The following is a 56,739-nucleotide window of genomic DNA, read 5'->3' on the forward strand; positions in this document are numbered from 1 at the left end:
GTCTTGTGGCGGGGGAATGGGGTGTGATGCGCGTGGTGCGCGATACGGATGTCGAGTTCGAGGACGAGGCCGAGGATCTTGTGCGCTCCTACGAATCCGCCCTCAAGCGGCGCAGGCGTGGCGTGGTGATCCATCTCGACATCGAATCCCGCATGCCCGAGGATCTCGCCCGCTCCATGGCCGAGGGGCTTGGCCCGCCGCCGGATGAGGTGTTCGTCCAGTCAGGGCTGATCGGGGTGGTGGACCTCAAGCAGCTTATTGTCGATGACCGGCCCGACCTGCTGTTCCCGCCCTATACCCCGCGTTTTCCCGAACGGATCGTCGATTGCGGGGGCGACTGCTTTGCCGCCATCCGCGCGCGGGACATGATCGTCCACCATCCATTCGAAAGCTTCGATGTGGTGGTGCAGTTCCTGCGGCAGGCAGCGCTTGACCCCGCCGTGGTGGCAATCAAGCAGACGCTGTACCGCACGTCGCGCGACAGTCCCATCGTGAAGGCGCTGATCGAGGCGGCGGAAGCGGGCAAGGCCGTGACCGCCATGGTCGAACTGCGCGCCCGGTTTGATGAGGAAGCCAATATCCGCCTTGCCCGCGCGCTGGAAGCCGCGGGGGTGCAGGTCGTGTTCGGCTTCTCCGACCTCAAGACCCATGCCAAGCTCAGCCTTGTGGTGCGGCGTGAAGGGGCGGCGCTGCGGTCGTACGCCCATTTCGGCACGGGCAATTATCACCCGATCACCGCGCGTATCTATACCGACCTGTCGTTCTTCACGTGCAACCCGGAACTGGCGCGCGATTCGGCGCGGCTGTTCAACTACATGACCGGCTACGCCATGCCCGCGAAGATGGAGGCGATCGCGTTTTCGCCCGTAACCATCCGCCGCACGCTGGAAGACCTGATCGCGGGCGAGATCGCCCATGTGCAGGCGGGCAGGCCGGGCCAGATCTGGCTCAAGATGAATTCGCTGGTCGATCCCGACCTGATCGACCGGCTCTATGCCGCGTCATGCGCGGGCGTGCGGATTACGGCGGTGGTGCGCGGCATCTGCTGCCTGCGGCCCGGCGTTCCGGGGCTGTCGGAAAATATCAAGGTCAAGTCGATCGTGGGGCGTTTTCTGGAACATGCCCGCATCTATGCCTTTGGCGACGGCCACCGGCTTCCGTCCAAACATGCGAAGCTGTACATATCCTCGGCGGACTGGATGCAGCGCAACATGGACTGGCGGGTTGAAAGCATGGTGCCCATGCTTGACCCGCAGATTCATGCCCGCGTGCTTGACCAGATCATGATGATCGACCTTAAGGACAACCTTCAGTCATGGATACTGCAGCGCAACGGGGTGTGGCGTCGGCTGGAGCCGGGACGCAGGCCGTTTTCATCGCATGAGTATTTCATGGAGCACCCGTCCTATCCGGGGCGCGGCAAGGCAGGGGGCGAGGCCCCGATCCGGGTCAGTGCCTCCCAGCCCTGGCATGCGGAACAGACTATTGAGGACTGAGGATTACGGTATGGGCGCGGTCATGGCGGCACGGGCGGGCAATGTATGGGGCTGGATGTGACGGGCGGTGGGGGTTTCCGCCGTTCGGCGGTCATAGATCTTGGATCTAACTCCGTCCGGCTTGTGGTGTTTGATGGTATCTCACGCAATCCGATGCCCATCTTCAATGAAAAGGTGGTGTTGCGGCTCGGGCGCGGCCTGAATGCTACGGGGAGGCTGAATGAAGAGGCTCTGCCACTGGCGATGGAAGTCATGGCCCGCTTCAACGCCATCGCGCGCGGGATGGAAGCAAGCCCGTTTGAGGTGCTGGCCACAGCTGCCGTGCGCGATGCCAGCAACGGGCCGGAATTCGTGGCGGGCCTGAAATCGCGCCTGCCTGGCGTGCCGATCCGCATACTGAGCGGGGAGGAGGAAGCCGATTATTCAGCTACCGGCGTGCTGTGCGGCATACCGGACGCCAATGGGCTGGTCGCGGATATCGGCGGGGGGTCGCTGGAACTGATCCGGCTGGAAAATGGGCGCAAGCTTGATGCCTGCACCCTGCCGCTGGGGGTGATCCGGCTGAATGAACGGGCCGATGGCGATCTGGCCCGTGCCCGCGCGCTGACGGATGAAGACCTGTCGGGCGTGGACTGGCTGGATGAGGTGAAGGGGCAGAACCTGTATCTGGTGGGCGGTGCTTTCCGCGCGCTGGCGCGCATGCAGATCGTGCGCACGGCCTATCCGCTCAATATCGTGCATCTCTACCATCTTGGGCCGGATACGGCGCGGGAGATGGCGGACTGGATCATCAGCGCGGGCAAGCGTTCGCTTGAACGCCTGCCGGGCGTGCCGCGTAAACGGCTGGAAGATGCGCCTTTCGCCGCGACCGTTCTGCGTCGGCTCATGCGGCGCACGCAGTCCACGGGGCTGGTCTTCTGCGTCGATGGGCTGCGCGAAGGGTGGTACATGCGCAATGTGGCGGCCAGCGTGGCGGGAAATGACCCGCAGGACGCGGTCGCGCGCGAAATGTGCGGCATGCTTGGCCGCAGCATGACCCTGCCGGAACGGCTGGCGGACTGGACCGTCCCGCTTTTCCCGGACGAACGCGAAGATTTCGCCCGCCTGCGTGGCGTTGCATGCTGGCTGTCGGATGTGGGTGCGCATGATCACCCCGAATACCGGGCGGAACAGACCTATCTGCGTATCCTGCGCATGCAGGGCGTGGGGTACACCCATCAGGCGCGGGCCTTCCTGTCGCTGACGCTTGCGGTACGGTACGGGGCCGACCTGTCGGTGGCCTATCTGCAGCCATCGCGCCAACTGCTCGACCAGGATGATTTTGCCCGCGCCGTGGTGCTGGGGCAGGCGTTGCGGCTGGCCTATACCGTAAGCGGCGGGACCGAGGGACTGCTGGATGGCACGCGGCTGGAATGTGAAGGGGACATCCTGTCCCTTCATTTCGCGCCGGGGCGTGACGTGGTGCAGGGTGAAAGCGTGCGCCGCAGGCTGGAACGGCTGGGCAATGCGATGGGCATGGCGGTCAGGATACGCGACCACTGAAGCGATGCGCCCCTTGGGCGGGGCGTGATTGCGGGTAGCAGCGGGACAGGCGGAACATGGGCATACGACACGGACACACGCGCGACCTGCTGCTGGTTCGTGGCGGCACGGTGGTCACCGGGCAGGCATCGCTGTGCGTGGACGTGCTGTGCGGCGGTGTGGGGGAAATCCTTGCCGTAGGTCCGGATCTGGAGGTGCCATCGGGCTGCGCCGTGGTGGATGCGGGTGGCCTGCTGGTCCTGCCGGGCGGTGTCGATCCCCGCACGGGCATTGGTGCGGATGAAGCCGGCTTTGCCCGTACCGTTGAGGCGCTGGCGGGTGGCACGACCACAATCCTTGACGTGATGCGACCCGACGGCGGCGATCTGGTTGCGGCATGGCGCGACTGGCGGCATGCGGCCCGTGGCGCGCATACCGATGTCGGGCTGCATATGGATCTGCCCGGTTATGAAGCGTCCGTGTCCCGCGCCATGGAAGAACTGGTGACGTGTCACGGCGTCAATTCCTTCGTGCTGTCCATGATGCGCGGTCGGGAGGATCGCGATATCCTGCAACTGGCCGGTCATGCGGCAGGGCTGGGTGCGCTCAGTCTGATCGAGGCGCAGAATGCGCAGGCGATCGCCTGCCTGCGTGATGAACTGGAACAGGCCGGTATCAGTGGCAGCGAGGCCTGTCCCTTATACGCTCCGCCACCGGTCGAGGCCGAAGCGACCGCGCGTGCCATCATGCTGGCCGGACTGCGCGGCGCGCCGGTGCAGGTTGGCCCGGTTTCCACAACCCAGTCCGTCGCGGCCCTTGCCGGTGCCCGGTTGTGCGGCCAGCGCGTGGAAGGTCACGTGCTGGCCGCCCATCTGGTCATTGATGAAGCCGTCTATGATCCTGAAGGCGATGCGGGGCATGAGTGCTACATAACCATTCCGCCATTCAGGGACATGGCCCATCGCCGTGCGCTGTGGGGGGCGCTGGTATCGGGGAATGTGGGCATGGTGGCCAGCGGCTTTTCCCCCGGCGGACGTGACGGGCTGGATGCGGGGCTGGCCGAACGGATGCGCGTGGTCTGGCAGTATGGCGTGCGTTCGGGCGTGCTGACGGTGGAAGAATTCGTGGCCGTTACAGCCGAAGCCCCGGCCCGCGCCTTCAATATCTATCCGCGCAAGGGGGCGATCATGCCCGGTGCGGATGCCGATCTGGTATTATGGGACCCGGAGGCGGAGGAACGATGCCCGCCGGACGCGGACAGTCTTTATGCCGGGATCATGCTGGGCGGTCGTGCCGTGCAGGTGGTGCGCGGCGGTATGACGGTGTGGAAAAACGGTGATGTGCAGCCCGGTGGCGGATATGGGGCCTATGTGCCGCGTCCCGCCTTCCGTTCCACGCTGTCCACGCATATGCGACAGGCGAGCCGGCTGTCGCTACGTGACGGGAATATATAGGGTCCAATACAGTAATGGCTTTTGGCTTCCCTTTAACCGGGGTGACAATGTAAGACTGGGTCCCATATATTATAAATAACACCATGAAATGGCTGTTCCGGCTGTCTGCCTTGAGGGGGGTGAGGCAGTCCTGTGGCCACGCTTAGAGGGAACAGAATTGACGGGGACCAGACACGACGTTCGTTTCTATGTTGGAAACGAATATCATACCTTGGCGGATATCGCGCCGACACGCACGCTGCTGGACTGGCTGCGTGAAGACCGTGGCCTGACCGGCACCAAGGAAGGCTGTAACGAAGGCGATTGCGGGGCCTGCACGGTACTCGTGGTCAGGCTGGAAGGGGACCGGCTGGTCTGGCGGGCGGTCAATGCCTGCATCCAGTTTGTCGCCATGCTGGATGGCGCGCAGGTACTGACGATCGAGGACATGCGCGCCCCGGATGGCAGCCTGCACCCGGTCCAGCAGGCCATGGTGGACCAGCATGGGTCGCAATGCGGCTTCTGCACGCCGGGTTTCGTCATGTCGATGGTGGCCGGGCGCAAGGCGGACGGGCTGGCGCAGGACGAACATGGCATTGACGACATGCTGGCGGGCAACCTGTGCCGCTGCACGGGGTATGCGCCCATCGTGCGCGCCATGCGGCAGGCCATGCAGGCTGGTCCCGATCATTTCGACGCCATGGCGCAGGACATGGCCGACCGTCTGCGCCGCCTGCGCGACGGGGCCACGGTCGATATCAGCGGTCCGACAGGCCGCCTGACCATTCCGGCCACCGCCGATGCGCTGGCCAGCACGCTGCTCGCCAGTCCCGATGCGCGCATTGTGGCCGGGGCAACCGATGTCGGGCTGTGGGTGACAAAGGGGCTGCGCGTGCTGCCGCATATCGTCCCCATTGGCGGCATTGCCGATCTGCGCCGGATCGAGCGCGGGCCGGACGCCCTGTATATCGGGGCCGCCGTAACGTGGCAGGAAGCCCGTGCTGCCCTGACTGAAATACTGCCCCAGCCGGATGATGAGGTCATCCGCCGCATCGGCTCGGTGCAGGTGCGTAATGCCGGGACGGTATGTGGCAATATCGCCAACGGATCGCCCATCGGTGATGGACCGCCGGTCCTGATCGCGGCGGGTGCGCGTCTGCACCTGCGTCGTGGCGATGTGCGGCGCACCATCGCGCTGGAAGACTTCTTCATTGATTATGGCAGGCAGGACCGTGCGGCAGGCGAGTTTGTGGAAGGGGTGAGCATTCCCGTGCCCGGACCGCAGACCGTTATCCGGGCATGGAAAATCTCCAAGCGGTTCGATCAGGACATTTCCGCCATCCTTGGCGCGTTTTCCCTGACGATCACCCCCGATGGCACCATTGAAAACGCCCGCGTGGCATTTGGCGGCATGGCGGCGACACCGCGCCGCGCCAGTCGCACGGAAGCAGCGCTGGCGGGTCACAAATGGGATGAAACCACGCTGGAAGCCGCCCGTCAGGCGATTGCACAGGATTTTGCCCCCATTACCGATATGCGTGCCAGTGACTGGTACCGCCGTACGGTCGCTGCCAACCTGCTGACACGGCTTTACGCCGATTGCGGGCCGGATGCGGCACGCGCGCCGATCAGTGTGCGCACGGCCTGCAAAGCTGCCGGAGAACACGCCCATGGCTGATGGAAACAGCTTCGTCACGCCCGTCGCGGGCGATGGTATCGTGCCGGGCGGGGCCACCCGCAGCCTGCGCCATGAAAGTGCGGCCATGCATGTGCAGGGCAGCGCGAACTATATCGACGACCTGCCCGAACCCCGCGGCACGCTGCATCTGGTGCCGGGGCTGAGCACGCGCGCCCATGCCCGCATCCTATCCATGGACCTGAATGCGGTCAGGCAGGCCGAAGGCGTGGTGGGGGTCTATACCGCCGCCGATATTCCGGGCGATAACCAGATCAGCCCGGTGGGCAAGGGCGATGAACCGCTGCTGGCGTCCGATCTGGTGTCGTTCTACGGCCAGCCCCTGTTTGTCGTTGCCGCGACGACACGGGGTGCTGCCCGTCGCGCCGCCCGTCTGGCGCAGGTGGAATATGAAGACCTGCCTGCCATACTGGACGTGGCACAGGCTCGCGCGGCCGGTAGCCCGATGGTGTGGCGGCCAATGGAAATGAAGCGTGGCGACGCGCTGGCCGGTCTGGCCCATGCACCGCGCAGGCTTTCGGGCCGCATTACCGTGGGCGGGCAGGAACATTTCTATCTGGAAGGGCAGATCGCCCTTGCCACGCCGGGGGAGGAGGGGGAGATGACCGTCATTTCCTCCACCCAGCATCCGACCGAAACCCAGCACATGATCGCCCATGTTCTGGATCGTCCCGCCAACCTCATCACGACCGAGGTGCGGCGCATGGGCGGCGGCTTCGGCGGCAAGGAAACGCAGGCCAATGCCTGCGCCTGCCTTGCGGCGCTGGTGGCGGACCGGACCGGACGCGCGGCCAAGATGCGTCTGGACCGCGACGACGACATGACGATGACCGGCAAGCGGCATGATTTCGTCATTGATTACGATGTCGGCTTTACCGATGAAGGGCGCATCCTTGCGGTGGACATGCTGCTGGCCGCGCGTTGCGGCTGGTCCGCCGACCTGTCCGGCCCGGTCATCGACCGTGCCCTGTTCCATGCCGATAACGCCTATTTCTATCCCGATGTGCGGCTGCGTTCCGAACCGCTGCGCACCAATACGCAGTCCAACACCGCCTATCGCGGTTTTGGCGGCCCGCAGGGCGTGGTCGCGGCGGAACGGGTGATCGAGGAAGTGGCCTTCGCCACCGGCCTTGATCCGCTGGAAGTGCGGCTGCGCAACGTATACGGCACGCATGACCGCAACGTGACGCCCTATAACATGGTGGTCGAGGACTCGATCAGCGCCGAACTGGTGCCCGAACTGGCCCGGCGCTGCCATTACGCGGCGCGGCGCGCGGCCACGCGGGCTTTCAATGCGGCCAGCCCCTATCTGCGGCGGGGCATCGCGCTGACGCCGGTGAAGTTCGGCATCTCCTTTACCGCCACCCATTACAATCAGGCTGGCGCGCTGGTTCACGTCTATACCGATGGCTCGGTTCAGGTGAACCATGGCGGCACCGAAATGGGGCAGGGACTGCATACCAAGATGGTGCAGGTCGCCATGCGGGAATTCGGCCTTGGCACGGATCAGGTCCGCATCACTGCCACCACCACGGGCAAGGTGCCCAATACATCCGCCACCGCAGCGTCCAGCGGGGCGGACCTTAACGGCATGGCGGTGCTGGACGCCGTGCGGCGCATCAAGCGCAGGCTGGTTGAATTCGCCGCTGCCCACTGGAACGTGGGCGAGGACGAGGTGCGCTTCGCGCCTGATGGCGTGCATGTGGGCAGCAAGGTCATCGCATTTTCGCATCTGACACGGCAGGCCTATTTTGCGCGTGTGTCGATGTCGGCCAACGGGTTTTACAAGACGCCCAAGATCTCATGGAACGGTGATACGGGGCAGGGGCGTCCCTTCTACTATTTCGCATATGGCGCTGCCTGTTCGGAGGTCGTGATCGACCTGCTGACGGGCGAGACCAGGATCGAGCGTGTCGATATCCTGCACGATGCCGGACAGTCGCTTAACCCGGCGCTGGACATTGGCCAGATCGAGGGGGGCTTCGTGCAGGGTGCGGGCTGGCTGACATGCGAGGAACTGGTATGGGACCGCAATGGCCGCCTGCGCACGCATGCGCCCAGCACCTACAAGATCCCGGCCTGTTCGGATCGTCCGCGCATATTCAATGTGGAACTGCTGGAAAACACGCCGAACCGCGAACACACCATTTTCCGGTCCAAGGCGGTGGGCGAACCGCCCTTCGTGCATGGGGTTTCGGTGTTCATGGCCATTTCCGATGCGCTGGCCAGTCTGGATAACTATCGCACCTGTCCCGGACTGGACGCCCCCGCCACACCGGAAATGATCCTGCGCACGGCGGAGCGCATGCGCCACGGCAGCGCGCCTGCCTGACCCGTCATGAACATGACAATGCGTGCGGATCTGGAGCGGTGGCGGCATGAAGGCCAGCCCATCGCCCGGATACGCGTGTCGGCCGCGCGGGGGTCAACCCCGCGGGAGGCCGGCACTTTCATGCTGGTCACGCCTACAGCCCAGACCGGCACGATCGGGGGCGGCGATCTGGAATGGAACGGTATTCAGGCCGCCCGCGACCTGCTGGCCCGTGGCGGCAGCCCTGTTGACCTGCCGGTCAGTCTGGGCGGCCATTCGGGTCAGTGCTGCGGGGGGGAGGTGGTGCTTACCCTTGATGTGCCCGATGCCGGTGCGCTGGACGGGATCATGACGGCGCTGGAATGCGAACGTCACCGCCAGCCGCTGCTGCTGCTGTTCGGGGCGGGCCATGTCGGGCGTGCGCTGGCGCATGTGCTGGCCCCGCTGCCGCTGCGGCTGGCATGGTGCGATTCGCGGCCCGAGGAATTCGGTGCCGTCATCCCCCCCGGTGTGAAGGTGCATGATGACGGAAACTGGGAACGGCTGGTTGCCACCGCCCCGCCGGGATCGGGTGCGCTGGTCCTGACACAGAGCCACGCCCTTGACAGCCTGATTGTTGCGTCCATCCTCGAACGCGGGGATTTCCGGTATGTCGGGCTGATCGGCTCACACACCAAGCGCCGCCGGTTTGAAGCGGGCTTTCGTCAGATCGGCCTGCCGGAGGAGCGGATCGCCACCATGATCTGCCCGATCGGGGACAGGGGCGTCCGTGACAAGCGCCCCCCGGTCATCGCGGCACTGGTGGCGGCAGAAATTATCACGCATTTCCTGCACCCTGCGTGCCGGGATGGTGAGGGAGACGGGATGACCAGACCAGATGAATGATCCGCTAGCCCGTACGCCGCGCATGATGCGCCTGCATGCGCGTGGCATTTCGTATTTCAACGCCGTGCGGGAATGCCGTTCCATACGCGAGGCGGCGCGGCGGCTTAACGTCACGCCATCCGCCCTGACACGCCAGCTTGCCCAGATGGAAGCGGAAATCGGCGCGCCCCTGTTCGACCGCCTGCCCGATGGCATGGTGCTGACGGAAGTGGGCACGATCATGGCCCGCCATATCGTAACGGTCATGCAGGACGCCGCGCGGACGGAAGAACAGATCAACGCCCTGTCGGGCCGTCATGACGGACGGCTGCGCATCATGGCGGTGGAAGGGATCGCGGGCCAGCTCCTGCCTGCCCTGCTCGAACGCATCATTTCCGCCTATCCCGCCGTTGAACTGCATGTGGAGGTGGGGGCACCCAAAACCATCGTATCGGCCCTGCAGGACGGACGGGTGGATCTTGGCATCGCCTTTTCGCTGGCCCTGTATCCCGAACTGCGGCGCGTGGCGGTGGCGCATTTTCCCGTGGGTGCGGTGGTGCGCGCCGATCATCCGCTGGCGCATCTGCGCACCGTCACCATCGAGGAATGCGTGGCCTACCGCCTGATCCTGCCCACGCGCACCCTGTCGCTTTACCGCGTCATGGAACCCATGCTGCGGTCGTGGCAGGACCGGCTGAACGTGGTGCTGCATACCGGGTCGATCGAGCTGACCAACCGCATGGTGCAGGCGGGGGTGGGGCTGGCGTTCCAGTCGCCGCTGGCCGTGGGCGTGGGACCGGGACACGATACCCTGCGGCACGTCCCGCTGCGTGACACGCGCGCGGTGACCGATCTGGGGGCCTATGTGCGCGAATCCCGCTGGCTGCCTCCGCTGCTGGAGACGGTAATCGAGGAACTGCGCCAGGAACTGCGCCGTGTGCAGGGTGTCAGCGACGAGCGCGTTGTCTGACCCTCGTTGCGTTTTTGGCAACGGAACGATGAAATCATTATACTAGACGAAACACCCCCCGCCCTGATTAGATTTCCCCATCACGGTGCGGTTGGGGGATATCCGTCATGGCGTCGGGGGACGTCAGACGGGACTGCATCAATAAACGAAAAATACAGACGGGGATCCGCATATGGACACCAACACGCAGGCAATAGCCGGGGGGCTTGCAGCACTGGATGCGGCAGTGCGACGGGATCTGGAAATCATCCGGTATCCCCGCAAGGAATGGATACCTCCCATGGAGCGCGACGGCCAACGCGTGCTGGATGTGGCCATTATCGGCGCAGGACAGGGTGGTCTTGCCACTGCATTCGCGCTCAAGCGCAGCAATATCACCAATGTCCGTATTTTCGACCGTGCCGGCCGGGGTGGGGAAGGCCCGTGGGTGACGTTCGCGCGCATGATCACGCTGCGTACGCCCAAATACGTGACCGGCCCGGACCTTGGCGTGCCGTCGCTTACGCCGCGTTCATGGTACGAAGCCCGTTATGGCGCCAAGGCATGGGAAGAACTGGACAAGATTCCCCGTGATGACTGGCAGGCCTATCTGGACTGGTATCGCGATATCCTCGACCTGCCGGTTGCAAACGATCACGAATTCACTGGCGTTACATGGGACGATGGCCTGCTGCGCCTGTCCTTCCGCCGCCCCGATGGATCGACCCATGTGCATTATGCGCGCAAGCTGGTGCTGGCCACCGGCATCGAGGGCTGTGGTGCGTGGCATGTGCCCGACTTCATCCGCGATACCCTGCCGCGTGACCGTTATGCCCATACATCCGAAGCCATTGATTTCGCAGCCCTGAAGGGCAAGCGCATTGGCGTGCTGGGTGCTGGTGCATCGGCGTTCGATAACGCGGCGACGGCGCTGGAACAGGGTGCGGGCAGTGTCACGCTGTGCCTGCGGCGTAAGGAAATCCCGTCCATCAACCCGTATCGCTGGATGGAGAACACCGGCTTCCTCGCATACTATCCCGCCCTGTCGGATGAACTGCGCTGGGGCTTCATGCGCCGGATTTTCGATCTGAACCAGCCGCCGCCGCAGGATACGTTCTGGCGTTGCCGTCGTCACAAATCCTTTTCCTTCCGCACTGGCTGTCCGTGGACGGGCGTGCGCATGGATGGTGACGAGATCGTGGTCGAATCACCCACCGGCGAAATGCGATTCGATTTCGTAATCATCGGCACCGGTTTTGCGACCGATCTGTCGCTGCGGCCCGAAACGAAATCCTTCGCGCCGTCCGTAGCACTATGGGGTGAGCGGTATACCGCGCCGGCCGGTTCGGAAAGTGCTGTGCTGGAAAGCTACCCGTATCTGGGTGATTCCTACCAGTTCCAGCCGCGCCGCGCGGATGACCCGCTGGCGCCGATGCTGGCCAACATCCACAACTTCACGTTCTCGGCCACACCCAGCATGGGGCTTTCCGGCGCGTCCATCAGCGGCATGCGCTTTGGTGTGGAACGTCTGGTGCGCGGGCTTGGGCGTGACCTGTACGTAGCGGATGGCAGGCAGCATCTGGAAAGTCTGCTGGCCTATGACGTGCCGGAACTGGTCAGCCTTGACCCGCCTGTTGCATGATACGTCCCGGGTAGATCTATCCATTCGGGAGAAAGTGAACAGATGAGCAGCGCAGCAAGCGTTTCACCTTCCGCGCCGGGAACACCCGGCGCGGCGGGGCATGATGACCGCAAGGTTCCCCCCGTGGCCGATATGGCGCGTATTATCGGCCTGTCGATACCGGCGGCCTGCCTGCCCGATGTCGTGGCGAATACGGCCCTGCTGCAGGGTTATGCCGACCTGTTGGGCGGGTTTGCGCTGCCTGATGACTGCGAACCCGCCTACGAGTACACACCATGAGCGTCGTGACATGCTCCCGCGGGGCCGCGCTGGCCATCGCGGCGGATGTGCGCGCGGGTCGTCGCACCGCGGTATCGGTCGTGACGGGCGTGATCGCGGATATGGAAATCCGCGATACGCGCTTTAACAGTGTCACGCGTATCCTCGGTGCTGCCGCCGTGGCGCAGGCCGAGGAAGTGGACCGGGCGGTAGCGGCGGGTAAGGACCCCGGCCCGCTGGCTGGCGTGCCCTTTGGCGTGAAAGACCTGTTCGACGTGCGTGGCGAAGTCACCACGGCAGGTTCCATCGTGCTGCGTGACAACCTGCCCGCCACGGCGGACGCCACGGTCGTCGCACGCCTGCGTGCGGCAGGCGCGGTGCCGGTCGCCACGCTGAACATGGATGAGTTCGCCTACGGCTTTTCCACCGAAAATGCCCATAGCGGCACAACCCGTAACCCGCATGATCCGGCCCGTCTGGCCGGTGGTTCATCAGGCGGGTCGGCGGCGTCCGTCGCGGCGGGGATGCTGCCCTTTACGCTGGGGTCGGACACCAACGGCTCCATCCGTGTCCCGTCTTCGCTGTGCGGGGTGTGGGGCCTGAAGCCGACCTATGGCCAGATGCCCCTGAAGGGTGTTTACCCGTTTGTCGCAAGCCTTGATGTCGTGGGTCCGATGGCCAGCACGGTCGAGGACCTGCAGGCCGTCTACAGCATCATGGCCGGTGCGCCGCCGCTTGCGCTGCCGGATGTGGGTGACGTGCGCGTGGCGCGGTTGGGTGGCTGGTTCGCCAGTAATATCAGTCCTGAACTGACGGCGGGCATTGATGCGGTCATGGCCCATCTGGGGCGTGATCGGGTGATCGAACTGCCCGAGGTCGCGCGTGCGCGGGCCTCCGCTTTCCTTATCAGTGCGGCGGAGGGGGGCAACCTGCACCTGCCGCGCCTGCGCCGCCGCGCCATGCAGTATGACCCGGCAACACGGGGCCGCCTTATGGCCGGGGCCATGCTGCCCGCTGCCACTTTCGTGCAGGCCCAGCGTTTCCGTCGGTGGTTCCGTGAACAGGTCCACGCCGCCCTTGCGCAGGCGGATGTGTTCATAGCGCCCGCGACGGTCGGGGTTGCGCCGCGTATCGACCAGCCTACCATCACGCTGGATGGTAAGACTGTGTCCGCCCGCGCCAATCTGGGCATTTTCACCCAGCCGATCAGCCTTACGGGGCTGCCGGTGCTGGCGGCGCCGCTGGCGGGTGATGGCCTGCCGCTGGGCATCCAGCTTATCGGCAGGCCGGGTGGCGAGGACAGGCTGTTCGCGGTGGCAGGTGAACTGCAACGTGCCGGTCTGGCGCGCTGCCAGCCACTGGATGCGGGTTACGCCCGAAAGGATAGCGGATGCTGAATACGCCGCGTTCATGCCGGGGGATGGTGACATCCCCGCACCATCTGGCCAGTCAGGCCGGGCTGGATGTGCTCAAGGCCGGTGGTACCGCGCTGGAAGCCGCCGTTGCGACGGCGGCGGCGCTGGCTGTCGTCTATCCGCATATGACCGGGATCGGTGGCGATGCGTTCTGGCTGACCATGTGGCCCGATGGGCGGGTGGAAACCATCGATGCCTGCGGCGCTGCGGCGCAGCGGGCCGATGCCGGTTTTTACCATGCCGCCGGGCTTGATGCGATTCCCTGGCGTGGGCCGCTTGCGGCCAATACGGTCGCGGGCACGGTATCGGGATGGGATATGGCGCTGGCGTGGAGCCATGAAGTGGCCCCCGGCCTGCCGCTGGGCCGCGTGCTACGCGATGCGATATACTATGCTGAACAGGGCGTGCCCGTTACCGCCAGCGCTGCAGACATCACGCGTGAAAAGGCCGGTGAACTGAAGGATGTGCCCGGTTTCCGGGACCTGTTCATGCCCGGTGGCCGCCTGCCGCAGGTAGGTGACATCCTGCACAATCCCCGTCTGGCCGGGACATTGCGGCAACTGGCTGATGAAGGACTGTCCAGCTTCTACCATGGTACGGTTGCGCGTGAACTGGCCGCCGACCTGCGCGATCTGGGCAGCCCGCTTGCGCTGGCCGACCTGCAGGCGCACAAGGCCAGCCACCAGCCAGCACTCCATGCCCGTATCCACGGGGCTGACCTGTTCAACATGGCCCCGCCCACGCAGGGCGTCGCATCGCTGCTGATCCTTGCGCTGTTTGACCGGCTCAAGGCCGCGAAGGCGGATGATTTCGATTACCTGCATGGTCTGGTCGAAGCCACCAAGCAGGCGTTCCGCTACCGTGATACGCATGTGGGCGATCCCGCCTATATGACGGTGCAGGCGCAGGACATTCTTGATGACCGCAAGGCGCTTGACCGCATGGCGCATGCCATTGATCCGGCGCATGCGGCCCCGTGGCCGTGGCCATCGCATGCAGGCGATACGGTGTGGCTGGGCGTGATCGATTCCGACGGTCTGGCCGTCAGCATGATCCAGAGCCTGTATTTCGAATATGGTTCGGGCATCGTGCTGCCGCGCACCGGCGTTGTCTGGCAGAACCGTGGCACCAGCTTTGGCCTTGATCCCGAAGGGTGGAATGGCCTGCGCCCCGGTCGCAAGCCGTTTCATACCCTCAACCCCGCAGGCGCGCGTTTCGATGACGGACGCACCATGGTGTACGGCACCATGGGCGGGGAAGGACAGCCACAGACGCAGGCCGCCATCTTCAGCCGTTACGCGCGGTATGGCGTGCCGTTGCAGGCGGCTGTTACCGCCCCGCGCTGGCTGCTGGGCCGTACGTGGGGCGAGACGAGCGTCAGCCTGAAATATGAAGACCGCTTCGATCCGGCGGTCATCGCGCGCATGCAGGCGGCGGGCCACCAGATGGAACGCGTCGAGCCGTTTTCATCCAGGATGGGACATGCGGGCGCGCTTGTGCGTCATGCGTCCGGCCTGCTGGAAGGGGCAACCGATCCCCGCAGCGATGGATGCGTGGCGGCATGGTAGAGGAGACAGTCTGTATGGACCGACCATCCGGCGCACGCGCGGTCGCGCGTTGCACCGAACTGGGCCGCGCGCCGTATTCCCAGATGGAGGACGGCCTGTTCCGTCCCTATCTCGGCCCGTCCTACCGCGCGACCTGCGACCGGCTGGCGGAATGGATGACGCAGGCGGGCATGACCACCCGCATGGATGCGGCGGGTAACCTGATCGGCCGTTACGCAGGGTTGACCCCCGATGCCCCGTCGCTGCTGATCGGTTCGCATATCGACAGCGTGCGTGATGGCGGTTTTTTCGATGGCATGCTGGGCGTCATCCTCGGGATCGAGGCGGTGGCCCATTTCGCACGGGCGGGAAAGCGCTTTCCCTTCGCGCTGGAAGTCATCGGTTTTGGTGACGAGGAAGGTTCACGCTTTCCCTCCGGCATGCTCACCTCCCATGCCGTAGCGGGCGTGCTGGAAGCGCCCGACCCGGATATGCCCGACTGGGCGGAAACCGCGACACTGGCCACCGCCTTGCAGGAATTCGGGCTGGATGCCGGGCGCATGCACGAAGCATCGCGCCGGGGCGATCCTGTCCTGGCCTATGTCGAGGCGCACATAGAACAGGGGCCGGTTCTGGAATCGGAAGGCCGCGCCCTGGGCGTGGTCAGCGCCATCGCGGCCCAGCACCGCTATCGCGTCACGTATCGTGGCATGGCGGGCCATGCCGGAACGGTGGCCATGCCCCTGCGCCGTGACGCGCTGGCGGGTACGGCGGAAGTCATCCTTGCCGCCGAACGCATTGCGCGCGCGGGCACCGACGGGTTGGTGGCCACGGTCGGTTCGCTGCATGTCATGCCGGGGGCCGCAAATGTGGTGCCGGGGGAAGTGGTGTTCACCGTCGATGTCCGTGCCGGCACCAACGCGGTGCGCGACCGGGCGGCGGAAGAAATCCTCGCCGTGATCCGGCAGGTTGCGGCACGGCGCGATCTGGAACTCGACATTGCCCTGCAGCAGGATCTGGACGCCACGCCCTGCGATCCCGTGCTGACGGAACTTATGGAACAGGCGGTGGGCGATGTCAGCGGTGCGCCCGCGCGCCTGCTGGTCAGCGGTGCGGGGCATGATGCGATGATCATGGCGCATCTGGCCCCGGTATCCATGCTGTTCATCCGCTGTGCAGGCGGGATCAGCCACAACCCGGCCGAATCCGTAACAGATGCGGACACGGACGAAGCCCTGCGCGCGATGACCACTTTTATCGGACTTTTTGAGAGACGTTTCGGATGACCCAGACATTTTACGGCCAGATCAACCCTCCCGCCCGGCTGCTGATGGGGCCGGGACCGGTCAACGCGCATCCGCGCGTGCTGCGCGCCATGGCGGCCGACATGCTGGGCCAGTTCGACCCCGAAATGACGGGTTACATGAACCAGACGATGGACCTCTACCGTCAGGTTTTCATGACCGCAAACCGCTGGACCTTCCTTGTGGACGGCACGGCCCGCGCCGGGATCGAGGCGGCGCTGGTCTCGCTGGTCGAACCGGGGATGAAGCTGCTTGTGGTGCGGGCGGGCCGCTTCGGGCTGCTCCTGTCCGAAATCGCTGCGCGCATCGGGGCGGAAATCGTAACGCTGGACATCCCGTGGGGCGAGGTCGCAACCCCTGAACAGATCGAGGACGCGATCATCACCCACCGCCCGCATGTGCTGGCCTGCATCCATGGCGATACCTCCACCACCATGGCCCAGCCGCTCGATGGCGTGGGCGCGCTGTGCCGTAAATATGACGTGCTGTCCTATGTCGATGCCACGGCGACGCTGGGCGGCATGGCGGTTGCGACCGACCGCTGGGGCGTGGACGTGGTCAGCGGCGGCCTGCAGAAGTGCATGGGCGGACCGCCGGGTTCCGCGCCGATTACCGTATCAGACCGGGCGGCGGCGCATATCTTCTCGCGCCGCCATGTCGAAGCCGGTATCCGGGGCAGCGACACCACCGATGGCGCGCGGGCGCGCATTCCGTCGAACTATCTCGATCTGGCGATGATCATGGATTACTGGTCCGAAAAGCGCCTCAATCACCATACCGAGGCCACCAGCATGCTCTACGCCGCGCGTGAAGCTGCGCGCATCATGGTGGAGGAAGGGCTGGAAAACCGCTTTGCCCGCCATGCCAGCGCATCGCGCGCGATGTGCGCGGGGCTGCGTGCGATGGGTCTGGAACTGTTTGGCAGCGACGCGCACCGCATGACCAACGTGACGGGCGTGTACATTCCCGCCAGCGTCGATGGCGAACGGGTGCGCGGCCGCATGCGCGAGGATTTTGAAATCGAGATCGGCACCGCCTTCGGCCCGCTGCAGGGTAAGGTGTGGCGCATCGGGGCCATGGGCTACAATGCCGAGAAGTCGAAGGTGCTGCTCACCCTCGGCGCGCTCGAAGCCGTGCTGCGTCAGGAGGGCCATGCCTTTACCGCGGGCGCAGGCGTGGATGCGGCGCTTGCCGCCTACAGCGCATGATGAAGGGAGATCACGCCAGTATGTCGCAAGATGCCTATCCGCGTGACCTTGTGGGTTACGCGGGCAACCCGCCGGATGCAAAATGGCCCGGCGGCGCACGGATCGCGGTCCAGTTCGTCATCAATTATGAAGAGGGGGCCGAGAATTCGGTCCTGCACGGGGATCGTGGCTCGGAAGCGTTCCTGTCGGAAATGGTTGGCGCGCAGTCCATCATCGGTGCGCGCGCGATCGCGATGGAAAGCCTGTATGAATACGGATCGCGCGCCGGGTTCTGGCGCCTGCACCGCATCTTTACCCAGCGTCGCCAGCCGCTGACGGTGTTCGGGGTGGCTGCCGCCATGGCGCGCAATCCCGCAGCCGTTGCGGCAATGAAGGATGCAGGCTGGGAAATCGCATCGCATGGGCTGCGCTGGATCGATTACCAGAACGTGCCCGAAGCGGTGGAACGCGCGCATATCGCGGAATGTATCGCCCTGCATACGAAGCTGACCGGTTCGCGCCCGCTGGGGTGGTATCAGGGGCGTACCAGCCCCAATACCGCCCGCCTGATCGCGGAGGAGGGGGGATTTGTCTATGACGCGGATTCCTACGCCGATGACCTGCCTTATTACGACCGCAGCAACGGGCGCGCGCAACTGATCGTGCCCTATACGCTGGACGTGAACGACATGCGGTTCGTGGCGCTCAACGGCTTTACCGAAGGCGAGCAGTTCTTCAACTACCTGCGCGATACCTTCGATGAACTGTATGAGGAAGGGGCCGACAGACCCCGCATGATGTCCGTGGGCCTGCATTGCCGTGTTGCGGGCCGTCCCGGTCGTGCGCGGGCCGTGGCGCGTTTCCTTGACTACATTGCAGCCCGCGAGAAGGTCTGGGTTGCAACGCGGCTGGACATCGCGCGGCACTGGCAGGAAGTACACCCGGCATGAGCGGCGTGATGGATCGGGTGAATGCGTTTTCCGCAGTGCGGTTCGTGGAAATGTTCGGCTCGCTATATGAACATTCCCCCTGGATCGCCCAGCGTGCCTACGCCCATGCGCCTTTTGCCGATGTGCAGGCCATGCAGGCCGCGATGCGCGCGGAACTGGACCGCGCGGATGACGCGGAAAAGATGGCGCTGATCCGCGCCCATCCCGAACTGGCGCAGCGCATGGGCGTGGACCCGACGCTGACATCCGCTTCCGCCGCCGAACAGGCTTCCGCCGGGCTGGACCGGCTGACACCGGAAGAATTTACCCGGTTCCGCGCCCTGAACGATGCTTATGCCGCCAGATTCGGTATTCCGTTCATCATATGCGTGCGCCGGTCGGACAAGGCGGGCATCCTGAACGGGATACAGACACGGCTGGAAAACACGCCGGAAGTGGAACAGCAGACGGCGCTGGCGGAAATCAACAAGATCGCCGCACTCCGTCTTGCGGATGTGCTTGAGCGGATGGAGCATGAGGCATGAGCACACTGTCCACCCACGTCCTTGATCTCGTATCCGGTAAACCTGCTGCCGGGATGGCGGTCAGCCTGTGGGCGGGGCAGGACTGCCTGTTCCGTGGCGTAACCAATGCGGATGGGCGCTGCCCCGAACTCAGCCAGCATACGGGCGAGATGGCGGCAGGGTCCTACCGGCTGGAATTCGCCGTGGCTGATTACTTCCGCGCGCGCGATGTGGCGCTGTCCGATCCGCCATTCCTTGATGTCGTGCCCATTGCCTTTGGCATGGCGCAGGTTCCGGCGGGGGAGAAGGGCGGCCATTATCATGTGCCGCTGCTGGTTTCGCCCTACGGGTTCTCGACCTATCGCGGTAGCTGACAGCCCGCGTTGCGATCCATGAAAAAAGGGCCGTGGCAGATCATGCCACGGCCCTTTTTCATATCCTGCGGCGGACCAGCCGCCGCAGGGACAGGCTGGATCAGACCAGTGCCTGCTTCAGCGCCGCCGTAAGGTCGGTCGTGCTGGCCTTGCCGCCAAGGTCGCCCGTGCGCACCGCGCCGGATGTGATGACCTTCTCGATGGCCTTGTCGATGCGGGTGGCCAGATCCTGACGGCCCACATGCGCCAGCATCATGTTCGCGGCCAGCAGCAGGGAGGTCGGATTGGCCTTGTTCTGGCCCGCGATGTCGGGTGCGGAACCATGCACGGCTTCGAACACGGCAGCCTTTTCGCCAATGTTGGCGCCGGGTGCGAGACCAAGGCCGCCCACAAGACCCGCCGTCAGGTCGGACAGGATATCGCCGAACAGGTTGGTGGTGACGATGCAGTCATACTGCCACGGATCGGTCACAAGCTGCATGGCGCAGGCATCGACGATGCGCTCGTTCACTTCCACGCGGCCTTCATATTCCTTGGCGACCTTGCGGCCTTCTTCCAGGAACAGGCCGGTCAGCAGCTTCAGGATGTTGGCCTTGTGCACCAGGGTCACGCGCTTGCGGTTGTTCTTGACCGCGTATTCGAAGGCGTAACGGACAATGCGGTTGCATTCCGCGCGCGTGGTGTAGCCCGCGCTGGTGGCGATGGCGTGCGGGTCGCCGCCACAGGGAATGTAGTTTTCCATCGCCGCGTAATACCCTTCAAGGTTTTCGCGGAAAATGACGAGGTTGATGTTCTCGAACCGGCCGCCGGGCACGATGGTCTTTGTGGGGCGGACATTTGCGAACAGGCCGAACTCCTGACGCAGTGTGACGTTGATGGACTTGAAGCCACCGCCGACGGGGGTCGTCAGCGGGCCCTTGAGCGCAAGGCCGGTGCGGTGGATGCTTTCGATCGTTTCCTTAGGCAGCGGGCTGCCGGTGGCGTCAAGGGCCGCCATGCCGGCAAGGGCCTTTTCCCATTTGAAGGGGGCGCCAACGGTGTCCAGAATTTCGGTAACGGAGGTGACAATTTCAGGTCCGATCCCATCGCCGGGGATCAGGGTGGCGGGAATTGTTTTTTCTGCTGACATTCTCGAACGTCTCCCATTTTACTTGCTACTGAAATTTATTTCAGCATGCCCACCGGCTTGGCTTGCCCGGTTCGTTGCCGGGTGCCCCGTCGGAACTGGTTAAAAGTCCTAGGCCCCCCGGCCAGATGTGACAATCGGGCCACCGCCGCGCGGCGGTGGTTTTGCAGTCACATTATCCGGCGTGCAGCGGCGCGCAGGCCGCCGTGAGCCATGTACGCGCCGGTGTATCCAGATGTGGCGCGACCTGTTCAAAAACCCGTGCATGATACTGGTCCAGCCATGCGATCTCGCCGGGTTGCAGGCTGGCGGTATCAATCAGCCGCCGGTCAAACGGGGCCAGGGTCAGGGTTTCGAATTCCATGAAGCTGCGCTTTTCCTCCCCGATGGGGCTGGGCTGGACCAGCAACAGGTTTTCCAGCCGTATGCCGAACGCGCCGGGGCGGTAATAGCCCGGTTCATTGGACAGGATCATGCCCGGCTGAAGCTGCACGGGCCGGAAAACGGGGGAAATGTTGGCCGGTCCTTCATGCACGGACAGATAGCTGCCGATGCCGTGGCCGGTGCCATGGTCGTAATCAAGGCCGCCATCCCACAGGGCGTAACGCGCCAGCGCATCCAGCGCATGTCCGGTCACGCCTTTGGGGAAGCGTGCGCGGGCAAGGGCGATGTGACCGCGCAGCACGCGGGTATACGCATTGCGCACATCGTCGTCCGGTGCATCGGGGCCGGTCCAGATGGTGCGCGTGATATCGGTCGTGCCAAAGGGATACTGCGCGCCGCTGTCGATCAGATAGACCTCGTTGGGTCTGATCTTGCGGTCGCTTTCCGGGGTGACGCGGTAATGGATGATGGCCCCGTTTGGTCCGGAACCGGAAATGGCGGGGAAGCTTTCCTCCCTGTAGTCGGGGGAGGCTGCGCGGAAACGGTCAAGCTGGATCGTTGCTTCAAGCTCCGCCGTGCGCGTCGCGTTTTCATCCAGCCAGTGCAGGAAACGGCACATGGCCACGCCATCCGTCAGGTGGGCGCGGCGGCTGCCTTCCTGTTCCACGGGGTTCTTGATCGCCTTGGGCAGCAGGCACGGATCGCCCTTGCGGATTATGGTCGCGCCGGCGTGTTCGAGTATCTGCATGAACCAGATGGCGTTGCTGGCCGGGTCCACCTGCACGCGGGCGGGGGCAAGGGCGCGCAGCGTGTCTTCCAGTGCGGTGGGGGGCTGGATGGTGACATCATCGCCCAGCCACTGCCGGGTCTGGTCTGACAGCTTGGCCGGGTCGATCAGCAGGGTCACGCGCGCATCATCATGCACGATGGCGAAACACAGGCTGAGCGGCGTAAAGGGCACATCGCGCCCGCGGATATTGAGCAGCCACGCGATGGAGGCCGGATCGCTCAGCACCAGCGCGCTCTCGCCCCCGTCGCGCAGGTCACTGGCAATGCGTTCGCGCTTGTCGCGGCTGGACTGTCCGGCCCATTCCTCGGGCTGCGGTACGCAGGGGGTGCAGGGGGCCGCAGGACGGTCGGTCCAGATCGCGTCCACCGGATTGGCGGGCAGGGCAACCATATCCAGTCCGGCATCAAGGAACGGACGCAGCGCGCTTTCGCTGATCAGGCGCGGATCGTAGCCGATTCGCCTGCTGCTGCCGTGGCGGGCCAGCCATGTGGCGGGTGGTGTATCGCGCAGATGCTGGCGCTCCCACGCCGCTGCGTCCACCTGCTGGTCCATCTGGGTGATGTAGCGCCCATCCGAAAATACCGCCGCGCGGTCGGGCAGCACCGCAGCCAGCCCGGCGCTGCCGGTAAATCCGGTCAGCCACGCCAGGCGTTCCGCGCAGGGCGCGACATATTCCCCCAGATGTTCATCGCCGCGCGGCAGAACAAAACCGTCCGCACCCATCTGCTTCAGGACGGCGCGCAGCGCGTCAAGGCGGTTACTGGCCAGTGACATGGAATGATCCTCGTGCGTGGTGAAATCAGGAATGCGACATGATGCGATACATGAACAGCAGGTCCATCCATCGGCCGAATTTGGTGCCGCATTCGGGTATCAGGCCCCCATGCTGGAAGCCAAAGCGTTCATGCAGCAGGCGTGACGCGACATTGGTGGAGGTAATGCCCCCCACCATGACATGCACGTTTTCCGCCATCGCCCGGTCACACAGCGCCTGCAGCAGCGCGCTGCCAATGCCCTGCCGCTTGTAGGCGGGCGCGATATAGACCGAATGTTCGACCGTATGGATGTAGCCAGAAAATGGCCGGAACATTTTCCAGCTACTGTATCCCGCAACACTGCCATTGGGCATTTCCGCCACCAGAACCGGATAGCCGCTGGCCTGACTGGAATGCAGCCATTCCAGCCGCGCGGCTACCGTGGTTTCGTTGGTTTCCCACATGGTGGTGCTGTTGCGGATGGCGTGATTGACGATTTCGACAATCGCCGGAATGTCCGCGTCCGTTGCGTCGCGGATCAGCAGGGCGGGTCTGTCAGCCATGGGGTTTGCGCAGGATCAGTGTGCCCCAGTCTCCCTCGCGCAGATGGCGCTCAAGGACCAGACCATGGCGGCGATGGGCGGCCAGCACCATGCGCACCTGCGTATTGAGCAGGCCGGCCAGTATGGCCGTGCCGCCGGGCAGCAGGTTACGCGCAAGATCGGCCGCCATGCTGCACAGCGGGCGGGCAAGGATATTGGCGAAGACCAGATCATAGGGCGCATGGTGTCGGATGGCGGGGGTGGCCCAGCCATTGCCCAGATGGCAGTCCACCAGATTGCCCAGCCCGTTCATCGCGGCATTGCGACGGGTTACGCGCACGGACCACGGATCGATGTCGGTCGCCAGAACGGGCCGGTGCAGCAGGGCCGCCGCCGCCATGGCCAGGATGCCCGAACCACATCCCAGATCGAGGATACGGCGCGGCTGGCGATAGGCGACCAGTTCCAGCGCGCGCAGGCAGCCGCGTGTCGAACCGTGTTCGCCCGACCCGAAAGCGACGCCCGCGTCCAGGGTTATGGTGATGCGCTGTGGCCGTCCCGCCTGTTCCAGATGCGTGCCGCGTATGGCGAAGCGTCGGCCTGCAAGCTGTTCGGGAAAGGCTTCGTAAGTGCGGGCAAGCCAGCCTTCGGATTCCGTGTGGCTGCGTTCGAGTTCGGCATCGACGCCTGTGGTCAGGCCAGCCACCAGCAGGGCGGCGCGGAGTTCTTCCTCCCCGTTGCCAATATCCTTGACCCCTTCCACACGCCACTGGGTCTGGTTGTCGTCCACTTCGAAAATGCCGATGGTGGTGCAGACGGTGGACAGGGCGGATTCATAGGCTTCGACCGCTTCAGGCGGGACCGTGACCGATATGGTTTCCAGTTCGGTGGCGTGACGCCGGGGGGAAAGGCTCATTTATACCTGCTCAACAAATGTATCGATCACCCGCTTGGGGCCTGCTTTTTCAAAGGCGACTTCCAGCCGGTTTCCCTCGACCGAGGTAATGGTGCCGTAGCCGAATTTCTGGTGAAACACACGCACCCCCACCTTCATGCCCGACGTTGCGGCGGGTTTGGGCGTGATGTCATGCACGCGCCGTGACGCTACCAGCGGGAAGGGCGAACTGCCAAACACGGCGGGGCGGCCAAGGAAGCTGCGGCGGCTGTTGGCCGTATCGCCGGTGCTTTCGATGTGTTCGGCGGGCAGTTCCTCCACAAAGCGGCTGGGAATGGCGGACTGCCAGTTGCCGTAGATGCGGCGGTTGGCGGCGTGGCTTATGATGGCCCTGCGGCGTGCGCGCGTGATGCCGACATAGGCAAGACGGCGTTCCTCCTCCAGTCCCTTGAGGCCACCTTCATCCAGCGTGCGCTGGGAAGGAAAGACCCCTTCCTCCCATCCCGGCAGGAAGACGGTGTCGAATTCCAGCCCCTTCGCGCCGTGCAGGGTCATGATGCTCATGCTGTCCTGACCGGACCGGTCTTCCGTATCCATGACAAGGGCGACGTGTTCGAGAAATCCGCTGAGGGTTTCATAGTCCGCCAGCGAACGGACCAGTTCCTTCAGGTTTTCCAGCCGGCCCGGCGCGTCGGGGGATTTGTCCGCCTTCCACATGTCCACATACCCGCTTTCCTCCAGCAGGTGGTCGATGGCGACGACATGCCCTTCGCGCCCCAGCATTTCGCGCGTGGCGGCAAGGGTCTGCATGAGGGCGGTCAACTGCTCTTTCGATCGGCCCTTGATTTCTCCCTGCGCCAGAAGGTCCAGCACGGCTGCGGTCAGCGGGATTTCGCGTGCGCGGGCATGCATGTGCATTTTCTGCAGCCCCGTCGTGCCCACGCCGCGGCGGGGCACGTTGATGATGCGTTCAAACGCCAGATCATCCGATGGCTGGTTGATGACGCGCATATAGGCGATGGCGTCGCGGATTTCGGCGCGTTCATAAAAACGCAGGCCGCCGACCACGCGATAGGGCAGGCCGAGGGTTATCAGCCGTTCCTCGAACGCGCGGGTCTGGAAACCGGCGCGGACAAGGATGGCGATTTCCGCCATCGGGTGGCCATCGGCGCGCAGGCGTTCGATCTCGGTGCCGACCATGCGGGCCTCGTCGTCCGAGTCCTGTACGGAAATGACGCGGACCTTCTCGCCTTCCGCATCCTCTCGCCCCGGATGCAGCGTCTTGCCCAGCCGCTCCTCGTTATGGGCGATCAGGCCCGATGCCGCAGCCAGTATCTGCCGGGTGGAACGGTAATTCCGCTCCAGCCGCACAACCCGTGCGCCGGGAAAGTCGCGTTCGAAACGCAGGATGTTTTCCACCTCCGCCCCGCGCCATGAATAGATGGACTGGTCATCATCACCCACGCAGCAGATGTTCGATGGCTGGTCCCCCCGGTGGGCCAGCAGGCGCAGCCACAGGTACTGGATGGTGTTGGTGTCCTGATATTCGTCCACCAGGATGTAGCGGAAGAAACGGTGATACTGCGCCAGCACATCGGGCTGTCTGCGCAGGATTTCCGTCATGTGCAGCATCAGGTCGCCAAAATCGCAGGCATTAATCTGGCGCAGCCGGGACTGGTAATCGGTATAGATTTCGGCACAGCGCCCGTTGGCGAAATCCGTATCCTCCGCCGCCGTAATGGCGTCGGGCACAAGCCCGCGGTCCTTCCACCGCTGGATCACGCCCATTATCGCCTGTGGCGGCCAGCGTTTTGTGTCGATGCGGTAGGGTTCGAGCACCTGTTTGAGCAGCCGTAGCTGGTCGTCCGTATCCAGAATGGTGAAACTGCTGGTCAGGCCAACATATTCCGCGTGGCGGCGCAGCATGCGCGCGCACAGCGCATGGAACGTGCCCAGCCACAGCCCTTCCGCCGGTTCGCCCATCAGGGCGCTGACACGTTCGCGCATCTCGCGCGCGGCCTTGTTGGTGAAGGTCACGGCAAGGATCTGGTTCGGTCGCGCGCGGCCCGACAGCAGGATATGCGCGAACCGCGTGGTCAGCACCCGCGTCTTGCCCGTGCCTGCGCCGGCAAGGACCAGTAGCGGGCCATCCGTAGTCTCGATCGCGTCCCGCTGTTCGGGATTGAGACGGCTGAGGTAGTCCGGTTCGCGGCCGGTTGGGATAAGGCTGTCCATCACGCTATCTTCTATAGCAATCCCCGCGTGGGGGAACCAATGCTATCAATTACGCCGCAACAGGACGGGACATGACGGGAAAAAAGCGGTGAAGCAGGCACCTGCCACGAAACATGCGGGTGGAACGGGGCCGGGGGGACATCGTGCCCGCATGCGCGCGCGGATACGCACGGCGGGGGCGGCGTCACTGGCTGATTACGAACTGCTGGAAGTGCTGCTGTTCGCCGCCGTACCCCGGCGCGATACCAAGCCGCAGGCCAAGGCGCTGCTGGCGCATTTCGGTAGTCTGGAAGCCGTGCTGGATGCAGCCCCCGATGCCCTGCGCGCGGCGGGGCTGGGACCGCGCGGGATCGCGGTTCTGGCCTGTCCGGCGCAGGTTGCGTCCCGGCTGGCCCATGGCGACCCGCGCGGGCAGGTGATTTTTACCGATATGGTGGCGGTGCTGGACTATTGCGACCGGCTGCCCGATCCGGATCGTAACCGCAATGGGGTGCGGATGTTCCATCTCGATTCCGCGCGACACATGCTGGCCGATGAACTGGTCATGGATGGAGGGGCTGCGGATATGTGTCGTGCCGTGCTGGCCCGCGCGCTGGAACTGCACGCGGTATCCCTTGTCGCTGTGCGTGATCTTGGCCCGCAGCCACCCCCGGCAGAGGGATGTGCGGGCGACCTGCGCTTCCTGCGCATGCTGCACACCCACGCCCGCCTGCTGGGGATCACGTTTCAGGACTGTCTGGTCCGGGGCGGAGGGAAGACAGTCAGCATGCATCCCTCCATCACGGCCTAACGGTGCGGATGGGCTTCGGCTGCGGCAAACTGCTGACGGATGGCGTCCAGCAGTTCGGAGGGCTGGCTGACCAGTGCGTCCGCACCGGCTTCGGTCAGTTCCTCACGCGAGCCATAACCCCATAATACCCCCAGCGCACGGACATGGTTGGCATGGGCGCCGCTTATGTCGAACCGCCGGTCGCCGATCATAAGTGCATCCTCGCGCCTGACATCATGTTCGCGCAGGAGGGAGGCGATCAGTTCCGGCTTTTCCGCCCCGCTGTCATCCGCCCGTGCGCCGGACAGGCCATCGAAATACTGCACGAGATTGCGCAGGTGCAGGATCTTGCGCGCAAGGTGGCGCGGCTTGGACGTGGCGATGAACAGTCGCACGCCTTCGGCGGACAGGGTCTCGATCACGTTGCGCATATGGTCGAATACGGGGCTTTTGTGCATGCCTTCCGATTCGTAATGCTTGCGATACAGGGCCATGGCCTCCTGCACCCGGTCATCGCCATAATGGGCCAGAACATGACCGATCAGTTCTTCCAGCGGCGGCCCGACCACCCATGTCAGGTCCATGGACATGTCGGGTTCATGCCCCAGGTCGCGCAGCAGGGCGTGGATGGAGTCCACTATGCCATCGCGTGAGCGCACGATGGTTCCATCCAGATCAAAGAGTACGGTATGGGATTTCTGAAAAATCATGCAGGTTCAAAAGCTCCTTGTCCTGTGGGCATCATGCACCATCCATGCGGGATTTGTCCTGAAATTGTTGAGAAGCCACCATTTTGCCCGATAACGCCACGGCGCAGGCCCGACAGCCGCAGGTGGATGGCGCAATCAGCCATGCGGCGGACCTTGCCTTCCTGCGTGATCTGATCCGCACGCTCGATACAGGCCATCCCGCGCCCGACCGCCTTGCGGCCAGCCTGCTGGCGCGTTTCGGGTCGGCGGGCATGGCGCTGTCGGCGCATGTGGGGGCGCTGGATGAAATGGCGGGGCGTGAAACCGCGTTACCGCCTTTTCTGGCCGTGGTGCGTGAACTGGCGCTGCGGCTGTATCGCAGCCGGGTGCGGCGGATGGATATGCTGTCGGGGCAGGACGGGCTGGTGGCCTATCTTCAGGCCTGCATGGGCCATGAAGTGGTCGAACAGTTCCGCGTAATGTTTCTGGATGAGCATTTCCGCCTGCTGGCAGATGACCTGATGGGCACCGGCACGGTCAACCATTCCCCCGTCTACCCGCGTGAAATCATGCGCCGCGCCCTGAAACTGGGGGCCGCGAAACTGGTGCTGGCGCATAATCACCCGGCGGGCAGGCCGGAGCCATCGGGGGCGGATATCGAGATGACAATGCGGATCGTGCAGCTTGGCCGGCTCATGCGGGTTACGGTGCACGATCACATCATTGTCGGAAATGGCCGCGTCCACAGCTTCCGGGCCATGGGGCTGATTACCTAGGCGGCGTTGTCCGCTGCGGTGGCCAGCGGGCCCAAGGCTGCTTCAACACCGAATTCGCCCGGCAGGCTGCCATGGGGAAACAGCACGTTCACATGTCCCATCTTGCGGCCCGGACGTGCTTCGGCCTTGCCGTAATGGTGGGCCAGCAGGCGCGGAGCCGCCATGATCTGCGGCCACAGCGCCATGTCATCCGGCCCGATCAGGTTTTTCATCACTGCGTCACTATGGCGGATCGCAGGGGGCAGGGGCTGGTTGGTTACGGCGCGGACATGCATCTCGAACTGATCCACGGGGCAGGCATTCATGGTCCAGTGGCCGGAATTATGCGGGCGGGGCGCGATTTCGTTCACGCGCAGGCTGCCATCGCGGTCGACAAACATCTCCACGCCCAGCAATCCGATCAGGCCCAGCGCACCTGCAATGCGCCGTGCGAGGTCAACCGCCTGCGCCGCAAGGGCAGGGGAAATGCGGGCCGGGGCAAGGCTCAGGTCCAGAATGCCGTTCCGATGGCGGTTTTCCGTCACGTCGAACGTCGTGATCTCGCCCCGTTCGTTCCGTGCGACCATAACGCTGACTTCACAGGCGAAATGCACCATTCCTTCCGCAACCAGCGGATGGGGGCGCAGACTGTCGAATGCGGCGTCCAGTTCCGATGCGTCGTGAATGCGGGCCTGTCCCTTCCCATCATAACCAAGGCGCGTGGTCTTGAGGATGAAGGGATAGCCCAGTTCTTCCGCTGCCGTGCCCAGATCGGCACGGTCATGCACCCCCCGCCATGGCGCCACCGGAATGTCGTTTTCCGCCATGAAGGTTTTTTCAGCGATGCGGTCCTGACTGATACGCAGGATACGACCGGCGGGATGGACGGGGCGGATGCTGGACAGCAGGTCCAGCCCGTCAGCGCTGATATTTTCAAATTCGAAGGTGATGACATCCACTGCATCGGCGAAGCGGCGCAGGGCGTCATGATCGTCATACCGGCCCAGTGTCACCGCATGGGCGACCTGTGCCGCCGGACCATCGGCTTCCTGTGTCAGGATATGGGCGCGGTAGCCAAGGCGTGCCGCCGCGATGGCCGACATGCGGCCAAGCTGGCCGCCACCGACAATGCCAAGGATGGAACCGGGAGGAAGCGCGCTCATCGAACGGGTTCTTCCGCCACCGCCGCAGTCTGTGCCGCCCGCCATGTAGCCAGCCGCGTGCCCAGCGCCGGGTCGGACAGGGCAAGGATGGAGGCGGCCAGCAGGGCGGCATTGGTCGCTCCCGCCTTGCCGATCGCCAGCGTGCCCACGGGGATGCCACCGGGCATCTGCACGATCGACAGCAGGCTGTCCATGCCCTTGAGCGCGTGGGATTCGACCGGCACGCCCAGAACCGGCAGCGCGGTCCATGCCGCGCACATGCCTGGCAGGTGAGCTGCCCCGCCCGCGCCCGCGATAATGACCGACAGGCCACGCCCCTGCGCCGTTTTGGCATAATCCGCCAGCCGGTCGGGAGTGCGATGGGCGGATACGATGCGCACTTCATGCGCAATGCCCAGCTTTTCCAGCACGCTGGCGGCGTGATGCATGGTTTCCCAGTCGGACTGGCTACCCATGATCAGCCCGACGCGCGGGGCCTGTGTACCGGGGGACGGAAGGGGGGGCTGGCTCACGTTTGGTAACTCTCGTCAGGTATTCAGGCAATGCTGTCGGGGATCAGACGGCTTTCCAGCCATGTGATCTCATCCTTCAGCAGAAGCTTGCGCTTTTTCAGCCGTTGCAGTTGCAGTTGGTCCGTCAGCGCCAACGCCATGCGATTGATGACCGTATCAAGGTCGCGATGTTCACTGCGCAGTTCGTGCAGCTTGCGAAGGAGGGTATCCCGGTCTGTCAGCATGGCGGCTCGTCTGTTAGGTGGACATGGTCACTATCCTAAGCATATCCGCGCCAAAAGGCGAAATGCCAGACGTGCGGCCACTTGGCCTGCAATTTTAGCATGGAATTTGCCGGGCGGTCTGGTCTAGCCTGATCGGGTCGTAGCAAAGACGCTGGAGGGTTCCATGTCGTACGAAGCGCGTATCAACAGCCTCAAATCACGCCATGCGCGGCTTGATGCCCGCATTTTTGATGAAGATCGCAGACCTTCACCCGATGAAGTCGCCATCCGGCGGCTCAAGCTTGAAAAGCTGCGTCTCAAGGAAGAAATCGAACGCCTCGTCAGACTGGGCTGACAGGAAACAGGCCGCCCGGTGGTGCCGGGCGGCCATGACCTGTCAGGTCAGATGCCGTTCTCGCCGTCGTCATCAAGTTCCAGCGGCGGCGGGACGGCCTGACCTTCACGCGCAAGGCGTTCATTGGCGGCCGCCACCATGGCGTTCAGGTCCGTCTGGCTGCACAGGCCCAGCGTTACCGGGTCGCGCGGCTTGATGTTGGGGCTGTTCCAGTGCTGCTTGGTGCGCACCTTTTCAATGGTGTCCTTGGTCGTGCCGAGCAGCTTGCTCGTCTGCTGTTCAGACAACTGCGGGAAGTTGCGCAGGATGAACGCGATCGCGTCAGGGCGGTCATTGCGCTTGGCGACCGGCGTATAACGCGCGCCCTTGGAGCGACGGTTGATCGGGTTGGCGGGCGGCAGGATCTTGAGACGGGACTCAGGATCTTTTTCGCAACGGTCGATTTCCGCCTGCGTAAGCTGGTGGTTGGCAATCGGGTCATAACCCACGATTCCCTGCGCCACTTCCCCATCGGCGATCGCCTGTACTTCTAGGGGGTGCATTCCGCAGAATTCGGCAATCTGGGTAAACGTCAGCGCCGTCTTTTCAATAAGCCACACGGCGGTTGCCTTGGGCATCAGGGGCAGGGCAGTCATTATCAGTCAGGTCCTACAGCGTGTGGCGCCACACGCAGGCACCTGAAAGGGTGTTTGAACCGGTCCCATCCCGAAGCTGGGACCGTGCGTACCTGCTGGCGCGCCAGAAACAGAAAACACTCGTGGAAGTGATATGAAGGTTGCGGGCGGTAAAGGTCAAGACTTCAATCGGTTCGCGGGGAATGTTTCATCCCGATAAAAACGGGGGCGGACCAGTGGCCCGCCCCCGCAGTTGCAGATGGTGATGGATTACAGTGCGCAGCCAGCCACCGGCGGTGAAGCGCAGGCCGCTGCCGCCACATGGGGCGCGATCCCTTCGGGCTGCGTCTCGACCGCTTCGGTCCGGGCTTCGGCTGTTGCGTCCTGTCCCGTCACGCTCCGGCCCGATGAAATGGGGATGCGGCGCGGCTTGAGGGCTTCAGGCACGATCTGGCGCACGGCGATGCGCAGCAGCCCGTTCGTCAGGTCCGCCTTTTCCACCACGACATGATCCGCCAGCACGAAGCGGCGTTCAAATGCGCGCGTGGCGATGCCGCGATACAGCATTTCGCGTTCCTGCGCCGGTTCGCCCACGCGTCCTGCTACGATAAGGGTATTGTCCTGCACGGTCAGTTCGATGTCATCGGGGCCAAAACCGGCCACGGCCATCGTCAGCGTGTACTGCGCGTCGGACAGTTTTTCGATGTTATAGGGGGGATAGGATGAACTGACCGGATTCTGTGTCGCCGTATCGACAAGCTGGGCCAGACGGTCAAATCCGATGGCGCTGCGGAACAGCGGCGCGAAGTCGTAAGCCATGACTGAAACCTCCATGATGCAAGGTCTGCTGCGTTGTGGTCCCTCGGTCGAGCGGACCATGATGTCGGAATGATACGCGGACCCGCATGGGCATCCGCGTAATCCAGACATGGGAATGCCCGGCCCCCCGTTCAAGGGACCGGGCATTTCCGGCAACAGCAGACTGTGTCTGGTGGAGGCGCGGGCGATCAGCCCTTCTTGCGCTGGCCCAGTGCACCGAACTTCTTGTTGAACTTCGCAACCTGGCCCCCGGTGTCCATCATGCGCTGCACGCCGGTCCAGGCCGGATGGGACTTCGGGTCGATGTCCAGACGCAGCGTATCACCGGGCTTCCCGTAGCAGGAACGGGTGGTGTACTCGGTGCCATCGGTCATGATGATGTTGATTTCGTGGTAGTCGGGGTGGATGCCGGATTTCATTTCAACTAACTTTCACGCTGGGCCCACCGATGCCGACCGGGGGCGTTATGTGGGCAGGCGTATAGACGACAAGGGATGGCAAGATCAACACCCGATGGCGAAAAAGCTCGATTCCTAGCTTATCGGGTCCAGTGTTACCGCGTTGCATCAGGTTGAGGAAATGGAAAGGAAGACTGGCGATATTCAGTCGTCATGATGTCATGACATTGCTAGACCTGAGTGGTCTTCTTTAAAACAAAGGATTGGTAACAATGGCAAAGCTGCCGGATCACGTACCTGAACTGCACGTCAAGGACATTCATATGCCGGGCTGGCTGGGCGAATTCCGTTCGTTTCTCATGCGCGGCAATGTGGTTGACCTTGCCGTTGGTGTGATTGTAGGTGCCGCGTTTACCGCCATCGTGAACAGCCTGGTCAAGGATGTGTTCACCCCGGTTCTGGGACTGCTGATCGGCGGTATCGATTTTACGAACCTGTTCATCACCCTGCGCGGTCCGCATCTCGCAACCCTGGCCGATGCACAGAAGGCTGGCGCGGTTACGATCAATATCGGGCTGTTCCTTAACGCGGTGATCCAGTTTGTCATCATCGGCTTCGTCATTTTCTGGGTCGTGAAGGCCATCAACCGCCTGACGGTGAAGAAAGAGGCCGAGAAGCCCGCCGCCCCCGCTGCGCCCCCGCGCAACGAAGTGCTGCTTCAGGAGATTCTTGAGGTGCTGAAGGCGGACGCCGCGCAGAAGCCGACCGGTTCCACCACGGTCTGATCCTTATCATCGGACTGCAAGGCGGGTGCCCGGGATCGGGCCCCGTCTTTTTTTTGCCTTACCGACCTGCCCTTGTCCGGATGACGTGACTGCCCAATATCCCCCGGTGTGTTAGGGTGACAGCCTTATGACTGATTTTGTTCGATATGTTCGCCGCGGTCTGCTGGCGTGCGCGGCGGCTGGCCTTCTGGCCGGCTGTCAGGCCGCGCCACGGCAGGAACTGTCCAGCCTGCCCCCGCCGGCGCAGGACTACCTGCTGATTTCGTCCTATTTCATGGCGGAAGGCGGTCTGGTCAGCCGCCTGCAGGATGGCGGCCTGTCGGGACAGCAGGTGTATGACATGGCGGTCTCGCTCAAATACGGCAAGCGGATGCTCATGACGGCGCTGCTCAAGCCGTCGCGCCGGGCGCGGCATAATGTGGAGATGGCGGTGGCCCTGATGGTGGCGTGCAGCAATCAGCCGGACCCGAGCACGCTGAACGGCGCGGTGCTGTCACGCTGCATCCCCGATACAATGGCGCCCCCGGTCCCAATGACGAAGGGGCAGGTCCCGCCGCAAGCGACAGCTCCCGCCCCCCGATAGAAGAGATGGACCCGCACCCTGTTCGGTGCGGGCAAAAGGGTCCGTCAGGACGTGCGTGCAGGCGGACGGGCATCCCGGCGCAGGCGCTTTTCTCCCAGCAGCAGCAGGATCGGTGCTGCGATGAAGATGGAGGAGGACGTCCCCACCACAATCCCGAACAGCATGACCCATGCGAAGCCCGACAGGCTGGCCCCGCCAAACAGCGCCAGCGGCAGGGCGGCAAGGAACACGGTCGATGACGTGCCCAGCGTGCGGCTGAGGGTTTCGTTGATCGACAGGTCGATCAGTTCCGCCAGCGGCATGGTCCGGTATTTGCGCAGGTTTTCACGCACGCGGTCATAGACCACCACCTTGTCGTTGGTGGAATAGCCCAGAATGGTCAGGATTGCCGCGACCATCACCAGATCGAATTCGAAATGCGTCAGGACAAGGAAGCCGATGGCCTTGGTCAGGTCCAGCACCAGCGTAACTACTGCGCTGACCGCGAACTCCCATTCAAAGCGGAACCAGATATAGGCCAGGATCATGAGCAGGCTGAGCCCCAGGGCCAGCATGCCGTTGCGGAACAGTTCAGCCGAAACCGAAGCCCCCACCGCATCCGCCCGCAGTACCTGCGCACCGGGCAGGGTGGTGATGGCCTGCCGGACCGAATCGACCAGTGCCTGCGTGCGGGCTTCATGGTCGGGTTCGCTTGCAGGCGGGGTGTCGAGGCGGATCAGCACGTCATCCGGGCCGCCAAAGGACTGCACGCCTGCCGCCGCCACATGCTGGGCCGCAAGGGCTGCGCGGATGGCGTTGAAATCCGCCGGTCCCTGCGTGCGGGCTTCCACCACGATGCCGCCCCGGAAATCCAGCCCCAGCGTAAGGCCGGGATGGAAGAACAGGATCAGCGAGGCGATGGACAGCACCGCCGATGTTGCAAGGCCGATGAAGCGGCCGCGCATGAAGTTGATTCTGGTGCCGTTAGGCACAAACCGCAGAAGGGGACGATCAAACATCATTCAGCGCGCCTCAGACCGGCAGGGTGCTGGGGCGTGTGCGGGCATACCAGCGCACCATCAGCATCCGGGATAGAAGAAGGGTGGTGAACAGGGTGGTCACGATACCGATGGTGATCGTCAGCGCGAAACCGCGCACCGGGCCTGTTCCGAAAACGAACAGCATCACATGCGCCAGCAGCGCGGTGGCGTTACTGTCCACGATGGTGGAGGTCGCGCGCTCGAAACCGGCCTGCATGGCCTGCAATGCGCTGCGCCCGCGGGCGACTTCCTCGCGGATGCGTTCATTGATCAGGATGTTGGCGTCCACCGCCATGCCCAGGGTCAGCAGCATGCCCGCCATGCCCGGCAGGGTCAGCGTGGCTTCGAACAGGGACAGGATGGCCGTCATCAGCACCAGATTGGCCAGCAGGGCGATGTTGGCGTACCAGCCAAACCGCCCATAGAACAGCGCCATGAACGCGATCACCAGCACGAAGCCCGCAGCAAGGCTGTAGCCGCCCGCGCGGATCGAATCAGCACCGAGCGACGGTCCGATGGAACGCTGCTCGATTACGTTCAGGGGGGCGGGCAGTGCGCCCGCGCGCAGCAGCAGGGCGATGTCGGTGGCCTGCTGGGCGGTGAAGCTGCCGGTGATCTGGCCATTGCCGCCGGTAATGGCGGTGCGGATGACCGGGGCCTCGATTACCTTGTTATCCAGCACGATGGCGAAGCGTTTGCCCACATTGGCGCGCGTGACCGCGCCGAATTCCTGCGCGCCCGTCGAATCGAAGGTGAAGTTCACCGCCCATTCGCCACTCTGCTGGTCGATCGCCGCACTGGCGTTGGTCAGGTCCGCGCCGTCCACATCAACATGGGTGAAGACCGGCAGCGTGCCCTGTCCGTCGCTCATCGGCACCATTTCCACGCCTGGCGGGGGAACGGCGGAACCGATGGCGGAATCGGACACCAGATGGAATGTCATCTTGGCTGTGGTGCCCAGCAGTTTCTTGACCCGCTCGGGATCGCTGATGCCGGGCAGTTCCACGATGATCCGGTCTTCGCCCTGACGGGTGATTTCCGGGTCGATGGCGCCCGTCGCGTCAATACGGCGGCGCACGATCTCGATGGACTGGGTAACGGCGTCATATGCGCGCTGGCGGGCGGCATCAGGCGACAGGGCGATGATGATCTGGCCACCTTCACCCTGATCGACGCTGAACTCCCCCGGTACGTTCATGGGCATCGCGCGCAGGGCCTTGAGGTCCTGCGGTGCCTCCTCCGGTGCGCGGGGGGTGAAGGTGACGCCGCGCGCGGTGGTGGTGAGGTTGCGATACCCCAGACCGGCCTTGAGCAGGGTCTGGCGTGTTTCATCCTGCAGCCCGCGCAGCCTGTCGGCGGCGACGCTGTTCATGTCCACCTGCAGCAGCAGGTATGAACCGCCCCGCAGGTCAAGGCCCAGATGGATCTGGCGCCAAGGGAGGGACGGGACGGGCTGGCGGATGACATTGGGCAGGCACAGCGCCAGCCCGATCAGACATATGCCAATGACCGAAGCCATTCTGAGCCGACTGTAATACATCATGACTTGATGGAGAGCTCCCTACGCCCGGCAGAGCCGGTTTCCTTGTCCGGCATGGTCAGTGTCTCATATGCGAATTTCAGTGCGGGAACATGCCGGTCCATGGCCGATGATGCAACCGCTGATGCTTGGTGTGGCGCATGGCCGTTGCCGTTTTGTCGCATTCGCATGGCCGCCCCCGGCACGTCTGCCCCTGCCGGGGGTGGGCGGGGGACATGGCGGCTGCTATCGGTCAGTCAGGAACATGACAGGCAGGAAGCACGGTAATGGGAACAGCGCGCCAGTTACGCATCGGAATTGTGGGGGCCGGGCATTTTGGCCGCTTCCACGCGCTGAAGGTTGCTTCCTCCCCGCGTGAAATCCTGTCGGGCATCCATGATCCCGATCACCGGCGCGCGGCGCAGGTGGCGGCGGAGGCCGGGGGCGCGCCCGTCCTGTCCTATCCCGACCTGCTGGCCTGTTCGGATGCGATTATCGTGGCGGCCCCGGCGGACCATCACTTTGACCTTGCACGGCAGGCGCTGGCGGCGGGACGGCATGTGCTGGTTGAAAAACCCATGGCGGCGACACTGGAACAGGCGGACGAACTGGCGCAACTGGCCCGCCGGCACGCAGTCGTGCTGCAGGTCGGGCATCTGCTGCGTTATTCCGCCGAACACCGCGCCATTACGGAACGCATTTCCCGCCCGCTTTATATCGAGGCCACGCGCATCGCACCCTACAAGCCGCGTGGTACGGATGTTTCGGTCATTCTTGACCTCATGATCCATGATCTTGATCTGGTCCTGGCGATTGTGGACAGCCCGATTGAAAGCGTCGATGCGCTGGGGGCGGCTGTCAGTTCCCCGTTCGAGGATATCGCCAATGCCCGCGTGCGTTTTGAAAACGGATGTGTCGCCACCATTGCCGCCAGCCGCATTTCCCTCAAGACCGAGCGGCGGATGCGCGTCTTTTCGCAGGAAGGCTATCTGTCAGCGGATTTCGTCAAACGCGAACTGACCATGATCGGGCGCGAACGTGGCCTGCCGCTGCCGGGCACTGGCGGGTTCCGGCGCGAATCCGTTACATGGCGCGATCATGACACCCTTGCTGCCGAACATGCCGCCTTCGCCGCATCGTGCCTTGATGGCGCGCCCGTTCTGGTCGATGCCACGGCAGGCCGCCGCGCGCTTGCGGCGGCGCTGGCCGTAACGCAGGGGATCGCCGCCACCCGCGCGCGGATGGAGGCATCGGGCCTGATCATTCCCCCCGGTCAGGAAGACTGAAGCGTCTCGCGCAGCATTTCCAGTTCCAGCCAGCGTTCTTCCGCCGCCGTCAGGTCCGCCTGCGCTTTTTCCAGCGCGCCTGTTGCGGCGGCAAAGGCGGCGGCATCGCGTGCATACAGGCCCGGATCGGCCAGAATGGCGCGCAGCCGTTCGATTTCCGCCTCCAGCGATTCCATCTGGCCCGGCAGCCGTTCCAGCGCCAGCTTGTCCTTGTACGACAGTTTACGCGCGGGCTGGCGTGGTGAAGGGGACGGCGTGACATCGGTCGTGGCAGCGGGAGTGGTGGAGGGTGCGTCCACACGGTCCTGCCTGGGTCGCGCGGCCAGCGTGGTATCGCGGCGCTGCGCCAGCATGTCGCTGTAGCCGCCAGCATATTCCAGCCACCTGCCGCCACCTTCCGCCATCAGGATGGAAGAGGCCACCCGGTCCAGAAAATCACGGTCATGGCTGACCAGCAGCACCGTGCCGGAATAGCTGGCCAGCATGTCCTGCAGCAGGTCGAGCGTTTCCAGATCAAGATCGTTGGTCGGCTCATCCAGTACCAGCAGGTTGGATGGCTGGGCCAGCGCGCAGGCCAGCATGAGCCGCCCGCGTTCCCCGCCAGACAGCACGCCGACAGGCGTGCGCGCCTGTTCGGGACGGAACAGGAAGTCCTTCATGTAACCGATGACATGGCGTTTTTCGGTGCCGACCTGCACCATGTCGCCGCCACCGCCGGTCAGCGTATCGGACAGGGTGGCGTTGGGGTCGAGCGTGCGGCGCTGCTGGTCCAGTGTAACCACGGACAGGGCGCTGCCGATATTGATCGTGCCCGAATCAGGCTGGTCCTGCCCCGTCAGCAGACGCAGCAGGGTACTCTTGCCCGCGCCATTGGCGCCAACGATGCCCAGCCGGTCCCCGCGCAGGACGCGCAGATCCAGATCGCGCACCACCGGATGCGCCGGGTCATAGGCACGGCAGACATCTTCCGCCACGGCGACAAGCTTGCCCGACAGGTCGCTTTCCCGTGCTTCCATCTTCAGGCCGCCCTGCGGACGGATGGCAGTGCGCCGGTTCTGGCGCAGGGTGGCCAGTTCGGCCACGCGGCGGACGTTGCGCTTGCGGCGCGCGGTCACGCCGTAGCGCATCCAGTCTTCTTCACGCGCGATCTGGCGGTCGAGCTTGTGGCTGTCGCGCTCTTCCTGTTCCAGCACTTCCTCGCGCCATGTCTCGAAACGCGCGAAGCCCTGATCCAGCCTGCGGGTGACACCACGATCAAGCCAGACGACGGAGCGCGAAAGCGTCTGGAGCAGTCGCCGGTCATGGCTGATGATCACCATGGCGGAGGACAGCGAAAGCAGTTCGCGTTCCAGCCATTCAATGGTGGGCATGTCCAGATGGTTGGTGGGTTCGTCCAGCAGCAGCAGGTCAGGCTCGGGTGCGAGTGCGCGCGCCAGCGCGCAGCGCCGCGCTTCCCCGCCCGACAGCGTGGACGGGTCTTCCGTGCCGTTCAGGCCCAGTTCGGTCAGCAGCAGTTCCGCCCGGTATTCCGGGTCCCCCGGCCCCATGCCCGCACGCACGTAATCCAGCGTGGTGGCGAAGCCGGACAGGTCGGGTTCCTGCGGCAGATAGCGCATGGTGGTGCCGGGCTGGACGAAGCGGGTGCCGTCATCGGCCTGTATCTCACCCGCCGCGATGCGCAGCAGGGTGGACTTGCCGCAGCCATTGCGACCGACAAGGCAGATGCGTTCGCCCGGCCCCACGCCAAAGCCCGCGCCATTGAGCAGCGGCGCACCGCCGAGGGTCAGGGTAATATCCTGAAGGAGAAGAAGGGGAGGAGAGGCCATTCCCGCTTATGTCTCCACTACCGCCCCGTGTGCAAGGTCAGTGTGGGTGGGTCAGGCTTCCGTGGTCTTGTGAAGGAGATCGAGAAAGGACAGTCCCCAGCCCAGCGCCGTATGACTGGCGATGCTGTCCCAGCAGGCCTGCCAGCGTTCGCGCCGTTCGGCAAGGGACATGGCCAGTGCGCGTTCCAGCGCATCGGCCATGCCATCATGGTCCAGCGGATTGACCAGCAGGGCGGCCTCAAGCTGTTTTGCCGCCCCGGCCAGACGGGAAAGTACCAGCACGCCCGGATTTTCCGGGTCCTGTGCCGCGATGAACTCCTTGGCGACCAGATTCATGCCATCGCGCAGGGGCGTGATGTAGCCGATATCGGCCAGGCGCATGTAACCCGCCACGGTGGAGCGGGGGCTGCCGCGCGTAAGAAACCGCAGTGGCGTCCAGTCCGCCTGCCCGCAATGGGCGTTGAGCTGGCCGATCTGGTGTTCCAGCCTGCTGCGCAAGGCCTGATAGCTGGGCACGTCGGTCCGGCTTTCGGCTGCGATCTGCAGGAAAGTGACCTGCCGCTGCCGTGCGGGATAGGTGTGCAGCAGCCGTTCATACCCGGCCAGCCGGTGATCCAGCCCCTTGGTCGGGTCCATCCGGTCCACGCCAAAGACAAGCCTGCGCCCGGCCAGCGAGCCCGCAAGGCGGTGCAGGTCTTCATGCTCCATGGCCGCCGCTGCGGTTGCGGCAAATGTCTGCGGATCGATTTCAACGGGGAAGGTGCCCACACGTACCTTGTGCCCCTCGAACAGCAGGGTGGTGTCATCCACTGTTACCGCGCCTGCGGTGCGGCTTGCGGCGAATATGAAATTGGCCGTGTCGTCCGCGGTCTGGAAGCCAAGCAGGTCCGCCTTGAGCAGGTCACGCAGGAAGGTGCCGCCATCGGGGGCGGTGGCCAGCATGTCCGGCGCGGGAAAGGGGGTATGGAGGAAAAAGCCGATGGGCTGGCGCACACTGTGGCGGCGCAGCAGGGCCGCGAGTGGCAGAAGATGGTAATCGTGTATCCAGATCACATCTTCCGCGCGCAGCAGCGGCAGCAGGTTTTCACAGAACCGTTCATTGACCGACCGGTAGCTGGCCAGTTCGCGCCGCTCGAAATGGATGCATTCGGGGAGCGAGTGCATGAGCGGCCATAACGTGGAATTTGAAAAGCCGGTGTAATAATTGCGGTATTCGGCGGGGGTAAGGCCGATTGTGGCGTATTCGACGCCCTCGGCCTTCTGGATTTCCGGTGGCAGGTGCGCCGCATCGGGGTGACACGCGCCGTTCCAGCCGAACCACAGGCCGCCCTTGCGCGCCAGCAGGTCCTTCAGCACAACCGCAAGCCCGCCGGGGCGCAGGCCCTCCTTGGGAACGGGAACGCGATTGGAGACAATGACCAGCCGTTTCATTCTGCCCTCTTTCGTGCCCTGTCATGTAGGGGACAGGCGTTTGCAGCATACACACGCCTGCGTGTGAAGGGCGCGACCGCCGACGGCTGGCATGCGGTAGGGTCAGTTCAGGGAGACGCCACCCGAAACGGCCTGATAGGTGGAAACCGCCAGCGTAAGCGGTTCAAAGGGTTTGGTGATGACGAAGGCGGGTTCGATCGTATCGCCTGTCAGCAGGCGTTCGGGGTACGCGGTAACGAAAATGACCGGAATGTCCTGCTGTTGCAGGATGCTGGCTACGGCGCTCATGCCATCGCCCCCGTCGCCCAGGTTGATGTCTGCCAGAATCAGGCCGGGATGCGTTTCGCGCGCAAGCCTGACGGCTTCGGCCTCGCTGCTGGCGACACCGGCAATGGTGTGGCCGCACTGGCGGACCAGTTCTTCGATATCCATCGCGATGATGGGTTCGTCCTCGATGATAAGGACGCTGGTCTGCGCGCATGACCGCAGGCGGGTATGGGCTTCCTCCAGCATGGTGGCCGCCTGATCGGGGGCAAGTGACAGCACGCGGGCGGCGTCGGCCACGGGCAGTTCCTCAAGCGATGTCAGCAGCAGCAGCTTGCGTGCGACCGGGGGCATGCCGCCCTGCTGTGTAACCGTTTCCCCGCTGTTCTGGGCGTGGTGGCGCGAAATCCACTGGTAAAGACGCAGCCTTGGCGGCATGGAAGGATCATCCACCGCCATGAGTTCGCGCAGGCTTTCGGCGACCAGAAGATCGCCATTCGACTGGCTGCCACACAGCGCGCGGGCATAACGCCGGGCATAGGGCAGGGCGCGAAGCAGGTCTTGACGCCGTGATAGCGGCATGAGGCATTCATCTCCCCGGATAAATTGTTACACTCCGGATCATGACAGCGTTAGAATGAGCTGCAAGACTTGAAGAGTAAACAAACTGGAATCGAGAATAACACCCGATCCGTCGGCGGTCACGCAATTGCGTGGGGAGATGCTGGCTCTTTTGCCACAATTGCGTGGGTTTGCCCGTTTTCTGACCGGGCAGGCAGCGCTGGCGGACGACCTTGCGCAGGAAACGGTACTGCGTGCGCTGGCTTCCCTTGACCAGTTTGCCGCAGGCACCAGCATGAAGGCGTGGCTGTACACCATCGCGCGCAACCTGTTTTATGAACAGTCGCGCCGCAGGCGGCGTGAACGCGATGTCATGTCCGACTACGCCCTGCGGCCCGACCGTCCCGAAAGCGGGGTGGGGGAAGGCGAATCGGATGACCTGCGGGATCTGGACGGCGCGATCTGGCAACTGTCTCCCAGCCTGCGTGAAGCGCTGGTGCTGGTGGGGGTGCAGGAAATGACATATGTCGAGGCAGCGGAGGTCTGTGGCGTTCGCGTCGGCACGATCAAGGCGCGGGTGTCGCGCGCGCGCAGCCAGATCCTAGCCTATATGGCGACGGGTCAGAAAATGGAGCCGTAAGGAAACCCGCAGCGACTGCTCGCGTTTTCGTTATATGAGCCGATGTAACCTTTTCCCCCGCCCATTCATTGCACTGGCATGGATGACCAAACTGGGGAGAAGAAAATGACCAGCACTTTTCATGACGAAATGCTTGCGATCCTGCCCCGACTACGCGTTCAGGCCCTGTCGCTCACGCGCAATCGCGCCGCCGCCGATGATCTGGTGCAGGACGCGGTCTGCAACGCGCTGGCCGCCCAGCACAGCTTTACGCCCGGCACCAATTTTTCCGCCTGGATGCACCGTATCCTGCGCAACCGGTTCATTTCGGACCTGCGCAAGAAGCGCGAGACCAGCAATATCGACGATGTGCCCGCCTCCGCCGTGGCGGCCAGCGGTTCGCATGAAGACCGCCTCGTGGTGAAGGAACTGGCTGAAGCCATGAACCGCCTGCCTGCCGATCAGCGCGAGGCGCTGGTGCTGGTGGTCATGCAGGGCATGAGCTACGACGAACTGGCCGCCGCCACGGGCTGCGCCGTCGGCACGGCCAAGAGCCGGGTTTTCCGGGCACGTCGCCAGCTTGCCACATGGCTGTATGGGGAAGAACGCGATATCGCTACCGTGGAACTGCGCGGTGCGGTGCGGCGGCTGCGTTCGCGCCGGGAAGAACGGCCTGCGGTATCTGCCTGACAGTCGAATTCCCACTTTGAATAATGGTATAAATATGGCACTGACAGTGGTGTCCGCGTCAGTGGTCTGGACTTTTACAGGGTAGAAGGTGACCCTGCCGTGGTCAGGGGTATGTGAAGTGGGAATTTACTTCGGGAAAATGCGATGGCGCTGAAGGACAAGTGTCCTCCCAGGCAACCAGGAAAGAAGTCCACAAACAGACCAGATGATGCGTTTGAGCTATGGTTGAAACGGGGGCTGCATCAATTGTTTGATGATGTGACCAGGGAGCCTGTGCCCGAGGAACTCCTGCGTCTGATTGAGGAAGACCGGAAGCGGACAAAATAGATGTCCGCTCCCCAATCTTCCGGTCAGCGCGGCAGGCAGTCCCGGCACCGGAGCCTGTCGACCCGGCTCGGGCGCGTGTTCGATGCGGTGCGTGGCCGGATGATGGCCATCATCCTGCTGGCCGCCATGCCGATCGCGCTGATTGGGGCGGTGCAGGCATGGCACAGTTATTACACCACGCTGGAAGCTCCCGGTTACCGCACGGACATGACGATAATACGTCTTGATCTGGAATTGCGGCATGAAGCCGAACATCTGGGGTCGCTGTTGCAGGCGGTCTCGCGCATGCGCCTTGATGACAACGGGCTGGAGCGCATGCTGGAACTGGTCCAGTCCCTGACCGGTCGGCACTACAGCCAGATCTCGCTGGCTGATGACAGGGGCAACATCCTTACATCCGTGGGGCGACGATCCGATTCAGCACCCCTGAGTGTGGCGGCCATGCCCCGCTTTCAGGGCGATGTCGCCATGGTTGCGATCCGGGATCCCGTGACGGGTGTGCCCGGTTTTTTTCGTATTACCGTCGCCACCATGATTGATGACGAGACCGGTCGTCCGGCGCGTTCGGGTTATCTGACGGCGGTGATGCCCCTGTCGTGGCGTAGCGGCATATTGCAGGCAAGTGATCCCCGGCGGGATCTCCTGCAGCAGAACGGCCCCATCGAGATCTGGATTCTGGATAATCTGGCACGTGCGGCTGTGCCCCTGTGTGCCGACTGTAATTGGGACAGCCGCCCGTCAGGCCGGATCATGCAGTGGGCGCGCCGCATGCTGGCCCAGAATCAGGAAAATGCCCACATCACCCTGCCTGATGGCTCGTTTTCCATCGGGCGTGTGCAGGGTGGAGTGTACGTAATCGCCATGACGCGGCGCAACGCGGTCGAGCGGCATGCGGTTGTCATGTTCGCCGTGTCGCTGGTCAGCAGCGGTGTCCTGCTGCTGGTCGGACTGCTGGGGGCATCCAAAAGTGCTGATGTGCTGGTTGTAACCCCGTTGCGGCAGCTTACCGCTTCGGTCAACCAGTGGCAGTTGGGGGGAATGTATGATGTCCGTTCCAACTGGGCCATGCCGCTGGAGGTCAGGCAGCTTGCCCACGCCTTCAGCAAGGCCACGCGTAAGCTGGCGCGGCATGAAAAACGGCTGGAGCGCGCACAGGCGCGGCAGGAACTCCTGCTCAAGGAGATGCATCACCGCGTCAAGAACAACCTGCAGATTGTCGCCTCGCTCCTTAACCTGCAGGCGGGGCGGATACGTCAGCCCGCCGCGCGGGAGGAATTTGCCCAGGCCCGCGACCGCGTGCGTGCCCTCGCGACCCTTCACCGTTACCTGTATGCCGATGGTGAACTGTATAGCCTGAACATGCAGAGCTTCGTGCGTGAACTGTGCGGCCAGATCATGCATGCCATCGGGGAATCCGATGAAAGCCGCATTACGCTCGATATCCGTGTCGATGACCTGTTGATGGTGCCCGATCAGGCCGTACCCCTCGCCCTGATCGTGACCGAGGCGGTGAGCAATACCCTGAAATATGCCTTCCCTGACCGTCAGCACGGCACATTGGAAGTAGGGCTGAAGGCGCTGGATGGAAGCCGGGCGTGTTTATGGATCGCCGATAATGGCGTGGGCATGGCCGCGTCACGCAACCATACGGCTGCGGAAGAGGCGCGTAGCGGCATAGGCATGCAGTTAATTCGGGGTTTTGCACGCCAGCTTGGTGGTGAACTGGAACTGTTTGAGGAAAACGGGACGCGCTACGTCCTTGTTTTTCCGTTAAAGCTGCCCGAGCCGGAAGATATGACGGCCTGAACGCATGCAAAAATGCATGGCAGAGTTATGGTATGGGCAGCTTATAGGGCGGCATGATGGCTGTCCCTGTGCCGTGTCCTTCGGTATAGGGAGCGGTCATGAACGATGACAAGACAGTGATGAAGGCATGGACCAAGGCGCAGTCGCGTCTTGGGCGCGGACAGGCCATGCCGGTCATGGTGCTGGGTCTGGCCATAGCCGCGATTGCAGTGGGGCAGGTCTGGTGTGTAGCGAATGTGCTGGCCTGCGTGCTGGTGCCCGGCGGCATGCCGGTCGCAACATCGGCGCTGGCCGGTCTTGTCATCCTGTCACTATTGCGCGCGGTCGTGCAGATGGCGGCGGATGTCATGGCCGCCCGCGCGGGCATGAAGGCACGCAGGCGCCTGCGTGGCGGCGTGCTGGACGCCATCCTGCGCGGCGGGCCGGGGCTGTTACGACAGCACCATACGGGGGAACTGACCGCGCTGGCAGTTGACCGGATCGAGGCGCTGGACGGATTTTTTTCCCGCTGGCTGCCTGCTTCCGTCCTGTGGATGGCGGCCCCGCTGGTCATTGGCGGGCTTGCGGCCATCGTGCAGCCGGGTTCCGCGCTCATCATGGCGCTGTGTGGCATTGCCGTGCCTTTCGGGCAGGCCCTGTTCGGTATCGGGGCCGCCGTGGCGTCGCGTAACCAGTTCCTTGCCATGACCCGTTTGCAGGCCCGCTTTCTGGATCGCGTGCGGGGTATCGCCACCATCGTCCTGTCCGGTCAGACCGAAGCGGAAACCCGCCGTCTTGCCGCGGCAGCCGAAGAACTGCGCGTGCGTACCATGAAGGTGCTGCGGGTGGCCTTCCTGTCCTCTGCCTCCATAGACTGTGCGATGGTGGTTGCCCTTGTGCTGGTGGCGCTGCGTAACGGATCACAGCTTATGACCCTGCATGAGCAGGGTGCCGCCGCGACCGTCATGGCGGCGCATGTGCTGCGCGGGCTGTTTGTCGTGCTGCTGGTGCCGGAATTCTTTGCTCCCTTCCGTAGCCTTGCACTGGCCTATCAGGACCGTGCCCACGCATCCGGTGCGGCGGCGGCCATGCGGATGCTGCCCGATGCCAGCATGGTCCGTGCCGCCGGTCAGGCCGTGTGCGATACGGGTCATGGGGTAGCCGTGGCGTTCGAGCATGTTGATTTCACATGGGATGCGGCGCGCGGCACGACGCTGGACGATATTTCCTTTAGCGTTCCCGCCGGAAATACACTTGTGCTGTGCGGGGCATCGGGATCGGGCAAGTCCACGATCATCGAACTGCTGCTGGGCTTCATCCAGCCGGGCGGCGGACGCATCACCCTCAACGGCATCGACATGACCACCATCATGCCCGAGGCGCTGGTGGCCATGACATCATGGATCGGGCAGAAGCCGGTCCTGTTCGCGGGTACGCTGCGCGAAAACATCCTGTTCGCTCGCCCGGACGCAACGGATGCGCAACTGCATGCGGCCCTTGAAGCGGCATCGGCGGACAGTTTCGTCGCCAGCCTGCCGCAGGGACTTGATACCTTCATTGGTGAAGGCGGCTTCGGTCTGTCCGGCGGGCAGGCGCAGCGCGTGGCGATCGCGCGCGCCTTTCTCAAGGATGCGCCGCTCGTGCTGCTTGATGAACCCACATCCCATCTTGACCCGGCGACCGAGGCCGACGTGTTCGACAGCCTGCGCAGGCTTGCGGCCAACCGCACCGTTATCCTCGCCAGTCATTCAACGGCGGTGGAAGGTTTTGGCGGCCAGCGTATCGACCTCGACCGGGGCCGAATTGTCACCAGCGGGGAGAGCGCATCGTGAAGTCTTCCGACAGCCGGGCCGTCGCGCGGCAGGCACGACGTGAAGGTGTGCTGGCCCCCCTGTTTCAGATCCTGCATATCTGGCGCCAGCGCGCGCCGCTGCTTACGGCGGGTGCGATCCTGTCCCTGCTGGCGCTGCTGATCGGCCTGCTGCTGATGCGTGAGGCCGGTCTGCGCGTTGCCGCGATGACCATGGGCATGATCGTGATCACGACCGGGGCGCTGCGCATTCTGGGCAGTGCGCGCGTCATCCTGCGTTATGCCGAACGTCTGGTCACACATGATGCGATGTTCCGCGCCTTGGCTGATGTGCGGGTATGGTTTTTCCGTAACCTCGCACGCGGGGCAGCGGCCGGGCTGGGCTTCCGTCGCGCGGGGGATCTGCTGTCGCGTCTGGTTTCGGATGTCGAGGCGCTGGACGGTCTGTACCTGCGCATTATCGTGCCGCTGGCCGGTGCGCTGCTGGTCCTGCCTTTCCTGTTCATCGCCATCAATATGGTCAGCACCGTGCTGGCGGTTGTGGTGGCGGGGCTGTTCGCCTGTGGTGCGTTCGTCATGCCACTGATCGCGGCCATGCTGGGGCGGCGTGATGGCGGTATGGTCAACCATGCTGCGGCACAGTTGCGTATCGGCGTGCTGGATATGGTGGGTGGCCTGCGTGAAATCGCGACCTTCGGGGCGGAAGGACGCATGCTGGCCCATGTCCATGACCGTGATGCCGCACTGTATCGTGCGCAGATGAAGCAGGCCCGTATGCTTGCCCTTGCGGGAGCCGCGTCTTACCTGTGCGGTCAGGCGGCAGTGGTTGTGGTTCTGGCCGCGGCCATGGGGCTGGGCCTGCCGCGTATCGCGCCGCTGCCCGCCGCAGCCGTGCTGTTCCTGACGGTTGCAGCCTTTGAAAGCGTCGGGGGCCTGACCCGCGCGGGCGCCCTTGCCGGCACCATTACCCGTGCCGCCGCGCGCGTTGTGGCGGTGGCCGACCTGCCCGAACACGCTCCGGCGGAAGGCACGCAGCCTGCGCCCGCTGGCACCGACATCTGCTTCAATGACGTTTCTTTCCGCTGGGCGGAGGGACGCGCGCCGGTGATGGACCACCTTAACCTGAGCATTCCCGCAGGCCAGCGTATTGCCGTGCTGGGGCCATCCGGGGCTGGCAAGTCCACCCTTGCGGCGCTGCTGCTGAAGGTGGTGGCCCCGCAGGGCGGTCAGATCACGCTGGGGGGGGCGGATATCGCCACCATCCGTGATGATGCCCTGCGCGGGCGGATTGCATGGCTTTCACAGGCGACGCATCTTTTCGCCGATACGATTCGTGCAAACCTGCTGCTGGGCCGTCCGGATGCGGATGAGGCCGAGTTGTGGACCGCGCTGGAACAGGCGCAGGTGGCCGATGTGGTGCGGGACCTGCCCGAAGGGCTGGATAGCTGGCTGGGTGAAGGCGGCGCCAGCCTGTCGGGTGGACAGGGCAGGCGGCTTGCGCTGGCGCGCGTGCTGCTGTCGCGCGCGCCGATCCTGATACTGGATGAACCGGCAACGGGTCTGGATGCGCGTACCGAACAGGAATTCCTGCAGACCCTGAATGACGTGACCGAAGGTCGCACCGTCATCCTGATCGCCCATCGCCTGACCGGTGTTGAAAAGCTGGACAGCGTGTGGCGCATATCAGGCGGTAAAACGGTGGAATTGAGGTCGGAATAAGGCAGTCATCGCTGCTGCAAGGATTGACGTGTCCTGCCCCGCAGGGCACGAAGTATCGGAAAATCGGATCGGGCATACCAGTAGGCCGATAGCGGTCCGTCCTGAATAGCTGAAATGGGAGTTAATCCATCATGCGTCGCCTGTCCCTTTTTCTTGCTCTTGGTCTGCTGACAGGATGTGCTGGTGGCCATCCCGGCAAGTATATCGTGTTCTTTACCCAGAACTCCACGCAGCTTGACACGCCCGCGCAGACCGTCATCACGCAGGCCGCGCAGCGTGCGCTCGCCCATCATTCCAATGTGCGCGTGGAAGGGTATGCCGCCGCCAGCCACGACCTGTCGGCTGATGAACTGCTGGCCATCGACCGCGCCAAGATCGTGGCCCGTCAGCTTGCCGTCGATGGCGTGGACGCCAGCCGCATCAGCCAGCAGCCGCGTGGCCCGGTCAACAATGAAGATGGCGCCCTTGCCTCGCGCCGTGTCGAGATCGAGGTGGGTGGACACTGAGTACAGGCCCAGCCTTTGATGAAATGACCGGGCACGACGGCACGGTGCGCAATCCGCGCGATGTGCTGGCCGAGGTATTCGGTTTTCCTGATTTCCGCGGCCTGCAGCAGCAGGCCGTGGATGAGGTTATGGCAGGACGTGACTGCCTTGTGCTGATGCCGACAGGCGGCGGCAAGAGCGTGTGCTATCAGGTGCCCGCCCTTGCCCGTCCGGGCACGGGACTGGTCATTTCCCCGCTGATCGCCCTTATGGATGATCAGGTCGCAGCCCTGCGGCAGCTTGGGGTCAATGCCGGCGCCCTGCATTCCGAACTTGAAGCCGATGATGCCGCGCGCGTCCGTTCGGACCTTATGGCCGGGCGGCTTGATATCCTGTATGTCTCCCCCGAACGGCTGCTGTTTCCGGGCATGCTGGAACGGCTTGGAAAACTGACGCTTTCCGTCATCGCGATTGACGAAGCGCACTGTATTTCAGCCTGGGGGCATGAATTCCGCCCTGAATACCGAGAACTCGCGGCCCTGCCGCAGCATTTCCCCAATGTACCGCGTATTGCCCTGACCGCGACGGCGGATGCCCGCACGCGCACCGATATCCTAGACGCACTGGCCATGCCCGATGCAACGGTGCTCAAGGCCAGTTTCCATCGCCCCAACCTTGATATCGCCGTAAGGCCCAAGACATCGGAACTGCGGCAGTTGACCGCGATACTGGATCGTCACCGGGGGGCGGCCTCCATCGTGTATTGCGGCAGTCGCAGCAAGACCGAACGTGTGGCCCGTTCGCTGGCAGGCAAGGGATATGCGGCGCTGCCCTTCCATGCCGGACTGTCGCCGGTGGAAAAGCGTGCCGCACTCATGCGCTTCCGTTCAGGCGAACCGGTGGTGATTGTGGCGACCATCGCCTTTGGCATGGGTATCGACCGACCGGATGTCCGCGCCGTGGTGCATCTGGACATGCCATCTTCCCCCGAAGGGTATTACCAGCAGATCGGGCGTGCCGGTCGTGACGGGGAACAGGCCGAGACCGTCCTGCTATATGGCGGTGACGATATGGCCCGCGCACGCTACTGGCTGGAACAGTCCAACGCCCCGGATGCGCAGAAGCGGATCATGAGCGCCCGGCTGGAAGCCATGATCGCCCTGACCGAGACCACGGGCTGCCGTACGCAGGCCCTGCTGTCCTGCTTTGGCGAAGAACTCGAAAAACCCTGCGGGCATTGCGATAACTGTCGCAATCCGGTTGCGACATTCGATGGCACCGTCGCCGCGCAGAAAGTGCTGTCGGCCATCTACCGCACCGGGCAGCGTTTCGGTGCGGTGCATGTGGCGGGCGTGCTGCGGGGCAAGGCATCGGATATGACGGCCCGCCATGGGCATGAGAAGCTGAGCGTGTTCGGGATCGGCAGCGACCGGCCTGAACCCTTCTGGCGCGGCGTGATCCGGCAACTGATCGCACGCGGCGCGATAAAGGTCAGCGGGGAATATAACGCCCTTGCCCTTGAGGAAGGACGCGCGCGTCCCATCTTGCGGGGTGAGGAACAGATCATGCTGCGTGAGGATGCGACCGAGGACCTGCGCGCGGCGGCACGGAGTTCGGGCAGTTCGTCACGCCCCCGGATGACCGACCTGACGCCCGAAGCCGCCGCCCGGTACGAAGCCCTGCGCACATGGCGGTTGGGGGAGGCACGGGAGCAGGAGATTCCGCCCTATGTCATTTTCCATGATGCCGTGCTGCATGATATTGCATGCGAACGTCCCACGACGCTGGATGAACTGGGCATGATCCGGGGTGTTGGCGGGTCCAAGCTGAGCCGTTACGGCGCGGCGGTGCTGGATGTGCTGGCGGATGTCGGCGCGTAGGCCCATCCGGGCTGCATTTGTTTTTGTCTTAATCGCGGAATCAGGAACGGTTTTTCATGCGCTGCCCCTTTTGTGGACATGATGACACGCAGGTAAAGGACAGCCGTCCGCATGAGGACGGGGCCGCCATCCGCCGCCGCCGAATCTGCGGGTCATGCGGACAGCGTTTCACCACGATCGAACGTGTGCAGTTGCGTGATCTTGTGGTTATCAAGGCGGATAGCCGCCGCGTACCGTTTGAACGTGACAAACTGGCGCGCTCGGTGCGGATTGCGCTGCGCAAGCGCCCGGTGGATGCCGAGCGGATCGAACGCATCGTCAATGGTCTGGTCCGCCGTCTGGAAGCGATGGGTGAGACTGACATCCCTTCGCGCGATATCGGGCGGCTGGTCATGGATACGCTGCGTGAAATTGATTCCGTTGCCTATATCCGTTTCGCCAGCGTGCATTGGGATTTCCGGGAAACCAAGGATTTTGCTGATATTCTGGGCACGATATCGGCTTCCGTTTCGGGAGATGCGGGCGAAGACTTTCCCGCGGCTGAACCGAAAGGTAAAGATTGAACTGGACCCCGCCGCGCAAAGAGGCGATGAAGCCCTGATTTCGCAGCAATGCCACAGCAGGAGTAACGCGCCATGACACAGACAGACGGTGACCGGCAGCCCAACAAGGTCCGTTCCCGCACCGCATCGCGCGTGGCGGCCGTGCAGGCCCTGTTCCAGATTGAACAGGGCAACGAAAGCCCCGACAGTGTCATCAACCAGTTCAACCGCCACCGCCTGGGCACGTCGGCGTCCGAACAGTGCACCTATGCCGAAGGGCAGGTGCCCGATGCCGATGCCCGTCTGTTCGGGATTGTCGTGCGGGGTGCGATGGCCCGGCAGGATCGTATCGATGCGCTGCTGCATGAGATCCTGCCCGCGTCGTGGCCGCTGGCCCGTCTGGACCCGGTGCTACGCGCCATCATGCACGCGGCTGGGGGCGAGATGACCGGCGGCGACCCGATCCCGGCGCGGGTCATCATCAATGAATACATGGATATTGCCCATGGTTTCCTTGCCGGTGACGAACCGCGCATGCTCAACGGCGTGCTGGATGCCCTGTCCCGTCGCCTGAAGGAACCGGCTGCCCCGGCGCAGGCTGAAACGGATACGACTGTTGTGGAAGACGCTGCCACGCCGGACGGCGCCGCGTCCTGATTACAGGTAGGGGAGACGGCCGTCATGGGGCAGGACAGTCTGCCGGATAATGGTCTGCCCGCTGAATTCGGGTTCATAGCCCGTAATTTCCGTCCCCTTGCCGGGGACGGCGCGCTTGACCTGCGTGACGATGCCGCCGTGTTCACGCCACCCGCCGGACGACAGATTGTGGTGGCGGCGGACGCCATGGTGGAAGGCGTGCATTTCCTGCCCGATGACCCGCCGGATACGGTGGGCCGCAAGCTGCTGCGCTGTAACCTGTCCGACCTTGCGGCCATGGATGCCGTACCCTTGGGCTACCTGTTGACGGTTTCCATGCCACCGGCGCGTGATGATGTGTGGTTTGCCGCCTTTGCCGCCGGTCTGGCGCAGGACCAGAAGCAGTTCGGCATTACGCTGCTGGGCGGGGACACCACATCCACATCCGGGCCGCTTGTGCTGTCGCTGACGGTGCTGGGCCATGTAGCACCTGGCATGGCGCTACGGCGCTGCGGTGCGCGCGTGGGTGATGGCATATGGGTGACCGGCACGATCGGTGATGGCGCGATGGGCCTGCTGGCGCGTCAGGGCAGGGTGGCGGACCCTGATGGTTTTCTGGCCAGCCGTTACCAGTTGCCCCGTCCCCGGCTGGGTCTGGAACTGGCGGGCGTAGCCTCCGCTGGCATGGATATATCGGACGGGCTGGTGCAGGACCTGGGCCACATGGCGCGTGAAAGCGGCGTGGGTGCCGAAATCGGGTCCGCCCTGGTCCCGCTTTCCCCCACTGTACGTGCGCTGGGTCCGCAATGGCTGGAACACTGTCTGGCGGGGGGCGATGATTATGAACTGCTGCTTGCCGTGCCGCCGGAGCATGAAGCGCAGCTTCTGCATCATGCCGCGCGACGTGATGTGCCCATGACCCGTATCGGTCGGTTTGTGGCGGGGCGTGGTGTGCGGGTGCTCAATGAATCCGGGGCGGAGATGGTCCTTGCCCGGCGGGGCTGGAGCCATCTGCCCTCCGCTATCTGAAGGGCCGTTCCCTCAGTCCACCAGTGACCTGTCATAAACCCGGTAGCGCTTGCACGGCTGCGGCGTGATGCGTTCGATCAGGCGGCGCATGGGCTGGTTCGTTTCCAGAACCCAGCCCAGTTCGATGGTGCGGTAAGGCAGGCTGCGGCCACGCTTCATAAGCTCGGTAATGGCCAGCGCGGGCATGATCGCCCCCAGCGCCGTGCCGTCGAGCCGGGAACTGACACCCAGCAGGATCACGCGCGCGGAATGGAATTCATGCCGCAGCAGCCGCTTGCCCAGCTTGATCCAGCCTAAGGGAGAGGGATCGCCATTCAGGTCCGATGAGATATCGAACACGTTGGGCACCACGAGGGCGACGCAGACCGGATCGCCATTCTGTTCGATCAGCACGAAATGTTCAGGCCTGAGCAGGGGCTTGAGCTCAACGATCATGGACTGGATGTCCTCGCGCGCCAGCGGGATCGAACCCCAGTTGTTGCGCCAGGCATCGTTGTAAAGGCGGCGCAGGATCTCGCCATCCTCCTCGATCCGGTCCATGCGCAGGCCGCGCGTGGTCACATTGCCCAGCCGCCCTTCGCCCAGTCGCAGGCTGGAGGGGACCAGATGGGCTTCTTCCGCATCCGGGCCGGTCTTCATCTGATAGGCCAGCAGGTCATGCGCCTTCGTGCAGCCACAGGCTTCCATCATGGCGGGCAGCCAGTGCGGGTGCCACGGCATGGCCACCATGGGCAGGGCATGATGGCCGGACAGCATCATCCCGAACTCCCCATTGCTGTCCAGCGTCTGGGGACCGCGCATGAGCTTCATGCCATGCTGGCGCAGCCATGCGCCCGCCGCATCCAGCAGGGCGGAAACGACGGCCATGTCGTCAATGGCGTCCAGCGCACCGAAAAAACCCACCGGCTCGCCATAATGTTCCATGGACACCGGGTCGATCTGGGCGGAAATGCGCCCCACGGCTTTTCCGCCGCGCATGGCCAGGAAATATTGCGCGCGGCCCTGTCGGAAGAAAGAGTTCTTGCGCGGGGTCAGCAGGTCGCGCTGCGTCAGTTCAAGCGGGGGCACATAGCCGGGCAGGCCGGCATACAGGCGGCGGGGCAACTGGATGAAGGTGGTCATCTGACGAAAGCCGGAAACGGGAATGATAGTAAGACGATCGGTTTCGTTCATGACCGGTTCGTTGCATCCTGACGTTACCGGCATCGACCTTCATTCCGGGGCGGAACAGGGCAGGCTATGCAGGTATGGGTTGAAAGAAATGATTCGGTTGTCCGTTCTGCTGCTGTGCTGATGGCACAGAAGGACCCCGAAAAGGAAGATGGACATGACAGGAAAGGTCGCTTCACGCATGGATGAAGGTGGATATGTGCTGATTACCGGGGCATCCAGCGGGATCGGGGCCGAACTGGCGGCGCTCTATGCCACGCGCGGGCGAGGGCTGGTCCTGTGGGGACGTGACGCGGTGCGGCTGGAAAACGTGGCCGGGCATGCGCGCAGCCGTGGGGTGAAGGTGCATACCCGTGTGCTTGACCTTATGGATGGGGCCGCCGCCATTGCGGCCCTGCGTGAGGATGATGGCAGCTATCCGCTGGATATCGCAATCCTCGCCGCCGGACTTGGTGACATGCGGCGCGGGAATGACGTGGTCGAACGGGCAGAGGATGTGCTGCGGCTGGGACTGGTCAATTACGCCACCCCATCAGCCATGGCCGCAGCCGCAGCGGAGTGCATGGTAAAACGCGGACGGGGACATATCGTGCTGATCGGTTCGGTCGCGGCCTTCCACGCGCTGCCTTTCGCCGCCGCCTATTCCGGTTCCAAGGCGGGGATCAAGCGCTTTGCCGAAGCCCAGCAGATGGCGCTTGCCCCGCTGGGTATCGGGGTAACGCTGGTTTCCCCCGGATTTGTGGACACCCCCATGAGCCGCCGTGTCGTCGGGGCCAAGCCGTTCATGCAGAGTGCGTCAGCAGCAGCGCGCAGGATCGCGGATGCGGTGGACCGGAACCGGCCGCATCTGGTCTTTCCGTTCATATTTTCCGTGCTGCGCCTGATTGATACGCTGGTGCCATGGCCGTTCAAGCGGCGGATACTGTCCGCCATCAAGGCCGATCAGATGAACTGATGCGCTCACGCGGCGTCTTTCAGGGGGGCATCAAACTTTCCGCAGGCGCTTTTGTGCGATGTGGCTGATGATATTCGGCCCGGACCGGTCTTTTTTTTGTGATGGATGTGGTAACGGATACGCCCGCGGTGCCTGAAGTGTCCCGGTCCGGTTGCATTCCATGCCGGGGAAGGGACGGATCCGCAGGGGATTTTTGTTGATAATGGCCACGGAGCGTGACCGGACATGAAAGAGATCGTAGCAGTCGACATTGGCGGAACCCATGCGCGTTTCGCCATTGCCCAGGTTGATCAGGGCCGGGTCGTCACGCTGGGGGATGCCACGACGCTGAAATGCGCCGATCACGCCAGCCTGCAACTGGCATGGGAAGCGTTCAGCCGCCAGATCGGCCGCCCCCTGCCTGCTGCGGCAGGTATTGCCGTGGCCTGTCCCATCAAGGGGGACATGCTGAAGCTGACCAATAACCCGTGGGTGATCCAGCCCGCATGGCTGCCGGTCAAGCTCGGGGTGGATCAACTGGTTCTGGTCAATGACTTCGGTGCGGTCGGGCATGCCGTGGCGCAGGTTGGCGCGGACAGCCTTCAGCATATCTGCGGTCCTGACATCCCGCTGCCGGACCATGGCGTCACGACCATTGTGGGGCCGGGCACGGGTCTGGGTTCCGCCTATATCGTAAGGCGGAAGAACGGCTATGTGGTGTGCGAAACGGAAGGTGGCCATATCGACTTTTCCCCCGTCGACCAGTTCGAGGACCGTATCCTTGGCGTGCTGCGCAGGCGTTACCGGCGCGTGTCGGTCGAACGCGTGGTATCGGGACCGGGTCTTCTGAACCTGTATGAGGCGATTGCCGAAATGGGTGAACTCTCGGTCAAGGCGCGTGACGACAAGGCTCTATGGACCATGGCGCTGGAAGGCAGCGAACCGGTGGCCGCCGCTGCACTGGAGCGGTTCTGCCTCAGCCTTGGCACGGTTGCGGGCGATCTGGCGCTGGCGCAGGGGGCCAATGCCGTTGTCATCGCCGGGGGGCTTGGCCTGCGTCTGGCCGAACATCTGCCCCGTTCCGGCTTTGCCGAACGGTTCGTGGCCAAGGGCCGGTTTGAAGGCATGATGGCGGATATGCCCGTCAAGCTGATTACCTATCCCCAGCCCGGCCTGCTTGGTGCTGCCGCAGCCTTTGCCGAGGCCTATCGCTGATTTACGCGCTGCGTAACCCCGGCAGGTCCTGAGGGGAGGGGGCCTACCCTTCCCACAGATGGCCGGGCATCGCGTCATAATGCCGTGTCAGCATATCCAGCAGCAGCGCCAGCACGCCATCCATATGCTGCGGCGTGGCAGGTACAACCCGAGAGGTTTCCTCCCGTGCC

The 56,739-nt window shown here is 63.8% G+C and carries 54 protein-coding genes (2 of these 54 only partly in view); 35 read left to right on the forward strand and 19 right to left on the reverse strand.

Features of this window, described 5'->3' with window-relative positions; all coding sequences use genetic code 11:
* The 16 genes from KSAC_RS13275 to uraH form a co-directional block, all read left to right on the forward strand.
* Positions 1 to 1,496, forward strand: partial view of an RNA degradosome polyphosphate kinase gene (locus KSAC_RS13275; protein WP_110547094.1) — the 3' portion only. 766 nt of this gene lie to the left of the window's left edge; 1,496 of the gene's 2,262 nt are visible here — the last part of the coding sequence; the start codon falls outside the window, past its left edge; it ends in the stop codon at positions 1,494 to 1,496.
* A gap of 45 nt (positions 1,497 to 1,541) precedes the next feature.
* Entirely contained in the window at positions 1,542 to 3,038 is a 1,497-nt protein-coding gene (locus KSAC_RS13280) for a Ppx/GppA family phosphatase (RefSeq protein WP_102324499.1), read from the forward strand.
* Between the two features lie 56 nt (positions 3,039 to 3,094).
* Entirely contained in the window at positions 3,095 to 4,471 is a 1,377-nt protein-coding gene (locus KSAC_RS13285) for an amidohydrolase family protein (RefSeq protein ID WP_132305786.1), read from the forward strand.
* A 157-nt stretch (positions 4,472 to 4,628) separates the two neighbouring features.
* Positions 4,629 to 6,128: a xanthine dehydrogenase small subunit gene (gene xdhA, locus KSAC_RS13290; protein ID WP_132305788.1), complete on the forward strand. Its 1,500-nt coding sequence runs from the start codon at positions 4,629 to 4,631 to the stop codon at positions 6,126 to 6,128.
* Positions 6,121 to 8,478: a xanthine dehydrogenase molybdopterin binding subunit gene (xdhB, locus tag KSAC_RS13295; RefSeq protein WP_165927326.1), complete on the forward strand. Its 2,358-nt coding sequence runs from the start codon at positions 6,121 to 6,123 to the stop codon at positions 8,476 to 8,478. The genes xdhA and xdhB overlap by 8 nt, the downstream gene beginning before the upstream one ends.
* Before the next feature lie 6 nt (positions 8,479 to 8,484).
* On the forward strand, positions 8,485 to 9,342 hold the full coding sequence (gene xdhC, locus KSAC_RS13300) for a xanthine dehydrogenase accessory protein XdhC (RefSeq protein WP_132305790.1): 858 nt from the start codon (positions 8,485 to 8,487) through the stop codon (positions 9,340 to 9,342).
* Complete coding sequence (locus KSAC_RS13305) at positions 9,335 to 10,291, forward strand: LysR family transcriptional regulator (RefSeq protein ID WP_102324495.1); 957 nt, start codon at positions 9,335 to 9,337, stop codon at positions 10,289 to 10,291. The genes xdhC and KSAC_RS13305 overlap by 8 nt, the downstream gene beginning before the upstream one ends.
* A gap of 172 nt (positions 10,292 to 10,463) precedes the next feature.
* On the forward strand, positions 10,464 to 11,912 hold the full coding sequence (locus tag KSAC_RS13310; protein ID WP_102324494.1) for a SidA/IucD/PvdA family monooxygenase: 1,449 nt from the start codon (positions 10,464 to 10,466) through the stop codon (positions 11,910 to 11,912).
* 42 nt (positions 11,913 to 11,954) lie between these two features.
* Positions 11,955 to 12,191, forward strand: coding sequence for a DUF4089 domain-containing protein (locus tag KSAC_RS13315; RefSeq protein WP_102324493.1), 237 nt, complete (start codon positions 11,955 to 11,957; stop codon positions 12,189 to 12,191).
* Positions 12,188 to 13,567: an AtzE family amidohydrolase gene (locus KSAC_RS13320; RefSeq protein WP_132305792.1), complete on the forward strand. Its 1,380-nt coding sequence runs from the start codon at positions 12,188 to 12,190 to the stop codon at positions 13,565 to 13,567. Before KSAC_RS13315 ends, KSAC_RS13320 begins: the two co-directional genes overlap by 4 nt.
* Entirely contained in the window at positions 13,561 to 15,153 is a 1,593-nt protein-coding gene (locus tag KSAC_RS13325; protein WP_132305794.1) for a gamma-glutamyltransferase family protein, read from the forward strand. Before KSAC_RS13320 ends, KSAC_RS13325 begins: the two co-directional genes overlap by 7 nt.
* Positions 15,154 to 15,167: 14 nt before the next feature.
* Positions 15,168 to 16,418, forward strand: a complete 1,251-nt coding sequence (locus tag KSAC_RS13330; RefSeq protein ID WP_132305796.1) for an allantoate amidohydrolase — start codon at positions 15,168 to 15,170, stop codon at positions 16,416 to 16,418.
* Entirely contained in the window at positions 16,415 to 17,644 is a 1,230-nt protein-coding gene (locus KSAC_RS13335; RefSeq protein ID WP_118962396.1) for a pyridoxal-phosphate-dependent aminotransferase family protein, read from the forward strand. Before KSAC_RS13330 ends, KSAC_RS13335 begins: the two co-directional genes overlap by 4 nt.
* Positions 17,645 to 17,664: 20 nt before the next feature.
* Positions 17,665 to 18,573, forward strand: coding sequence for an allantoinase PuuE (gene puuE / locus KSAC_RS13340; protein WP_110548128.1), 909 nt, complete (start codon positions 17,665 to 17,667; stop codon positions 18,571 to 18,573).
* The gene (gene uraD, locus KSAC_RS13345) at positions 18,570 to 19,097 is read left to right on the forward strand and encodes a 2-oxo-4-hydroxy-4-carboxy-5-ureidoimidazoline decarboxylase (protein ID WP_243705227.1); all 528 of its coding nucleotides are present in this window, start codon (positions 18,570 to 18,572) and stop codon (positions 19,095 to 19,097) included. Before puuE ends, uraD begins: the two co-directional genes overlap by 4 nt.
* On the forward strand, positions 19,094 to 19,450 hold the full coding sequence (gene uraH, locus KSAC_RS13350; protein WP_132305798.1) for a hydroxyisourate hydrolase: 357 nt from the start codon (positions 19,094 to 19,096) through the stop codon (positions 19,448 to 19,450). The genes uraD and uraH overlap by 4 nt, the downstream gene beginning before the upstream one ends.
* Before the next feature lie 100 nt (positions 19,451 to 19,550).
* Here the strand turns inward: uraH and KSAC_RS13355 are convergent, their stop codons facing one another.
* From KSAC_RS13355 to KSAC_RS13375, 5 genes are all read right to left on the reverse strand, one after another.
* Positions 19,551 to 20,579, reverse strand: a complete 1,029-nt coding sequence (locus tag KSAC_RS13355) for an isocitrate/isopropylmalate dehydrogenase family protein (RefSeq protein WP_102324486.1) — start codon at positions 20,577 to 20,579, stop codon at positions 19,551 to 19,553.
* 172 nt (positions 20,580 to 20,751) lie between these two features.
* Positions 20,752 to 22,524, reverse strand: coding sequence for an aminopeptidase P family protein (locus KSAC_RS13360; protein ID WP_132305800.1), 1,773 nt, complete (start codon positions 22,522 to 22,524; stop codon positions 20,752 to 20,754).
* 25 nt (positions 22,525 to 22,549) lie between these two features.
* A complete protein-coding gene (locus KSAC_RS13365) occupies positions 22,550 to 23,068 on the reverse strand; it encodes a GNAT family N-acetyltransferase (RefSeq protein WP_132305802.1) in 519 nt (172 codons plus the stop codon).
* Complete coding sequence (locus KSAC_RS13370) at positions 23,061 to 23,963, reverse strand: 50S ribosomal protein L11 methyltransferase (RefSeq protein ID WP_102324483.1); 903 nt, start codon at positions 23,961 to 23,963, stop codon at positions 23,061 to 23,063. Before KSAC_RS13370 ends, KSAC_RS13365 begins: the two co-directional genes overlap by 8 nt.
* Positions 23,964 to 26,177 carry an ATP-dependent helicase gene (locus KSAC_RS13375; RefSeq protein ID WP_132305804.1) on the reverse strand — a complete coding sequence of 738 codons (2,214 nt, stop codon included), beginning with the start codon at positions 26,175 to 26,177 and terminating at the stop codon, positions 23,964 to 23,966.
* A gap of 88 nt (positions 26,178 to 26,265) precedes the next feature.
* Between KSAC_RS13375 and KSAC_RS13380 the strand changes: the two genes are divergently transcribed.
* A complete protein-coding gene (locus tag KSAC_RS13380; RefSeq protein ID WP_243705228.1) occupies positions 26,266 to 26,967 on the forward strand; it encodes a JAB domain-containing protein in 702 nt (233 codons plus the stop codon).
* Here KSAC_RS13380 and KSAC_RS13385 read toward each other — a convergent pair.
* The gene (locus KSAC_RS13385; protein WP_102324481.1) at positions 26,964 to 27,656 is read right to left on the reverse strand and encodes an HAD hydrolase-like protein; all 693 of its coding nucleotides are present in this window, start codon (positions 27,654 to 27,656) and stop codon (positions 26,964 to 26,966) included. The two genes, KSAC_RS13380 and KSAC_RS13385, sit on opposite strands and share 4 nt — an antisense overlap.
* A gap of 83 nt (positions 27,657 to 27,739) precedes the next feature.
* Between KSAC_RS13385 and KSAC_RS13390 the strand changes: the two genes are divergently transcribed.
* Positions 27,740 to 28,411: a JAB domain-containing protein gene (locus tag KSAC_RS13390; protein WP_102324480.1), complete on the forward strand. Its 672-nt coding sequence runs from the start codon at positions 27,740 to 27,742 to the stop codon at positions 28,409 to 28,411.
* Here KSAC_RS13390 and KSAC_RS13395 read toward each other — a convergent pair.
* The 3 genes from KSAC_RS13395 to KSAC_RS13405 are packed head-to-tail and all read right to left on the reverse strand — an operon-like array spanning position 28,408 to position 30,289.
* The gene (locus tag KSAC_RS13395; RefSeq protein WP_118962393.1) at positions 28,408 to 29,553 is read right to left on the reverse strand and encodes a 5-(carboxyamino)imidazole ribonucleotide synthase; all 1,146 of its coding nucleotides are present in this window, start codon (positions 29,551 to 29,553) and stop codon (positions 28,408 to 28,410) included. The genes KSAC_RS13390 and KSAC_RS13395 overlap by 4 nt on opposite strands.
* Positions 29,550 to 30,065: a 5-(carboxyamino)imidazole ribonucleotide mutase gene (purE, locus tag KSAC_RS13400; protein ID WP_132305806.1), complete on the reverse strand. Its 516-nt coding sequence runs from the start codon at positions 30,063 to 30,065 to the stop codon at positions 29,550 to 29,552. The genes KSAC_RS13395 and purE overlap by 4 nt, the downstream gene beginning before the upstream one ends.
* 23 nt (positions 30,066 to 30,088) lie before the next feature.
* Complete coding sequence (locus KSAC_RS13405) at positions 30,089 to 30,289, reverse strand: YdcH family protein (RefSeq protein WP_102324477.1); 201 nt, start codon at positions 30,287 to 30,289, stop codon at positions 30,089 to 30,091.
* Positions 30,290 to 30,452: 163 nt separating this feature from the next.
* Here KSAC_RS13405 and KSAC_RS13410 point away from each other — a divergent pair, with 163 nt between their 5' ends.
* The gene (locus KSAC_RS13410; protein ID WP_102324476.1) at positions 30,453 to 30,623 is read left to right on the forward strand and encodes a YdcH family protein; all 171 of its coding nucleotides are present in this window, start codon (positions 30,453 to 30,455) and stop codon (positions 30,621 to 30,623) included.
* A gap of 47 nt (positions 30,624 to 30,670) precedes the next feature.
* Here KSAC_RS13410 and KSAC_RS13415 read toward each other — a convergent pair whose 3' ends face one another.
* The 3 genes from KSAC_RS13415 to rpmE form a co-directional block, all read right to left on the reverse strand.
* Positions 30,671 to 31,258, reverse strand: a complete 588-nt coding sequence (locus KSAC_RS13415; protein ID WP_102324475.1) for a DUF1013 domain-containing protein — start codon at positions 31,256 to 31,258, stop codon at positions 30,671 to 30,673.
* Positions 31,259 to 31,507: 249 nt separating this feature from the next.
* Entirely contained in the window at positions 31,508 to 32,056 is a 549-nt protein-coding gene (locus tag KSAC_RS13420) for an Hsp20 family protein (RefSeq protein WP_132305808.1), read from the reverse strand.
* Between the two features lie 188 nt (positions 32,057 to 32,244).
* Positions 32,245 to 32,475 (reverse strand): 50S ribosomal protein L31, encoded by a 231-nt coding sequence (gene rpmE, locus KSAC_RS13425; RefSeq protein ID WP_102324473.1) that lies wholly within the window; start codon positions 32,473 to 32,475, stop codon positions 32,245 to 32,247.
* 251 nt (positions 32,476 to 32,726) lie between these two features.
* On the opposite strand from rpmE, the gene mscL reads away from it, so the two are divergent.
* Together mscL and KSAC_RS13435 are read left to right on the forward strand one after the other, a co-directional pair.
* Entirely contained in the window at positions 32,727 to 33,239 is a 513-nt protein-coding gene (mscL, locus tag KSAC_RS13430) for a large conductance mechanosensitive channel protein MscL (RefSeq protein WP_102324471.1), read from the forward strand.
* A 127-nt stretch (positions 33,240 to 33,366) separates the two neighbouring features.
* Entirely contained in the window at positions 33,367 to 33,822 is a 456-nt protein-coding gene (locus KSAC_RS13435; protein WP_132305810.1) for a hypothetical protein, read from the forward strand.
* Between the two features lie 44 nt (positions 33,823 to 33,866).
* Here the strand turns inward: KSAC_RS13435 and secF are convergent, their stop codons facing one another.
* Positions 33,867 to 34,820, reverse strand: coding sequence for a protein translocase subunit SecF (secF, locus tag KSAC_RS13440; RefSeq protein ID WP_132306291.1), 954 nt, complete (start codon positions 34,818 to 34,820; stop codon positions 33,867 to 33,869).
* A gap of 13 nt (positions 34,821 to 34,833) precedes the next feature.
* Positions 34,834 to 36,384 carry a protein translocase subunit SecD gene (gene secD, locus KSAC_RS13445; RefSeq protein ID WP_132305812.1) on the reverse strand — a complete coding sequence of 517 codons (1,551 nt, stop codon included), beginning with the start codon at positions 36,382 to 36,384 and terminating at the stop codon, positions 34,834 to 34,836.
* Between the two features lie 263 nt (positions 36,385 to 36,647).
* On the opposite strand from secD, the gene KSAC_RS13455 reads away from it, so the two are divergent.
* Positions 36,648 to 37,646: a Gfo/Idh/MocA family protein gene (locus KSAC_RS13455; protein ID WP_118962388.1), complete on the forward strand. Its 999-nt coding sequence runs from the start codon at positions 36,648 to 36,650 to the stop codon at positions 37,644 to 37,646.
* On the opposite strand, the gene KSAC_RS13460 is transcribed toward KSAC_RS13455, so the two are convergent.
* From KSAC_RS13460 to KSAC_RS13470, 3 genes are all read right to left on the reverse strand, one after another.
* Positions 37,634 to 39,472 (reverse strand): ABC-F family ATP-binding cassette domain-containing protein, encoded by a 1,839-nt coding sequence (locus tag KSAC_RS13460; protein ID WP_132305814.1) that lies wholly within the window; start codon positions 39,470 to 39,472, stop codon positions 37,634 to 37,636. The two genes, KSAC_RS13455 and KSAC_RS13460, sit on opposite strands and share 13 nt — an antisense overlap.
* A 51-nt stretch (positions 39,473 to 39,523) precedes the next feature.
* On the reverse strand, positions 39,524 to 40,903 hold the full coding sequence (locus KSAC_RS13465; RefSeq protein WP_132305816.1) for an alpha,alpha-trehalose-phosphate synthase (UDP-forming): 1,380 nt from the start codon (positions 40,901 to 40,903) through the stop codon (positions 39,524 to 39,526).
* Positions 40,904 to 41,005: 102 nt separating this feature from the next.
* The gene (locus tag KSAC_RS13470) at positions 41,006 to 41,749 is read right to left on the reverse strand and encodes a response regulator (RefSeq protein ID WP_118962385.1); all 744 of its coding nucleotides are present in this window, start codon (positions 41,747 to 41,749) and stop codon (positions 41,006 to 41,008) included.
* 139 nt (positions 41,750 to 41,888) lie between these two features.
* Between KSAC_RS13470 and KSAC_RS13475 the strand changes: the two genes are divergently transcribed.
* From KSAC_RS13475 to thiL, 11 genes are all read left to right on the forward strand, one after another.
* Positions 41,889 to 42,368: a sigma-70 family RNA polymerase sigma factor gene (locus KSAC_RS13475; RefSeq protein ID WP_174234068.1), complete on the forward strand. Its 480-nt coding sequence runs from the start codon at positions 41,889 to 41,891 to the stop codon at positions 42,366 to 42,368.
* A 105-nt stretch (positions 42,369 to 42,473) separates the two neighbouring features.
* A complete protein-coding gene (locus KSAC_RS13480) occupies positions 42,474 to 43,037 on the forward strand; it encodes a sigma-70 family RNA polymerase sigma factor (protein ID WP_102324463.1) in 564 nt (187 codons plus the stop codon).
* 144 nt (positions 43,038 to 43,181) lie between these two features.
* The gene (locus tag KSAC_RS17560) at positions 43,182 to 43,364 is read left to right on the forward strand and encodes a hypothetical protein (RefSeq protein ID WP_110548140.1); all 183 of its coding nucleotides are present in this window, start codon (positions 43,182 to 43,184) and stop codon (positions 43,362 to 43,364) included.
* On the forward strand, positions 43,365 to 45,170 hold the full coding sequence (locus tag KSAC_RS13490) for a sensor histidine kinase (RefSeq protein ID WP_102324461.1): 1,806 nt from the start codon (positions 43,365 to 43,367) through the stop codon (positions 45,168 to 45,170).
* Between the two features lie 98 nt (positions 45,171 to 45,268).
* Positions 45,269 to 46,981: a thiol reductant ABC exporter subunit CydD gene (cydD, locus tag KSAC_RS13495; RefSeq protein WP_132305818.1), complete on the forward strand. Its 1,713-nt coding sequence runs from the start codon at positions 45,269 to 45,271 to the stop codon at positions 46,979 to 46,981.
* Positions 46,978 to 48,678 carry a thiol reductant ABC exporter subunit CydC gene (gene cydC, locus KSAC_RS13500; RefSeq protein WP_132305820.1) on the forward strand — a complete coding sequence of 567 codons (1,701 nt, stop codon included), beginning with the start codon at positions 46,978 to 46,980 and terminating at the stop codon, positions 48,676 to 48,678. Before cydD ends, cydC begins: the two co-directional genes overlap by 4 nt.
* A 131-nt stretch (positions 48,679 to 48,809) precedes the next feature.
* Positions 48,810 to 49,184, forward strand: coding sequence for an OmpA family protein (locus KSAC_RS13505; protein WP_102324458.1), 375 nt, complete (start codon positions 48,810 to 48,812; stop codon positions 49,182 to 49,184).
* 23 nt (positions 49,185 to 49,207) lie between these two features.
* The gene (recQ, locus tag KSAC_RS13510) at positions 49,208 to 51,043 is read left to right on the forward strand and encodes a DNA helicase RecQ (protein WP_110548143.1); all 1,836 of its coding nucleotides are present in this window, start codon (positions 49,208 to 49,210) and stop codon (positions 51,041 to 51,043) included.
* Between the two features lie 56 nt (positions 51,044 to 51,099).
* Complete coding sequence (gene nrdR / locus KSAC_RS13515; protein ID WP_102324456.1) at positions 51,100 to 51,606, forward strand: transcriptional regulator NrdR; 507 nt, start codon at positions 51,100 to 51,102, stop codon at positions 51,604 to 51,606.
* A 72-nt stretch (positions 51,607 to 51,678) separates the two neighbouring features.
* The gene (gene nusB, locus KSAC_RS13520; RefSeq protein ID WP_102324455.1) at positions 51,679 to 52,242 is read left to right on the forward strand and encodes a transcription antitermination factor NusB; all 564 of its coding nucleotides are present in this window, start codon (positions 51,679 to 51,681) and stop codon (positions 52,240 to 52,242) included.
* A gap of 24 nt (positions 52,243 to 52,266) precedes the next feature.
* Positions 52,267 to 53,250 carry a thiamine-phosphate kinase gene (thiL, locus tag KSAC_RS13525; RefSeq protein WP_132305822.1) on the forward strand — a complete coding sequence of 328 codons (984 nt, stop codon included), beginning with the start codon at positions 52,267 to 52,269 and terminating at the stop codon, positions 53,248 to 53,250.
* A 12-nt stretch (positions 53,251 to 53,262) separates the two neighbouring features.
* On the opposite strand, the gene KSAC_RS13530 is transcribed toward thiL, so the two are convergent.
* Positions 53,263 to 54,423, reverse strand: coding sequence for a hypothetical protein (locus tag KSAC_RS13530; protein ID WP_132305824.1), 1,161 nt, complete (start codon positions 54,421 to 54,423; stop codon positions 53,263 to 53,265).
* A gap of 154 nt (positions 54,424 to 54,577) precedes the next feature.
* Here KSAC_RS13530 and KSAC_RS13535 point away from each other — a divergent pair, with 154 nt between their 5' ends.
* The gene (locus KSAC_RS13535) at positions 54,578 to 55,375 is read left to right on the forward strand and encodes an SDR family NAD(P)-dependent oxidoreductase (RefSeq protein WP_132305826.1); all 798 of its coding nucleotides are present in this window, start codon (positions 54,578 to 54,580) and stop codon (positions 55,373 to 55,375) included.
* Positions 55,376 to 55,600: 225 nt separating this feature from the next.
* Positions 55,601 to 56,569 (forward strand): glucokinase, encoded by a 969-nt coding sequence (glk, locus tag KSAC_RS13540; protein ID WP_102324452.1) that lies wholly within the window; start codon positions 55,601 to 55,603, stop codon positions 56,567 to 56,569.
* Positions 56,570 to 56,612: 43 nt separating this feature from the next.
* Here the strand turns inward: glk and KSAC_RS13545 are convergent, their stop codons facing one another.
* Positions 56,613 to 56,739 carry the 3' end of a hypothetical protein gene (locus KSAC_RS13545; protein WP_102324809.1) on the reverse strand. It continues 335 nt past the right edge of the window, so only the last 127 of its 462 coding nucleotides appear in the window; its start codon lies beyond the right edge, outside the window — the gene reads right to left on this strand; it ends in the stop codon at positions 56,613 to 56,615.

This window comes from Komagataeibacter saccharivorans (assembly GCF_004348195.1).
In the GTDB taxonomy this organism is placed as follows: Bacteria; Pseudomonadota; Alphaproteobacteria; order Acetobacterales; family Acetobacteraceae; genus Komagataeibacter; species Komagataeibacter saccharivorans.

Bases quoted from the DNA above. Each gene is read 5' to 3' on its own strand.
- KSAC_RS13280 (WP_102324499.1), top strand. From the start codon at position 1,542: ATGGGGCTGGATGTGACGGGCGGTGGGGGTTTCCGCCGTTCGGCGGTC.
- KSAC_RS13285 (WP_132305786.1), top strand. From the start codon at position 3,095: ATGGGCATACGACACGGACACACGCGCGACCTGCTGCTGGTTCGTGGC.
- xdhB (WP_165927326.1), top strand. From the start codon at position 6,121: ATGGCTGATGGAAACAGCTTCGTCACGCCCGTCGCGGGCGATGGTATC.
- xdhC (WP_132305790.1), top strand. From the start codon at position 8,485: ATGAACATGACAATGCGTGCGGATCTGGAGCGGTGGCGGCATGAAGGC.
- KSAC_RS13305 (WP_102324495.1), top strand. From the start codon at position 9,335: ATGAATGATCCGCTAGCCCGTACGCCGCGCATGATGCGCCTGCATGCG.
- KSAC_RS13310 (WP_102324494.1), top strand. From the start codon at position 10,464: ATGGACACCAACACGCAGGCAATAGCCGGGGGGCTTGCAGCACTGGAT.
- KSAC_RS13315 (WP_102324493.1), top strand. From the start codon at position 11,955: ATGAGCAGCGCAGCAAGCGTTTCACCTTCCGCGCCGGGAACACCCGGC.
- KSAC_RS13320 (WP_132305792.1), top strand. From the start codon at position 12,188: ATGAGCGTCGTGACATGCTCCCGCGGGGCCGCGCTGGCCATCGCGGCG.
- KSAC_RS13325 (WP_132305794.1), top strand. From the start codon at position 13,561: ATGCTGAATACGCCGCGTTCATGCCGGGGGATGGTGACATCCCCGCAC.
- KSAC_RS13330 (WP_132305796.1), top strand. From the start codon at position 15,168: ATGGACCGACCATCCGGCGCACGCGCGGTCGCGCGTTGCACCGAACTG.
- KSAC_RS13335 (WP_118962396.1), top strand. From the start codon at position 16,415: ATGACCCAGACATTTTACGGCCAGATCAACCCTCCCGCCCGGCTGCTG.
- puuE (WP_110548128.1), top strand. From the start codon at position 17,665: ATGTCGCAAGATGCCTATCCGCGTGACCTTGTGGGTTACGCGGGCAAC.
- uraD (WP_243705227.1), top strand. From the start codon at position 18,570: ATGAGCGGCGTGATGGATCGGGTGAATGCGTTTTCCGCAGTGCGGTTC.
- uraH (WP_132305798.1), top strand. From the start codon at position 19,094: ATGAGCACACTGTCCACCCACGTCCTTGATCTCGTATCCGGTAAACCT.
- KSAC_RS13355 (WP_102324486.1), bottom strand. From the start codon at position 20,579: ATGTCAGCAGAAAAAACAATTCCCGCCACCCTGATCCCCGGCGATGGG.
- KSAC_RS13360 (WP_132305800.1), bottom strand. From the start codon at position 22,524: ATGTCACTGGCCAGTAACCGCCTTGACGCGCTGCGCGCCGTCCTGAAG.
- KSAC_RS13365 (WP_132305802.1), bottom strand. From the start codon at position 23,068: ATGGCTGACAGACCCGCCCTGCTGATCCGCGACGCAACGGACGCGGAC.
- KSAC_RS13370 (WP_102324483.1), bottom strand. From the start codon at position 23,963: ATGAGCCTTTCCCCCCGGCGTCACGCCACCGAACTGGAAACCATATCG.
- KSAC_RS13375 (WP_132305804.1), bottom strand. From the start codon at position 26,177: ATGGACAGCCTTATCCCAACCGGCCGCGAACCGGACTACCTCAGCCGT.
- KSAC_RS13385 (WP_102324481.1), bottom strand. From the start codon at position 27,656: ATGATTTTTCAGAAATCCCATACCGTACTCTTTGATCTGGATGGAACC.
- KSAC_RS13395 (WP_118962393.1), bottom strand. From the start codon at position 29,553: ATGAGCGCGCTTCCTCCCGGTTCCATCCTTGGCATTGTCGGTGGCGGC.
- KSAC_RS13405 (WP_102324477.1), bottom strand. From the start codon at position 30,289: ATGCTGACAGACCGGGATACCCTCCTTCGCAAGCTGCACGAACTGCGC.
- KSAC_RS13410 (WP_102324476.1), top strand. From the start codon at position 30,453: ATGTCGTACGAAGCGCGTATCAACAGCCTCAAATCACGCCATGCGCGG.
- KSAC_RS13415 (WP_102324475.1), bottom strand. From the start codon at position 31,258: ATGACTGCCCTGCCCCTGATGCCCAAGGCAACCGCCGTGTGGCTTATT.
- KSAC_RS13420 (WP_132305808.1), bottom strand. From the start codon at position 32,056: ATGGCTTACGACTTCGCGCCGCTGTTCCGCAGCGCCATCGGATTTGAC.
- rpmE (WP_102324473.1), bottom strand. From the start codon at position 32,475: ATGAAATCCGGCATCCACCCCGACTACCACGAAATCAACATCATCATG.
- mscL (WP_102324471.1), top strand. From the start codon at position 32,727: ATGGCAAAGCTGCCGGATCACGTACCTGAACTGCACGTCAAGGACATT.
- KSAC_RS13435 (WP_132305810.1), top strand. From the start codon at position 33,367: ATGACTGATTTTGTTCGATATGTTCGCCGCGGTCTGCTGGCGTGCGCG.
- secF (WP_132306291.1), bottom strand. From the start codon at position 34,820: ATGTTTGATCGTCCCCTTCTGCGGTTTGTGCCTAACGGCACCAGAATC.
- secD (WP_132305812.1), bottom strand. From the start codon at position 36,384: ATGATGTATTACAGTCGGCTCAGAATGGCTTCGGTCATTGGCATATGT.
- KSAC_RS13455 (WP_118962388.1), top strand. From the start codon at position 36,648: ATGGGAACAGCGCGCCAGTTACGCATCGGAATTGTGGGGGCCGGGCAT.
- KSAC_RS13460 (WP_132305814.1), bottom strand. From the start codon at position 39,472: ATGGCCTCTCCTCCCCTTCTTCTCCTTCAGGATATTACCCTGACCCTC.
- KSAC_RS13465 (WP_132305816.1), bottom strand. From the start codon at position 40,903: ATGAAACGGCTGGTCATTGTCTCCAATCGCGTTCCCGTTCCCAAGGAG.
- KSAC_RS13470 (WP_118962385.1), bottom strand. From the start codon at position 41,749: ATGCCGCTATCACGGCGTCAAGACCTGCTTCGCGCCCTGCCCTATGCC.
- KSAC_RS13475 (WP_174234068.1), top strand. From the start codon at position 41,889: ATGCTGGCTCTTTTGCCACAATTGCGTGGGTTTGCCCGTTTTCTGACC.
- KSAC_RS13480 (WP_102324463.1), top strand. From the start codon at position 42,474: ATGACCAGCACTTTTCATGACGAAATGCTTGCGATCCTGCCCCGACTA.
- KSAC_RS17560 (WP_110548140.1), top strand. From the start codon at position 43,182: ATGGCGCTGAAGGACAAGTGTCCTCCCAGGCAACCAGGAAAGAAGTCC.
- KSAC_RS13490 (WP_102324461.1), top strand. From the start codon at position 43,365: ATGTCCGCTCCCCAATCTTCCGGTCAGCGCGGCAGGCAGTCCCGGCAC.
- cydD (WP_132305818.1), top strand. From the start codon at position 45,269: ATGAACGATGACAAGACAGTGATGAAGGCATGGACCAAGGCGCAGTCG.
- KSAC_RS13505 (WP_102324458.1), top strand. From the start codon at position 48,810: ATGCGTCGCCTGTCCCTTTTTCTTGCTCTTGGTCTGCTGACAGGATGT.
- recQ (WP_110548143.1), top strand. From the start codon at position 49,208: ATGACCGGGCACGACGGCACGGTGCGCAATCCGCGCGATGTGCTGGCC.
- nrdR (WP_102324456.1), top strand. From the start codon at position 51,100: ATGCGCTGCCCCTTTTGTGGACATGATGACACGCAGGTAAAGGACAGC.
- nusB (WP_102324455.1), top strand. From the start codon at position 51,679: ATGACACAGACAGACGGTGACCGGCAGCCCAACAAGGTCCGTTCCCGC.
- thiL (WP_132305822.1), top strand. From the start codon at position 52,267: ATGGGGCAGGACAGTCTGCCGGATAATGGTCTGCCCGCTGAATTCGGG.
- KSAC_RS13530 (WP_132305824.1), bottom strand. From the start codon at position 54,423: ATGAACGAAACCGATCGTCTTACTATCATTCCCGTTTCCGGCTTTCGT.
- KSAC_RS13535 (WP_132305826.1), top strand. From the start codon at position 54,578: ATGACAGGAAAGGTCGCTTCACGCATGGATGAAGGTGGATATGTGCTG.
- glk (WP_102324452.1), top strand. From the start codon at position 55,601: ATGAAAGAGATCGTAGCAGTCGACATTGGCGGAACCCATGCGCGTTTC.